The sequence below is a fragment of the Clostridium tagluense genome (assembly GCF_003865095.1).
Classification (GTDB): domain Bacteria; phylum Bacillota; class Clostridia; order Clostridiales; family Clostridiaceae; genus Clostridium_AD; species Clostridium_AD tagluense.
This window is the reverse complement of record NZ_BHYK01000027.1, coordinates 1-54,704: the sequence shown is the minus strand read 5'-3', so window position 1 is coordinate 54,704 and position 54,704 is coordinate 1. Positions and strand designations below refer to the sequence as shown.

48 protein-coding genes, 2 pseudogenes and 1 riboswitch are annotated in these 54,704 nt (G+C 31.5%); of the genes and pseudogenes, 11 read left to right on the top strand and 39 right to left on the bottom strand.

Features of this window, described 5'->3' with window-relative positions; translation table 11 throughout:
• Positions 1–169: 169 nt before the first annotated feature.
• The 3 genes from Ctaglu_RS18970 to Ctaglu_RS18960 all read right to left on the bottom strand — a co-directional run bounded on the left by Ctaglu_RS18970 (position 170) and on the right by Ctaglu_RS18960 (position 1,492).
• Positions 170–364: a hypothetical protein gene (locus Ctaglu_RS18970; RefSeq protein ID WP_125004639.1), complete on the bottom strand. Its 195-nt coding sequence runs from the start codon at positions 362–364 to the stop codon at positions 170–172.
• A gap of 233 nt (positions 365–597) precedes the next feature.
• Positions 598–1,044 carry a hypothetical protein gene (locus Ctaglu_RS18965; RefSeq protein ID WP_125004637.1) on the bottom strand — a complete coding sequence of 149 codons (447 nt, stop codon included), beginning with the start codon at positions 1,042–1,044 and terminating at the stop codon, positions 598–600.
• Positions 1,037–1,492: a DUF3990 domain-containing protein gene (locus tag Ctaglu_RS18960; protein WP_125004635.1), complete on the bottom strand. Its 456-nt coding sequence runs from the start codon at positions 1,490–1,492 to the stop codon at positions 1,037–1,039. Before Ctaglu_RS18960 ends, Ctaglu_RS18965 begins: the two co-directional genes overlap by 8 nt.
• Positions 1,493–1,778: 286 nt before the next feature.
• Here Ctaglu_RS18960 and Ctaglu_RS26285 point away from each other — a divergent pair, with 286 nt between their 5' ends.
• The gene (locus Ctaglu_RS26285) at positions 1,779–1,907 is read left to right on the top strand and encodes a hypothetical protein (RefSeq protein WP_267901300.1); all 129 of its coding nucleotides are present in this window, start codon (positions 1,779–1,781) and stop codon (positions 1,905–1,907) included.
• 123 nt (positions 1,908–2,030) lie between these two features.
• Here Ctaglu_RS26285 and Ctaglu_RS18955 read toward each other — a convergent pair whose 3' ends face one another.
• The 4 genes from Ctaglu_RS18955 to Ctaglu_RS18940 all read right to left on the bottom strand — a co-directional run bounded on the left by Ctaglu_RS18955 (position 2,031) and on the right by Ctaglu_RS18940 (position 7,790).
• Positions 2,031–2,441, bottom strand: a complete 411-nt coding sequence (locus Ctaglu_RS18955) for a peptide deformylase (protein WP_125004633.1) — start codon at positions 2,439–2,441, stop codon at positions 2,031–2,033.
• Between the two features lie 151 nt (positions 2,442–2,592).
• Entirely contained in the window at positions 2,593–3,966 is a 1,374-nt protein-coding gene (locus Ctaglu_RS18950; RefSeq protein ID WP_125004631.1) for a DUF4317 domain-containing protein, read from the bottom strand.
• A 400-nt stretch (positions 3,967–4,366) separates the two neighbouring features.
• Positions 4,367–5,455, bottom strand: a complete 1,089-nt coding sequence (locus Ctaglu_RS18945) for a 2,3-butanediol dehydrogenase (RefSeq protein ID WP_125004629.1) — start codon at positions 5,453–5,455, stop codon at positions 4,367–4,369.
• Positions 5,456–5,861: 406 nt separating this feature from the next.
• Positions 5,862–7,790, bottom strand: a complete 1,929-nt coding sequence (locus Ctaglu_RS18940; protein ID WP_125004627.1) for a sigma-54-dependent Fis family transcriptional regulator — start codon at positions 7,788–7,790, stop codon at positions 5,862–5,864.
• A 456-nt stretch (positions 7,791–8,246) separates the two neighbouring features.
• On the opposite strand from Ctaglu_RS18940, the gene Ctaglu_RS18935 reads away from it, so the two are divergent.
• The 4 genes and pseudogenes from Ctaglu_RS18935 to Ctaglu_RS18920 form a co-directional block, all read left to right on the top strand.
• Positions 8,247–8,933: a YczE/YyaS/YitT family protein gene (locus Ctaglu_RS18935; protein ID WP_125004625.1), complete on the top strand. Its 687-nt coding sequence runs from the start codon at positions 8,247–8,249 to the stop codon at positions 8,931–8,933.
• Between the two features lie 44 nt (positions 8,934–8,977).
• Positions 8,978–9,934, top strand: a complete 957-nt coding sequence (locus Ctaglu_RS18930) for a carbohydrate kinase family protein (protein ID WP_125004623.1) — start codon at positions 8,978–8,980, stop codon at positions 9,932–9,934.
• Positions 9,935–10,175: 241 nt separating this feature from the next.
• Positions 10,176–11,585, top strand: a complete 1,410-nt coding sequence (locus Ctaglu_RS18925; RefSeq protein ID WP_125004621.1) for a deoxyribodipyrimidine photo-lyase — start codon at positions 10,176–10,178, stop codon at positions 11,583–11,585.
• A gap of 98 nt (positions 11,586–11,683) precedes the next feature.
• Positions 11,684–12,097 (top strand): annotated as a pseudogene (locus Ctaglu_RS18920) (type 1 glutamine amidotransferase domain-containing protein); the annotation flags it as partial.
• 350 nt (positions 12,098–12,447) lie between these two features.
• Here the strand turns inward: Ctaglu_RS18920 and Ctaglu_RS18915 are convergent.
• The 8 genes from Ctaglu_RS18915 to Ctaglu_RS18880 all read right to left on the bottom strand — a co-directional run bounded on the left by Ctaglu_RS18915 (position 12,448) and on the right by Ctaglu_RS18880 (position 23,160).
• Positions 12,448–13,857 carry a L,D-transpeptidase family protein gene (locus Ctaglu_RS18915; RefSeq protein WP_125004617.1) on the bottom strand — a complete coding sequence of 470 codons (1,410 nt, stop codon included), beginning with the start codon at positions 13,855–13,857 and terminating at the stop codon, positions 12,448–12,450.
• Positions 13,858–14,326: 469 nt separating this feature from the next.
• Positions 14,327–15,523 carry a TerD family protein gene (locus tag Ctaglu_RS18910; protein ID WP_125004615.1) on the bottom strand — a complete coding sequence of 399 codons (1,197 nt, stop codon included), beginning with the start codon at positions 15,521–15,523 and terminating at the stop codon, positions 14,327–14,329.
• A gap of 415 nt (positions 15,524–15,938) precedes the next feature.
• Entirely contained in the window at positions 15,939–16,868 is a 930-nt protein-coding gene (locus Ctaglu_RS18905) for a glycyl-radical enzyme activating protein (RefSeq protein ID WP_125004613.1), read from the bottom strand.
• 36 nt (positions 16,869–16,904) lie between these two features.
• Positions 16,905–19,343 carry a glycyl radical protein gene (locus tag Ctaglu_RS18900; RefSeq protein ID WP_125004611.1) on the bottom strand — a complete coding sequence of 813 codons (2,439 nt, stop codon included), beginning with the start codon at positions 19,341–19,343 and terminating at the stop codon, positions 16,905–16,907.
• 268 nt (positions 19,344–19,611) lie between these two features.
• The gene (locus Ctaglu_RS18895) at positions 19,612–20,769 is read right to left on the bottom strand and encodes an iron-containing alcohol dehydrogenase (protein ID WP_125004609.1); all 1,158 of its coding nucleotides are present in this window, start codon (positions 20,767–20,769) and stop codon (positions 19,612–19,614) included.
• A 291-nt stretch (positions 20,770–21,060) separates the two neighbouring features.
• Positions 21,061–22,092, bottom strand: a complete 1,032-nt coding sequence (locus Ctaglu_RS18890) for a PocR ligand-binding domain-containing protein (RefSeq protein ID WP_125004607.1) — start codon at positions 22,090–22,092, stop codon at positions 21,061–21,063.
• Positions 22,093–22,258: 166 nt separating this feature from the next.
• A complete protein-coding gene (gene rnk / locus Ctaglu_RS18885) occupies positions 22,259–22,660 on the bottom strand; it encodes a nucleoside diphosphate kinase regulator (RefSeq protein WP_125004604.1) in 402 nt (133 codons plus the stop codon).
• A 29-nt stretch (positions 22,661–22,689) separates the two neighbouring features.
• Positions 22,690–23,160 (bottom strand): GreA/GreB family elongation factor, encoded by a 471-nt coding sequence (locus Ctaglu_RS18880; RefSeq protein ID WP_185732811.1) that lies wholly within the window; start codon positions 23,158–23,160, stop codon positions 22,690–22,692.
• A gap of 564 nt (positions 23,161–23,724) precedes the next feature.
• On the opposite strand from Ctaglu_RS18880, the gene Ctaglu_RS18875 reads away from it, so the two are divergent.
• Positions 23,725–25,383, top strand: a complete 1,659-nt coding sequence (locus Ctaglu_RS18875) for an oleate hydratase (protein ID WP_125004600.1) — start codon at positions 23,725–23,727, stop codon at positions 25,381–25,383.
• A 143-nt stretch (positions 25,384–25,526) separates the two neighbouring features.
• The gene (locus Ctaglu_RS18870; RefSeq protein WP_125004598.1) at positions 25,527–26,855 is read left to right on the top strand and encodes an IS3 family transposase; all 1,329 of its coding nucleotides are present in this window, start codon (positions 25,527–25,529) and stop codon (positions 26,853–26,855) included.
• Positions 26,856–26,990: 135 nt separating this feature from the next.
• Here the strand turns inward: Ctaglu_RS18870 and Ctaglu_RS18865 are convergent, their stop codons facing one another.
• The 4 genes from Ctaglu_RS18865 to Ctaglu_RS26620 form a co-directional block, all read right to left on the bottom strand.
• Positions 26,991–27,854, bottom strand: a complete 864-nt coding sequence (locus Ctaglu_RS18865; RefSeq protein WP_125004596.1) for an SDR family NAD(P)-dependent oxidoreductase — start codon at positions 27,852–27,854, stop codon at positions 26,991–26,993.
• A gap of 87 nt (positions 27,855–27,941) precedes the next feature.
• Entirely contained in the window at positions 27,942–28,754 is an 813-nt protein-coding gene (locus Ctaglu_RS18860; protein ID WP_125004594.1) for an acetoacetate decarboxylase family protein, read from the bottom strand.
• 337 nt (positions 28,755–29,091) lie between these two features.
• The gene (locus Ctaglu_RS26625; protein ID WP_507762486.1) at positions 29,092–29,292 is read right to left on the bottom strand and encodes a DUF5050 domain-containing protein; all 201 of its coding nucleotides are present in this window, start codon (positions 29,290–29,292) and stop codon (positions 29,092–29,094) included.
• 24 nt (positions 29,293–29,316) lie between these two features.
• Complete coding sequence (locus Ctaglu_RS26620; protein WP_125004590.1) at positions 29,317–29,628, bottom strand: DUF5050 domain-containing protein; 312 nt, start codon at positions 29,626–29,628, stop codon at positions 29,317–29,319.
• A gap of 309 nt (positions 29,629–29,937) precedes the next feature.
• On the opposite strand from Ctaglu_RS26620, the gene Ctaglu_RS18845 reads away from it, so the two are divergent.
• Positions 29,938–31,593, top strand: a complete 1,656-nt coding sequence (locus Ctaglu_RS18845) for an oleate hydratase (protein ID WP_125004588.1) — start codon at positions 29,938–29,940, stop codon at positions 31,591–31,593.
• A gap of 108 nt (positions 31,594–31,701) precedes the next feature.
• Here Ctaglu_RS18845 and Ctaglu_RS18840 read toward each other — a convergent pair whose 3' ends face one another.
• From Ctaglu_RS18840 to Ctaglu_RS25350, 4 genes are all read right to left on the bottom strand, one after another.
• Positions 31,702–31,905: a hypothetical protein gene (locus Ctaglu_RS18840; RefSeq protein WP_125004586.1), complete on the bottom strand. Its 204-nt coding sequence runs from the start codon at positions 31,903–31,905 to the stop codon at positions 31,702–31,704.
• Positions 31,906–32,010: 105 nt separating this feature from the next.
• Positions 32,011–32,394 (bottom strand): 4-fold beta flower protein, encoded by a 384-nt coding sequence (locus Ctaglu_RS18835; protein ID WP_125004584.1) that lies wholly within the window; start codon positions 32,392–32,394, stop codon positions 32,011–32,013.
• Positions 32,395–32,591: 197 nt separating this feature from the next.
• Positions 32,592–34,310: a methyl-accepting chemotaxis protein gene (locus tag Ctaglu_RS18830; protein WP_125004582.1), complete on the bottom strand. Its 1,719-nt coding sequence runs from the start codon at positions 34,308–34,310 to the stop codon at positions 32,592–32,594.
• Positions 34,311–34,422: 112 nt separating this feature from the next.
• On the bottom strand, positions 34,423–34,572 hold the full coding sequence (locus Ctaglu_RS25350) for a hypothetical protein (RefSeq protein ID WP_185732809.1): 150 nt from the start codon (positions 34,570–34,572) through the stop codon (positions 34,423–34,425).
• Between the two features lie 270 nt (positions 34,573–34,842).
• Here Ctaglu_RS25350 and Ctaglu_RS18820 point away from each other — a divergent pair, with 270 nt between their 5' ends.
• Complete coding sequence (locus Ctaglu_RS18820; protein WP_125004580.1) at positions 34,843–35,781, top strand: cobalamin-dependent protein; 939 nt, start codon at positions 34,843–34,845, stop codon at positions 35,779–35,781.
• 184 nt (positions 35,782–35,965) lie between these two features.
• Positions 35,966–36,124 carry a hypothetical protein gene (locus Ctaglu_RS25785; protein ID WP_207669502.1) on the top strand — a complete coding sequence of 53 codons (159 nt, stop codon included), beginning with the start codon at positions 35,966–35,968 and terminating at the stop codon, positions 36,122–36,124.
• A 273-nt stretch (positions 36,125–36,397) separates the two neighbouring features.
• Here the strand turns inward: Ctaglu_RS25785 and Ctaglu_RS18815 are convergent, their stop codons facing one another.
• From Ctaglu_RS18815 to Ctaglu_RS18800, 3 genes are all read right to left on the bottom strand, one after another.
• Complete coding sequence (locus Ctaglu_RS18815; protein ID WP_125004578.1) at positions 36,398–36,649, bottom strand: hypothetical protein; 252 nt, start codon at positions 36,647–36,649, stop codon at positions 36,398–36,400.
• Between the two features lie 490 nt (positions 36,650–37,139).
• Positions 37,140–37,343 (bottom strand): hypothetical protein, encoded by a 204-nt coding sequence (locus Ctaglu_RS18810; RefSeq protein WP_125004576.1) that lies wholly within the window; start codon positions 37,341–37,343, stop codon positions 37,140–37,142.
• Between the two features lie 863 nt (positions 37,344–38,206).
• Entirely contained in the window at positions 38,207–39,268 is a 1,062-nt protein-coding gene (locus Ctaglu_RS18800; protein WP_125004572.1) for an NADH:flavin oxidoreductase, read from the bottom strand.
• A gap of 252 nt (positions 39,269–39,520) precedes the next feature.
• On the opposite strand from Ctaglu_RS18800, the pseudogene Ctaglu_RS18795 reads away from it, so the two are divergent.
• Positions 39,521–40,012 (top strand): annotated as a pseudogene (locus Ctaglu_RS18795) (MBL fold metallo-hydrolase); the annotation flags it as partial.
• A gap of 98 nt (positions 40,013–40,110) precedes the next feature.
• Here the strand turns inward: Ctaglu_RS18795 and Ctaglu_RS25335 are convergent.
• The 13 genes from Ctaglu_RS25335 to abc-f all read right to left on the bottom strand — a co-directional run bounded on the left by Ctaglu_RS25335 (position 40,111) and on the right by abc-f (position 54,549).
• Positions 40,111–40,281: a hypothetical protein gene (locus Ctaglu_RS25335; protein ID WP_185732803.1), complete on the bottom strand. Its 171-nt coding sequence runs from the start codon at positions 40,279–40,281 to the stop codon at positions 40,111–40,113.
• A gap of 316 nt (positions 40,282–40,597) precedes the next feature.
• The gene (locus tag Ctaglu_RS18790; RefSeq protein WP_125004568.1) at positions 40,598–41,338 is read right to left on the bottom strand and encodes an amino acid ABC transporter ATP-binding protein; all 741 of its coding nucleotides are present in this window, start codon (positions 41,336–41,338) and stop codon (positions 40,598–40,600) included.
• A 17-nt stretch (positions 41,339–41,355) separates the two neighbouring features.
• Positions 41,356–42,138 carry an amino acid ABC transporter permease gene (locus tag Ctaglu_RS18785; protein ID WP_125004566.1) on the bottom strand — a complete coding sequence of 261 codons (783 nt, stop codon included), beginning with the start codon at positions 42,136–42,138 and terminating at the stop codon, positions 41,356–41,358.
• Between the two features lie 29 nt (positions 42,139–42,167).
• A complete protein-coding gene (locus Ctaglu_RS18780) occupies positions 42,168–43,010 on the bottom strand; it encodes a transporter substrate-binding domain-containing protein (protein WP_125004564.1) in 843 nt (280 codons plus the stop codon).
• Between the two features lie 175 nt (positions 43,011–43,185).
• Positions 43,186–43,366, bottom strand: a riboswitch (Lysine riboswitch).
• A gap of 159 nt (positions 43,367–43,525) precedes the next feature.
• Entirely contained in the window at positions 43,526–44,275 is a 750-nt protein-coding gene (locus Ctaglu_RS18775; RefSeq protein ID WP_125004562.1) for a TatD family hydrolase, read from the bottom strand.
• A 547-nt stretch (positions 44,276–44,822) separates the two neighbouring features.
• Positions 44,823–45,185 (bottom strand): hypothetical protein, encoded by a 363-nt coding sequence (locus Ctaglu_RS18770; protein ID WP_125004560.1) that lies wholly within the window; start codon positions 45,183–45,185, stop codon positions 44,823–44,825.
• A gap of 66 nt (positions 45,186–45,251) precedes the next feature.
• Positions 45,252–46,394 (bottom strand): aldo/keto reductase, encoded by a 1,143-nt coding sequence (locus Ctaglu_RS18765; protein ID WP_125004558.1) that lies wholly within the window; start codon positions 46,392–46,394, stop codon positions 45,252–45,254.
• A gap of 315 nt (positions 46,395–46,709) precedes the next feature.
• Positions 46,710–48,185, bottom strand: a complete 1,476-nt coding sequence (locus tag Ctaglu_RS18760) for a protein adenylyltransferase SelO (RefSeq protein ID WP_125004556.1) — start codon at positions 48,183–48,185, stop codon at positions 46,710–46,712.
• Positions 48,186–48,431: 246 nt separating this feature from the next.
• Positions 48,432–49,148, bottom strand: a complete 717-nt coding sequence (locus Ctaglu_RS18755; protein ID WP_125004553.1) for a hypothetical protein — start codon at positions 49,146–49,148, stop codon at positions 48,432–48,434.
• 262 nt (positions 49,149–49,410) lie between these two features.
• Positions 49,411–50,394 carry an outer membrane protein assembly factor BamB family protein gene (locus Ctaglu_RS18750; RefSeq protein WP_125004551.1) on the bottom strand — a complete coding sequence of 328 codons (984 nt, stop codon included), beginning with the start codon at positions 50,392–50,394 and terminating at the stop codon, positions 49,411–49,413.
• Positions 50,395–50,646: 252 nt separating this feature from the next.
• Entirely contained in the window at positions 50,647–51,741 is a 1,095-nt protein-coding gene (locus Ctaglu_RS18745; RefSeq protein WP_125004549.1) for a C40 family peptidase, read from the bottom strand.
• Between the two features lie 343 nt (positions 51,742–52,084).
• Entirely contained in the window at positions 52,085–52,996 is a 912-nt protein-coding gene (locus tag Ctaglu_RS18740) for an Rpn family recombination-promoting nuclease/putative transposase (RefSeq protein WP_125004547.1), read from the bottom strand.
• Between the two features lie 155 nt (positions 52,997–53,151).
• Complete coding sequence (gene abc-f, locus Ctaglu_RS18735; protein WP_125004545.1) at positions 53,152–54,549, bottom strand: ribosomal protection-like ABC-F family protein; 1,398 nt, start codon at positions 54,547–54,549, stop codon at positions 53,152–53,154.
• Positions 54,550–54,704 lie beyond the last annotated feature (155 nt).

Genomic DNA, 54,704 nt, shown 5'->3' with positions numbered 1-54,704 from the left:
ACACAGCCTTCTTTATTTGCTTTAAGCGTATCAAGCAAATCCTGTATCACCTGAGCATCTGCTTTTGTAGCAAGTTCTGATTTTTGATTTAGAAAGAATATGTCTTTCATAATTGATCTAACCATATGTTATACCCCTTTAATATTTGTCTTTTTTATTATGTTCCGTTCTATACTAGAATCCACCATTCTTCACCTTCATTAAATAACTCAATTTCTTTTTCGTCAATATTGCATTTATATCTAACTGCATTATTAAAAAGCTTCATACTTCTAATTGGATCTTTTATTTCAAACTCTTCATCGTTATAAGTCAATTCAAAAGGGATATCCCATCCATGAAATCTACACCATATTCCTTGCACCCTTAGCACTCTTATTTCCAGCCACGTGACAAGTGGCATTTTATTATATTATACTAATATATTATAAAAATTAATATAACACATCATAAAAAGCCATAACTATACTCTCATGTATTAGTCATGGCTTACTGTTATATTTTTTTGCAAATTCTAAAGATGCTTTTACTATCGTAAAGAACCACTAACTCACGCCTGAAGTCACAAGTGTGCGAGGTTCAACTCAATTGTTAATTTTATGCCAATAGTTTTCCTTCTAAATAAGAATACTTTAAGTATTCTGGATTACTATAATATACTGATGAATTAAAATCTGAAATCTCATCACTAATAAATGATTGAAATACTGCATATAGTACCTCTACTATATTATCTTGTTCTGAACTTACATCTATTATTAACCTTTGATATTCTTTGCCTATTGCTTGGAAACTTGGTACATTATATTTACATAACCCTACTGAATCAAAATGACCTTCTTGAATATTAAAATACTCTATTATCTCATCTGATACTTGTTCAAATGATAAAGAATGATTAACATCAGCAAGTTCTAATTGCCTATCTAACTCCTTCTTACCAAGTATTTTTACAATAGTTGCTCTTCTATTACTCGTCTTTCTTCCTATAAACTCTATGAGTGAACAAACATAAAATAAATTATTTTTTTGAGTATCATTCATTTATAACTTCACCCCTCTCAAACTTAAGGCAGTCTAATCCTTTCAATGTATGGAAACTTATTTGATGAGTAGGATATTTAAACTTTGCTAACTCCCAAAAAATATTTCTAGTAATCTCTCCTGCTAAAAAATCATTTACATAATTCCAAACAGTATCATCTGCCATTGGTCCTTCTACTATGTCATAATCATGTACTAATCCCTGTCTACAAACTGAAATAAAATCTAACCATTCATCAGTCATATTTTCAAATTTTAATATTTTTAACTCTTTATTCTCTGTGTAAGTATAATAATTAACTGTACCATACATTCTATTTCTTTTAGCCCATTTTTTAGCTTGTTCAAAATCATTGGTACAGTAAAATCCCCATGAAAAATCTTTTGTGTATTTACTTTTTCTTATCTCCGGAAATTCAACAACTTCTCCAGAAGCATGATACAACATAAAATACTCACCTCTCTCGTACATGTTTACTTCTTTGCTATAATAAAATTATATATTTTAACTTTAATTACATACTGATATGATTATTTACTAGCTTCTTTTTATTATATCACTTTTATAATTTCTCTTCTATTAATTATAACCATTTAAATAAATACTAACCTTAACACCACTCCTCCTAAACGAGAACCCACAAAGGTAACTGCGACTTGGTAAAAACAGTAAATAATTCTAGTCTAATGGACATAAAAAAAATAGCAACGTTCAAGACAAAGAAATGAAGCTCATGTTACAGAAAAATGTACATATTAATGATTATTACCTACGCCCTTATGTAGCATGTCCGGAAGCTGCAAGAATTCTTTTATTAAAAGAAGAAGGAATTGAATTTACGGAAAGTTACGAGCCTTTATGAAAAAATATATTATCAAGTGATATTGAAACTACATCTACAGAATATACTAAGCAAATTATGAGTGGAAATTAGGGAGTGCAAGAATTGCTGTAATTCAACCTTTAGCAGCTATCTACCTTTTTTCTATATGACTATCCCATCACAATGGTCTACTTCATGTTGAATAATTTGAGCAATCCATCCTGAGTATTTCCCCCTTCGCTTCTTAAATCCCGAATCAAAATACTCTACTTCTATCTCTTTGAATCTATTAGTTTTTCTAACACCTATAAGTGAAAGACATCCTTCTTCTGTTTCATATTGACCCCTTTTATTCACTATCATAGGATTAATCATCGGAACGTCCATATCGCCCATACTGATCACAATAATTCTTTTTTTGACACCAATCATATTAGCTGCCATTCCTACACAGCCTTCTTTATTTGCTTTAAGCGTATCAAGCAAATCCTGTATCACCTGAGCATCTGCTTTTGTAGCAAGTTCTGATTTTTGATTTAGAAAGAATATGTCTTTCATAATTGATCTAACCATATTTTATACCCCTTTAATATTTGTCTTTTTTATTATGTTCCGTTCTATAACTGCCGACATATTAATACGTGGTCGTAATAAAATCTATAAGTTTTTACTTTCTACTGTATAATAAAAATTGCCTCCGGATAAAATAGTTAATAAATTTGTTTTAAATTAAATTATCTATACCATTAACCGTAGTTTGTTCATTGTCATTAATAGGAATAACTATGCATTTTTGGCCATTAATTATTTGAGATTTTATTTGAGATACTTTTTCGGGTTTTACTTGTAGTATAACATCATAATGAGTGGTAACATTATTATCTTCTGAATGTGCATCTGGAACTTTCTCTAAATTAGTTTCTAAAGTTTCTTCTAAATCAGTTGTAGAGGCTTCTTCTAAAACCACATTATCATCCTTAACTTCTGTAGACAGGTGAGTTTCATTATCTATAGTATTCTCTTGTTTAACTTGATCAAGTCTTGCCGTAAGTATTTCCACTTGTTTGTGAAGGCGTTCCTCCTTTTTTCTTTGCACATTTGCCTTAAGAGCCTTTGCGTCAATTAAATTCTTAGCTAAAGTGATATCATCACCAAAGTTCTCTACATAGGAGTTTTCAATCTTAGTAGTAATTTCTCGTGGAACTTCACTTTCTATTAAAAGGTTTTGTATATCCTTCTTTGTTAAGCTTATAGGTTCACAATCTGCATCATCATTTAGAGCATTGTATTCTTCTATCATAGTGCTTAGGTTTTCTTGTATATCCATAAAAATTTTATCAGCTTTATTTTCGTCTAAGCTAAAAGAATCTTTAATAATTGATTGGAATGTTTCCTTTTGCACCGTAGCCGTTTGTTTTGAATGACAACCTAGCACATTTTCCATTAATTCAGTATGTGTGTCCTTTACGTTTTTTGTATAGTACATAATAGAGTTAACATCTGAGCTACGATCAATAAAAGCAGGAAACACAAAGCCATTAGTTGGGGACTCCACTACCCAATCTCTAATACGTGCTTTTATTTCGTTTTGCTGTTCAAAGTATCTAAGACCAGGCTCTGAAAGTGAAACTGGACATATTGCACATAACACATATTCATATACTTCTTCAGATTCATCTATCCGCATATTATCTTTGGTTTTGCTAATAACATCATAAGCATCATGAAAAAAGAGTATTAAAAAATTACCAGTGTAATCATAATTAGCTATAATTAAATCATAAAGGTTGCCTACAAGAGCATCATCTTTTAATTGACTGTTTTTAAGCTGCATAAGCGAAATCTGTCTTTCATTTGTAAAATCTTCATTAGCTTCAAAGTTAAGTTCTAAAATATTATTCCCAATAGTTCCAGACAGTACTTTTTTAGCGATTTCTAAATATTTAAAGTATTCAGCCTCATCTAAATTTAGAAAGCTTTCTCTAAATTTTAAAATAGTATGTTTTTCTCCATTAACATAGCAGCCACACATTTTAGTGAAGGTGCATTGTTCTTTTTTAAAACGTCTTTTTAACTCAAGTATATCTTTTCTTCTCATGTATAAACTCCTCAATTTATAGACAAACCTTACGTGAATTTATAGTTGAAATGGTTTGTCTTTAGTATTTTTTATTTGTAGCTATAATTAATATATTATCGTTATTAATTATAGTATTTTTTTTACAAAAAATAAAGGATATATATTAATCAATTTTTTAAATGGTTCCTATTGAGAATAGCACAAGATAACTATCACCTCATTGTTTTGCGCAAGCTGTTTCCTATATAATAAAAAAAGCGCCTGGATAAATTCATCTTACCCAGGCGGTGGATATTTTCCTTTAATTATCCTCTATGGTTCGCTAAAAGCTAACCGACTGAAAGTCTGTGGTTTTAACCTTACTCATAGAAAATAAATTTATTTGACTATTTGAACATCAATTTTAATTTAATAGTTACTACAGTTGACCACCAGATAAAAGCGCCTTATCTGGAGTTACAAGTATTTTTACATGTTTCTTCTTTTCTGCTCCGGTTAATGTTCCAAAACCTTCTTCTACTATATCATCAAGCGCTATTTTTTTAGTAATATATCCTTCTGCCTTAATCCTTCCATCACTCATTAATGCAATTGTTGCTGGAAATTCATGCCTATAAGCTAAGGTTCCTACTATTTTCTTTTCAGTAAATACTAGAACATTTGGGTTAAAGTTAATGTCACCTTCCCAAATACTTGTTATAACCATGGTTCCTGCGTATTTTAAACTATCAATCCCTATATCAAAACCTATTTTTGCTCCAGTAGTTTCAAAAGCTACATCTACGCCTACTCCACCTGTAAGTTTTTTAACTTCCGTAGCTATATCAACTTCATTTGGATCAAGAACAACATTTGCCCCTGCTCTCTTAGCATATTCTTGTCTTATTGATTTTCTTTGTAATACTACAATAAGTCCTGCTCCTGCAGCTTTCAAACATTCAATTGTTGCAAGTCCTATTGGGCCTGAACCAAGTACAATTGCAGTATCTCCTGCATTAAAATTAGCCATTCTAATAGAGTGAAGAGCAACTGCTATTGGCTCTATTAATGCTGCTTGTTCATAAGACATGTTATCAGGTATTTTATGTACATATTCTTCTGGGAATACAGTATATTCAGCAAGTCCACCGCCGCTTCCACAAAGTCCGTGAAATCCTAATGATGAACAAAGATTATATTTTCCTTCTTTGCAAGCTGGACATTTACCACAAGCTAAAATAGGTTCTACTGTAACTCTATCACCAATTTTAACATTAGTTACGCCTTCTCCAGTTTCTACAACTTCACCAGAAAATTCATGACCTAAAACAACTGGTGCAACGTTACCACTTAGAGGATGAGGTTGTCCAACCGGTATGAAAATCGGTCCTGCTAAATATTCGTGTAAATCTGATCCACATATTCCACACCATTTCACTCTAATTTTAACATTTCCACTAGTAACCTTTGGTTCATCTATTTCCTCAACTCTAACATCGTTTTTATCGTACCATAATGCTGCTTTCATAATAAAATCTACCCCTTTATAATAAAATTATATATTTTGATTGTTAATTCTCTCACATATTTATTTAGCAATTAATATGCCAAAATATTAATTTCTGAAAACATTACTTAAAAAACATTTTTATCACTGCTTAAGATCTCTTAAATCATTGATGTAAAGTAAGTATCACTTGGTTTATCCTAGTAAAATACGCTTATAGAACATTAGTAACCCTTAGTTATAATGTAAAATCAATTATTTTTATATTTCTTCTAAAAAAATTCTATAAAATTAAAAAAGCATCTTCAATGTCAAAATGACACACTAGTTAGTGTGTCATTTTGACATTTTACAAATATTTACTGTCTTTTTGATACATTATATAGCTAATTACTCCCGATTTAAAAGTAAAATATAGTATATTTTCTTAAACATTGTTAATATTATATTTTTTAATTTTTCTATACATAGTAGATCTGCTTATTTTTAACATTTGAGCAGCTTTAACTAGGTTTCCATCACAAAATTTAATAGCATTTACTATACTTTCAATCTCTAAAACACCTATAGGAATAATGCTGCTTCCTTTATTTTCTTCTACATATTCACTTATTTCTCCTGTATTTAAGTATTCTACTCCAGTTATACTATCTTCACTTGAATAATAATCTCTTTCTATAACATTTCTAAGCTCTCTCACATTACCTGGCCATTCATATTTCTTAAGATTTCTAATATAAGATTTATTCATGACTTTGATTTTATCATTATTTTTTATATTTAGTATATCTACAAAATGTTTTGTTAGTACTTCTATGTCCTCTTTTCTTTCTACCAGTGGAATAGTTTTTATGTTCATTACATTTAACCTATAATAAAGGTCTTCTCTAAAGGTTTTCTTTTTAACTTCTTCCTTTAGCCTTTTGTTGGTTGCACATATAATCCTAACATTTAATTTTTTCTCATAGGTTCCGCCCACTCTAACTATTTTATTGTTATCTAATACCCTTAATAGTTTTGATTGAATATCTAGAGGAAGTTCTCCTAATTCATCTAAAAAAATAGTTCCTCCATTTGCAAGCTCAAATTTTCCAGGGTGGCCCTCTTTAATAGCTCCCGTAAAGGCACCCTTATCATATCCAAATAGTTCACTTTCAACCAATTCTCTTGGTATAGAGGCGCAATTTATAGCTACAAAAGGACCCTGTGCCCTTTTACTATAATTATGTATTGATTGAGCTATTATCTCTTTACCTGTACCACTTGCGCCTTCAATTAGTATATTACAATCACTTTTTGCAGCTTTCTTTGAAAATTCTATCAAATTTTTCATCTTTTGATTATTACTTATAATATCTTCAAATTTATAGGTAGCCTTATAGCCCACTACTTTATTAACCAATTTATGTACATATTCTGCTTCCCTAAAAGTTATAACCACACCTGAAAACTTATTATTACCCTTCATAGCAACTACATTTATTATACATTTTATCCTCTTATTTTTTATGTGAAAATCACATTCTATATTATTATAAGCTTGTAGAGAATTTGACAGCATATAATTAAAATTTACATCTTTTAGTGTTTCTATTATATTCATTTTAAATATTTCACTTTGTGTTATGCCTAAAATATTTTTAGCCTTATCATTTATCCTTTTTACATGAAAATTCTCATCAATTACTATCATACCTTCCACAATTGAATCAAATGTTATATTTAATAAATTATAAGAACTAATAAGCGCTACCTGCTTTTTTATGGACTCCGCCGCCGCTGTAACAATTCCCAAGGTATGCAAGTGTGCATCATAATAAATTCCCGACATATTTATACACCCTATTATATTTCCCTCTTCATCATGAATAGGTGCTGAGGAACACGTCCAAGAATGTTGATTTTTTCCATAATGTTCAGCTCCTATAGTCTGCATAGGTTTATCTAAATAAAGTGCTGTTCCTATAGCATTAGTTCCCACCGCTTTTTCTGTCCAAAGAGCTCCTTTTACAAAATTTAGCTCATTTGCCTTTTGCATAATATTACTATCTCCAATAACCTCAAGTATATATCCATCTCTATCTGAAAGAAACAGTGCAAATCCAGAACCCGCTATAATATTATATATATCTTCCATTATAGAGCGGGATATGGAAACAAATTCTGCATTATCTTTGATTTTAGCTTCTAAGGGTACAAGGTAGTCATCATTGCCACGCCCATCCATGAAATCTACACCATATTCCTTGCATCTTTTCCAGGAATCTGCTATTTCTAATTTTACCTCATTATTCATATATCCTTGTTCCACAAACTCTTTCCAAGCCTTTGAAATAAACTCCATATAACCTACCATAATCTTCATCTCCTTGCACCCTTATTTCCACCCACGTGACAAGTGGCATTTTATTATATTATACTATTTTATTATAAAAATTAATATAACACATCATAAAAAGCCATACCTATACTCTTATGTATTAGTCATGGCTTACTGTTATATTTTTTTGCAAATTCTAAAGATGCTTTTACGTAATTACGCTAGGATAAAACATTACCACTGCTTCGTTTAGTGACAATGGCATTTATTAATATAAATTTTAAAGGGTTCAACTGTTGACACCGTTTACTAAGATATAGTAAAATGAAAACAAACGAAATCAATCGAAACAAAAACAAACATAAACAAACATAAATAAAAGTTGGTGAAAAGATGCTTTTGTGTTTCTACAAATTTATGTTTTGTATTCTCACATCGAATAAATAGGTTGCACATTAATCAACTATAAAATATAAAGAAAGGGATGAAAATATGACTAAAAAAATAAATCTAATTAAAAGACTAATTATATTTTTTGTAGGAATGAGTATTATACAGATTGGAGTAGCTTTGTTTTTAAAAACTAATATTGGTTCCGATCCATTTACTTTATTCACTCAAGGATTATCATTTTTATTAAATAAAACACCAGGAAATGCTAATATGATTATTTTATTTGTATTGTTTTGCATAATACTTGTAGTTGAAAGACATCGTATAAAGATAGGAACAATTATATGCGTTGTTGGAGTAGGACCAATTATTGACCTTGGAGTAAAGGCTGTTTCATTTTTCCCAATTGCATCTTTAAATATTGGTATAAAAATACTTTTAGTTATAATCGGTTGTGCTTTAATTGCAATTGGATTTTCTATACTTAAAGCAAGTGATTTAGGTGTTGCACCAAATGATATTATTCCATTTATTATTAAAGATAAAACTAATTTAGAATATCGTTGGATTCGTATGGCATTAGATATTAGTTTTTTAATAATGGGATTTGCCCTTGGCGGAATATTAGGAATAGGTACAATAATATCTGCATTGTTAATAGGTCCATTCATACAATTTTGTCTTCCCTATGGAGAAAAGTTCGTAAATATTATTGTTAAAAATCAAACTGAAGATGAAGTTGAAAATGAAAATGAAAATGAAAAAAGGATATCTTTAAGGGCTTAAATTTAAAAGGTAATTTATAATAATTGGAATTAGGAGGCGTATTTTTGAATAAAATACTATGTATTGGTGAATTGTTAATTGATTTTATTTGTTCAGATATTAATAGTGGTTTAACTAAAGGAGAAAATTTTATAAAAAAAGCAGGAGGTGCACCAGCTAACGTATCAGCAGCTATATCAAAGTTAGGAGGACAAGCATATTTTGCAGGAAAAGTTGGTAATGATAACTTTGGTATGTTTTTGAAGGAAACATTAGAGGAAGCCGGAGTAGATACTTCTATGCTTATTTTCGATGAAAATTCTAAAACTACTTTAGCATTTGTTTCGTTAAATAAAGATGGAGAAAGAGATTTTATTTTTAATAGAGGTGCAGATGAATTATTAACTTTAGATGAGCTAGATAGCGATAAACTAAAATCTTTTAAGATAATACATTTTGGTTCTGCAACAGCACTTTTAGGTGGACCTTCAAAGGAAACTTATTTAAAAGCTATGGAACTTGCTTTTGAAAATGAAGCTTTTATTTCTTTTGATCCTAATTATAGAATAGATTTGTGGAAAAATAGATTGAGTGACTTTGTAGAAATATCAAAACAATGTCTTAAATATTCAGATTTTGTTAAAGTAAGTGATGACGAAATAAAAATAATTTCAGGTAAAGAAAATATAGATGAAGGTGTTAAGTTTTTTCATAGCTTAGGTGCAAAAGTCGTAGCCGTTACTCTTGGAAATGCAGGTACATTAATTTCTACCAATGAAGGAAGTAGCGTAATCAATAGTATAAAAATTAAATGCATTGATTCAACCGGAGCTGGTGATGCATTTGTAGGTGCATTTCTTTATAAACTTTCACAGTTAAAGAATCCAAAATTATTCATGAATAATCCTGATACTATTAAAGACATAATACTTTTTAGTAATAAAGTTGGGGCTATTACCTGTACAAAGCTCGGAGCTATAGCCTCTCTACCAACACTTGAAGAAATACACATGTTAAAATAGTTTAAAGAACAAATTTAACATATTTTAAGGGTGTGTAAATCAATTCCAATTAAGTTATGTGTTATATACAAATCAGTAGCAAATTGATATAGCTTTAGGTTTACTCTTAAAAGATGATGACTATAATTTCAAATAGATATATTGAGTATATCAATAAGTATTAGTAAATAGGGCTACTGAAATATATTTTAGTAGTTTTTTAATTGTAAAAAAATAATCTATAATAATGGGGCTGAAAATAATGATTTTACAAGATAGAATTAAAGTTTTAAACAACAAAAAAATAATTGATAATCCCTATGTGGTTTACTGGATGCAATGCTCTCAAAGAACAGAATATAATCATGCCCTAGAGTATGCCATAATGCAGGCCAATGAGCTTAATAAGCCATTAGTTGTGTACTTTGGATTAACTGATAATTTCCCAGAGGCAAATGAAAGACACTATTATTTTATGCTAGAGGGATTAAAAGAAGTAAAAACAGAATTAGCTATAAGAAATATTAAAATGATTATTAGAAAAATATCTCCTGAAAATGGAGCTTTAGAAATATCATCTTTTGCAGCATTAATGGTAGTAGATAGAGGATATTTAAGGATAGAAAGAAAGTGGAGAACGCTTTTAGCCCAAAATGCGAAATGCTCTGTGGTACAGGTAGAAACTAATGTCATTGTACCTGTAGAAGTAGCTTCTATAAAAGAAGAATATTCTGCATATACCCTTAGAAATAAGATAAACAAAAGATTAGAGGAGTTTACATTGCCTCTTAAGGAGAGAGAATGTGATAAAGATTCTACTGATTTGGAGCTTCCATTTGATGAATATGATGTAGACGATATTGATAAAGCTATTTCACAACTTAAAATTGATAAAACAGTTAAGAAAGTACTATACTATAAGGGTGGTACTAATAATGCTAAGCTATTACTAGAAGAATTTATTTCCAATAAATTATCACATTATAGTGAACTTAAAAATGAACCCTCAAAGGCTTATTCTTCTAATTTAAGTCCATATCTGCATTTTGGTCAGATTTCTCCCTTGTACATATATATTAAATTAATGGATGTGTATATAGAAGATAAAAAAGCCTTTTTAGAAGAATTAATAATTAGAAGAGAATTAAGTATGAACTTTGTCTTTTATAATGATAAATATGATTGTTATGAATCACTTCCATCTTGGGCTGTGAATACTCTCGAAAAACATTTGGTAGACCCACGAGAGTTTATTTATTCCCTGCAAGAACTAGAAACAGCCCAAACCCATGACGATTATTGGAATGCTGCGCAAAAGGAAATGCTTATTACAGGCAAAATGCATGGCTATATGAGGATGTATTGGGGAAAGAAAATATTAGAATGGAGTAAAACTCCAGAAGAAGCTTATAATACTGCTATTTATTTAAATAACAAGTACCTCTTAGATGGTAGGGACGCAAATGGATTTGCGGGGATAGCTTGGTGCTTTGGAAAGCATGATAGACCTTGGGGTGAGAGGGCTATCTTTGGATTAGTTAGATTTATGAATGATAAAGGATTAAAAAGAAAATTCGATATGGAAAGATATTTGCATAAGATTGAATCAATGGCTTACAATTCTGTGATTATAAGTGATAATGAGAAAACTGAACAACTATCCTTATTTTAAATACATTTTATGCTCCCACAAACTCTAAGTTTGTGGTTTTTTTTATATAAATAGGGTGATAAATCGATAAAGATGGTTAACCGTAATCAGTAGATCAAGTTAACCCATGTGATTATGATGTAATTTACTATACTGGTGGCCATGGTGTTATCTGGGACTTCCCAAATGACTCTAAGATGCAAGAAGTTTCTAGAAAAATATATGAAAATGGTGGTATAGTTTCAGCTGTTTGTCATGGTTTAGCTGGTTTATTAAATATCAAATTATCAGATGGTAAAAACTTAGTTGATGGAATTAAAGTTACAGGTTTCTCAAATAGTGAAGAAGAAGCTGCAGGACTTGATAAACTAGTTCCATACTTAACTGAAACTGAACTTGTAAATAGAGGTGCAAAATACGTTAAAGGTTCTGATTGGTCAGAATTCGCAGTATCAGATAACAGAATTATTACGAGACAAAACCCTACTTCAGGAGCTGCTGTAGCTAAAGAAGTTCTTAAAATTTTACAATAATAAAAAAAGTTGTGAGCTTTTAATTTTAAAGCTTACAACTTTTTTTAGTTTCTCTTAAGAAGATTTCAATTAGCCATCTATGCTTATAGTGATTTAGAAGTTCTTCAGTTGTAATAGTTGTATCTAGACTTATGAATCTCTTAAACAACCAGGCTTGAAAAGAGCCTCCTTAGGCCACCAATATAGGCGTAGCCTGACTCTTTGGAAACAGCAAACAATGTTTTATTGCTATACCAACTATCACATAAAACATAACCTTTACTTACTGGTTGGGGTAAGGATTTTGTAATACAAATCCTCTAAGTAATCTTTCATCCAAGATTATTCATAAAATTAAATAAATTTATCTATTAATAACAAACAACTGGAGTACCTGTCTCTATATTATCAAATACTGTTTTTGCTACATCGTATGGTGAATTTATACAACCATGGGATCCGCCTGTCTTATACAGCACTCCCCCAAACTTATCTCGCCAGCCTGCATCATGAATTCCTATTCCTCCATTAAAAGGTAGCCAATAATTCACAGGAGAAGCGTAGCCTTCACCTTTAAGCGTTGCATTTCTTTCTTTATAATTGATCATATAAATGCCGCTGGGTGTTCTAGTCTTATCAGATCCATCATTACCTGTAACAACATCCCCTTGTGTTATCAGCACTCCGTTTTTATAAAACCATAAGTGTTGCCCTGAAAGATCTATTTCTACATATGTTTTTCCAATATCATCCTTGCCATGATACAATGCGGTTTGATAATATGCAGGTTCTTTTTCTATAGATTTCCCTTCCTTTATGATGGAAATTAAATCTTGGATTTCTTTAACCTTATTAATGGCCCATCCATAACTACCCCCACCAATATTAATTACCTTTCCTGATGATGAAACAAAATTTCTCGTCTTTGCAACTGTGTTATATTCACTAGCAAGTACGTCCATATAGATTTCAACTTCTTTTTCATTAAATGTTACTTCACTATTTTCATCAACTGTAACCCACTTATTTATTTTAGAACCATCTAAAATTTCTTTATCTTTCCCAAAAGTATAGGTAATCTTTGAAGATACATATTTGTTAAGCATGTCCCTTGTAGCAACGACCTTTGGGGATTTTGAAGTATATTGTGGCTTAACGTAGTAATTACTTGCGTCCAAATCTATTGTTGTTTCACCTGTACTAACTGCATCTATAACATCCTTATATAAAATGTCTTTATTGCCCTTGTTTCCATTGACTTCATCCACAATCACATAACTATTATTTATATACTTATATCCTGCATTTTTAGGTTCAATTACCTTACTACTATCAAAACAAGAAAGCTTATCGAATTGTTCTTTTAATAAATCTTTATCATATTTAACTCCTACTATCATTTTAGAATCTTTTGTATTAAAAACTCCTGAAACCCATTTATAAGGGTTCTGTTTGTCTTTAAAGTCCTTAAACTCCACATTCATATCATACTTTAAGCCAATTTCTTTCCCGCTAATTTGTTCATTTGTACCACCTCGTTCTTTTATGTTTAACTTATATTTTTGAATCTCAGATGCCATTTGTTCATTTACAGCCTCTACACTTTTACCTGAAACACTAATTTTATTTATTGTAGAACCAAAATAAAAATGATTCATAAAATATATTGCCATCCCAAAGTATATTATAAGTAAAGTACAAATAGAAATTATAATACCTAAAACAATTTTCTTACGCTTTTTTATTGACCTTATTGTTGACTTTTCTACCTCAGTTTCCATAATTGCACCCCCTCTTTTATTAAGATAGTGTTAACACTATCCTTGTTTTATTTATTTAAATCCTTGCTATTGCAAGGGTTTGTACTGTTTTAAACGTAAAAAAGCAATGACCCCCTCTTTTCTAATATAATTGTTGTATCTAACTCAACAAAAATCACAAAAGGAAGGTGTCATTGTATTTCCATTAGGTTTTTTCGTAAGTCAGTTAACACTATCTTTATTAATCAATTATACCTCAAAACACGCCTTTAAGTAACATCTATTAACTAAATATATAGTAAGTTGGTGTACCTTTAACATTTTTATTGACACTACTACAATAGTGTATCAGTCTATATATGCCTATTTAGTGGTGAAGACTTGTGCAAACCAAGCTTATTACAACTAAGCACTAGGATAGGAGTAATGAAAGATATAACTTTATCGCCACAAGCTTTAGACCAACGCCTTAATAAATAATAATTTATCCTTATTTATAGTTATTTTTCGGTCCTTTATCCATAACTATCTCTATGTTACCGTCAGCACCCTCCACTAACTTTGGTCTATTTTCCGAACCTTGCGTACTGTACATTTCAATAGGTTTTATTATTACCCCCTCTGGTGTGTTTAATAACATGCCTGGTACGCAGGTGTATATTCCATTATTATTATTTGCATTTTCTGCGGAAATCGTAACTTCTGTACCTGCGTTGTTATCTATACACATAGATACTTTATACTTATGGAAAGAACCAGAGCCATTTGACTGTGCAGAGTAAGCTACAGGAACTACTGCAATAATGTCCTCATTAAAACGTATTTTAATTGTCTCTGTTTTGCTGGCTTCTTTTTTTGCCTTACCCCACCCTAGTTTTTTACCTCTTCCTACATCTCCCATATGCTCTACAGTACCGTTATCAAAATTTTGCAATACTGGTACACCTTTAGCACCGAACATAGCTACATCAATTTGTTTACCATACTTAGTGTATACTAGTGCATAAATATCATAGTCTGTACCAGAATCCCAAGAAACTGATGCTGTTATTTGAGTAGTTTTTTCAATTAGAATAGGCTTCTCGCCTTTAGATAAATTTACTTTACCACTGGTCTTCTTAAGGTTAACAACTGACTTAACAGGTTGAACAGGTTGTTTTTCTTCTGCTTCCACTTCTACTCCATAATTTAAACATAATCCATCTAGACCTGCTGCAAATCCCTTCCATACTGCCTTAGCTTTTGCACTTCCGCTTCTTAGATACAATTCCGTGACAACTATACCATTTTCAGTTGTGAAACTTGAGGGTATTAGCTGAATAACGTCACTGCCTACCTGTATTTCAGCTTTTAAGTTTTTCACACTTGCAAATCCAGTGTTGTTTCCCTCTGTCAAAGTTACAGCTATTTTAGTTATACCTCCTGATGACTTACTTAAATCAAAATCAATTTTATGTGTTTTTGTACTTCCACTGTCTACAGAAGGAATAAATGTAGCTATGCCATTTGGTCCTTCCATCTGGTTGTAGAATACTATTCCACTATCGCCTAAAACTTTTCCTGCGTCTGTCACAAGAAAAGCTGTTAAAGATACATCTATGTTTTTGTCTATATCATGTGTTACAATAACAGAGCCTTTTGAAGAACTAAGAGATGTGTTACCCCCTGTTTTTAACTCTTGAATCATATATATCCACCTTTCTTTTGATAAGTCTTGATAATTGAAACTTATAATAATGCCTTATATTACATTCTACTATGAACTGTTGCCGCCAAACAAGTAGTAAAGCCTTGTAAACAGAGATTTAAATTGAGTGTGTTAAAATCATACATAGACAAAGATAAGAAAGTTAGAATAATAAATTTAAGCAAGGGGATTAATAAACTGGATCTTATAACTGTTTATTAGATGTTTTTCATGCTTTTTTAACTAGAAAGTATAAACTCCCAGTTTTTACTATGACCTCAGAGATCATAACAGAAACTGGGAGTTTATGTTCAATTTTTATATTTTAATTTGTATTACAAGATTAATTATATATTTAAAATATGGTGTAATTATTGAATACTCATGTTAAATTATATGAAATAATTATTAATCTTTAGCCTCCAATAGAACATTCGAGTCCAAATTCCTCTACTATTTTTTTAAATTTGTTCATAGTAGCCTCATCTGGTGTTTTAATTTCCTGTCCCATTATATAATCTAGTCCTAGATTCTCATACTTATTTGCCCCAAGCTTATGATATGGCAATAAATCTATGTGCTGTACTCCATTTAAACTCTTTGCAAACTTAGCAATATCAGATATGCTCTTTTCATCGCAATTAAATCCCGGAATAACAGGTACTCTTATAATAAGCTCTGCGCCTAAAGCGGATATTTTTTTAGCATTTTTAACTATTCTTTCATTACTTACATGAACATATTTTTTATGTTTTTCATCATCTAAATGTTTTATATCTAATAGTACTAAATCAACCAAAGGAATTAACTTATCTATTACCGCCTCACTGGTATAGCCTGTAGTTTCTATTGCAGTATGCCATCCCCTTGCCTTGCAAGCTTTTAAAAGCTCAATTGCAAATTCTGGTTGCATAAGCAATTCTCCTCCAGATAATGTAACTCCACCTCCAGAACGTCTGAACTGAATACTTTCTTTTTTCAGTTCATTTATTACCTTCTCTACAGTAGTTTCTTCTCCAGATTTCACAAGACCTCCTGGATAACAATTTTCAGCGCATTCACCACAACCTGTGCACTTTTCTCTATCTATTCTTCCAGGCCTTAACATATCAATTGCACCTACTGGACATTTTTTTTCGCATTTTTTACACCCATTACAATTTTTTTCATTAAACATAATTTGAACTAATGGATCTTGTGATTCTGGATTACTACACCAATCACATTTTAAAGGACATCCTTTAAAAAATACTATTGTCCTAATCCCAGGTCCATCATGTATAGAAAAGCGTTGCATATTAAAAATTATGCCCTTTTGCTCGTAATTGATTTTTTTTATCAGCATATGCTTTTCCTCCTTTTAAGAATACTTAAAGATTCATTAGAAATTTTGTTCAGTTCTCTTTATAATATCATCTTGAATTGCTTTATCTAATGTTATAAATTGAGCACTATAACCAGCAACACGTACTACTAAATCTCTAAATTTATTCGGATTCATTTGTGCTTCCACAAGAGTTTCCTTATCAATTATATTGAATTGTACATGCATACCCTTTTGATCGAAAAAGCTTCTAACAAGTGATGCTAAATTGTTTAATCCAGTACTTCCCTTAATTGAGCCAGGATGGAATTTTTGATTTAATAAAGTACCATTAGATGCAATAAAATGATCTAATTTAGCTACTGAATTTATAGCAGCAGTTGGTCCATTACTATCAGCTCCTCTAACTGGAGATACACCATCAGCCAATGCTTCATGTGCTTTTCTACCATCTGGAGTTGCTCCAATAAGATCACCAAATAAAATGTTGATTGCTGCTGGATATAATCCTGCATGAAAATTTCCGCCTCTTGGATTTCTATGTTTTTCAACTTCTTTGCAGTAAATATATGCACCTTGTCTTGCTAGTTCATCAACTTCATCAATATCATTACCAAATTTAGGTGCTCTATGAATTAACATTTGTCTTATATCTTCCATGTCTAACTTTGCAGATGAATTTTCTTTACTTTGGGCGCTACCTTCAATAACTTGTCCTTCACCAAAATTAGTATCTAGAGCTTCTTTTAATTGTTTCAAAGTTATCATATTGGTATCAAATACAAGCTTTTTAATGGCTGCAAAAGAATCTCCTACATTTGCAACACCAACACCTTGTGGCCCTGTAAAGTTATAATGTGCTCCACCTTCTTGAAGTGATTTACCAACTGAGATACAATCATCAACCATACAAGATAAGAATGGTAATGGTGCTCTTTCTGCATGAGCAATATCAATAGCATTGTCCGCCACTGTTAATTGATAAACAAAGTATTCCATTTGCTTTTCATAAGCTTCAACAACTTCTTCAATAGACTTAAACTGCGTAAATTCTCCAGTCTTAGGTCCTATTTGTTTTCCATTACTCATACCATTATTTATAGTGACTTCTAATAATCTTGCTAGATTAAAGAAACCTGAATCATGCCATCCTTCTGTTTTACCTGGTTTTTGTGGTTCAACACAACCTATAATTCCATATTCTCTAGCATCTTGAATTGTTAATCCATTACTAACTAATGCTGGGATGATAACTTCATCGCTATAAAATGCTGGCATACCAAGGCCTAATCTGCTTAACTCACAACTTCTTAATAAGAATTCATCTGGAGTTTTGTTCCATATTCTTACTGAAAATGAAGGTGCTGCCAATCTTACATGAGCTGTAGCATCTATGCACATGTACGATAAATCATTTGTAGCATCTTTACCTTCTCTAGTTTGTCCACCTACACATAGGTTTTGAAACATTGGATATCCACCGAATGCTCTTGTTGATACTGCATCACGAACTTTGTTAATATCATTTAATTTAATCCATACACAATCAATAAGTTCTTGAATTTTATTTATATCAAAGCTTCCTGAATTTAATTCTATTTCATAATATGGATACATATATTGATCAAATCTTGTTGGAGAAATAGAATGTCCATTTGATTCTATATTTATAACTGCATGTACAAACCAAAATGATTGGCAAGCTTCATAAAAATTAGTTGCCCCATTTTCAGGTACTGTTTCACAGTTTTTAGCTATTTGTAATAATTCACTCGCACGCACAGCATTAGATTCTTTTGAAGCCATTTCTCTAGCAAGCTTTGCATATCTATGTGCATAATTTATTATGGCTTTACAAGAAACTAAGATAGATTCCCAAAATAGTTTTTGCTTAAGATATTCAGGATTTTCTTTATCAGCAGCCACAATTGCAGATTCAACTTCTTTAATAACCCCTTTATATCCTTTAGCTAAAATCTTAGCGTAATCTACAGATACATGTCCTACTCCATTAAGATAATAGTTGGCAACTGTAAATACGTTTTCATTCATTGCCTCAATAGTTTCTGGATACATATATGAAGTAGCAAGTTCATTAGTAGTTTTACCTTCCCAGTAATCAAATACCTCTGTAAGTTGCTCTTTTGCCTCTTCTGTAATTTGGAATGAATCACCTTTTCTCTTTCCTATGGTTTCAAACTCATCTTTAATCCACGTATTTGAAAATTCAGGGAAAATTTGAGATGATCTTGCTTCCTTCGTCAAACTTCCAACTACTAGTTCTTCATCTCTTATAGTGATAGGAATTTTATTTAATATATTTTCAAGTGCTTTAGCTCTACGAACTACCATTGGTTGTCCTTCTGTTTCTTTAAATGATTCTGTTATTAATAGTGCTCTATCCACCTCAATACATGGAACTGCTAACAATATTTGTTCCTTTAATGTATCTATCCTCTTCGTAGGTTTACTAAATCCTTCTTCTAAAACATACATATTATAACTTCCTTCCTGAAAATAATTTTTTATTAAATAATCTCTGTTTACAATTCTTTAAAACTCATATTTTATCTTTCTCTTAAATATAAGAGTTTGTTAAATTTATAACTACTAAGGATATAAATAACAATGCCTCACTTACATACAAGTATTAATAGAAGCAATAAATCTTATTATCTGTTCTCGATGCAAGCATCGAGAACATTATTTCAGTTTCAACTTATATTTCTGTTGCTATTAATCATCACCTGCAGTGCTGCAAGGATTAAAATGCTGATTTAAATAATGCAACAATATCCTTCTTGTTTCCTTTTCTTGGATTACTGAATGAATTACCATCTTTTAATGCCCAGTCAGCCATGTATTCGAAGTCTTCTGCTTTAATTCCTTGTGAACTTAAGTTAGCTGGAATTCCAACATCCTTTGCTAGTCTGAACATAGCATCTATAGATTTTTCAGCTGCATCCAATACTGAAAGCCCTACAATATTTTCACCCATGAATTCTGCTATATCAGCAAATTTCTGTGGATTTGAAATAACATTCCACTTCTCAACGAATGGAAGTAATATCGCATTAGCTATTCCATGAGGCATATCATAAAGTCCACCTAATTGGTGAGCCATTGCATGTACATAGCCTAAGTTAGCATTATTGAATGCCATACCAGCAAGTAGTGAAGCATAACACATATTTTCTCTAGCTACTAAGTTTTCACCTAGTGCAACAGCTTGACGTAAGTTGTTTGCTATTAATTTAATAGCTTGTATAGCAGCCGCATCTGTAACAGGATTAGCATCCTTTGAAACGTATGCTTCTATAGCATGAGTCAAAGCATCCATACCAGTTGCAGCTGTAAGCCCTGTAGGCATTCCAACCATTGTTAATGGATCATTGATTGAAACTGATGGTAAGTTTCTAAAGCTAACTATTACAAATTTAATATTAGTTTCAGTATTTGTTATAACACAGTGACGAGTAACTTCACTACCTGTTCCAGCTGTTGTATTAACAGCAATAATTGGAGGAAGTGGATTTGCAAGAGTCTCTATACCTGCATAGTCAAACAAATCTCCTGGATGAGTTGCCATTATACCGATACCTTTACCACAGTCATGTGAGCTTCCGCCACCAACTGTAATAATCATGTCACATTTTTCATCATTAAATATTTTCACGCCTTCAATTGCATTTTTATCCTTAGGATTTGGCTCAACATTATCATAGAATACATAGCTAATTCCTACCTGCTTTAATGAAACTTCAACTTGTTCTACTGCACCGCCCGGAAGGTTTCTAAGAAACTTATCAGTTACTATTAGTGCTTTTTTACCACCTAGAATTTTAGCTCTTTCTCCTACTACCTTTACAGCGCCTGCCCCCATAAAATTAACAGCTGGTGCTAAATAATCATACATTCTCATATATTATTCCTCCTTAGTTTTTTCTAAACATTATAACTTATTGAATCGTAGCATTAATATTTTGCAATGAGGGTTAGTGGATCCAACAGTGATATCAAAATTTTCTTTATTATTAATCAATTGCTTGTTAATTTATTAACTGACTAAAGTATAAGCTTGTTTCATTCAAATTTCATCGAAGTATATTGCATTCTTGTGGAAAAACATTGCTTACCTTGTGTAATTTTCTACAGTAATTTCTAGCACTTAGAGTTTTACATAAAAAAAAATAGCACTAGTTTTAACCTAGTACTATTTTCTTACATTATATTCATTCCTATAAACCGCTGGGGTTACCCCTTCTATTTTTTTGAATACTTTTATAAAATAACCACAATCCTCAAACCCCAAATCCAAGGCTAAATTGATTATTGGTACATCTGACGCCTCAAGCAACTCTTTAGCTTTTTTAATTCTCACTTTATTTATATAATTCGAGAAATTATCCTCAATACTTTTTTTGAAAAGCTTACTAAAATAACTAGGACTAATGTTACACAAGGATGCCATACCATCAAGACTAATTGCGCAACTATAGTTATTTTGTATATACTCTAATGCTGGTTTTAAAATAATATTACATTTATCACCACACATTATATCATTTCCATCTTCACTAGAATATAAGTTAACAATATCCTTTAAATTTTCTTCCATTATTTCCACTTTATCAACGTTTTCTAATTCTAAATTTGTGGCCTTAAATGAACCCACAGTTAAAATTTCATCATTACGATTATTTGAATTTATTTTAAGTAAAGCTTCTTCTACAATATAGTTACTAATATGAAGAAGCATACTAGCAATAGCTTTAGCTCTTTCTAAAGTAATAATAGGTAACTTTTCATATAAAACTTTAAGTTCATCTTCTTTTTCTAATTCCATCTTAAAAGCTCTATTGCTAACTATTTGTTCTAAATGTTCCTTTTCTTTATCTTTAACAATAACTTGCCCCGCCATTACCGCACCAAAATATTGTCCATCTGCTATTATAGGAATGGCAAGATCTAAAATACCCCTATGACATAAATATAAATATGGTTGTTGTAATCTAGCAGCCTCGAGTCCACCTCTCGAGTCACATTTTTCACAAAGCTGGCTTAAGTCTGAATTTAATCTTATAAGCTTACAAAATTCACTACAATTACTATGCGCAGTAATTTTTTTTCCCTTATAATCGACCATAACAACAGCAATACCTGTTACCTCCGCTATATTATCCTGAATTTTCTGAAATTTACCCACATTAATAATATTATCTAGATGCAACAAACCATTCTGCAAAATACTTCCTCCATTCATTTATAAAGGTATTTTAATTAAATTCATATATAAGTAATATTAACATCAAAAACATAAAAATAGAAGTTAATTTTCATTAATATATCCTGATAATTTGACAGCCGGAGGACGTGAACAAATTGTAAGCACAATTTTGTTTTGCTAACGGTTATAACTTATAAAGCTCCTGAGCCTCTGGTTGAAAAAGGACTTTTTTTACCTCAATCTGCACTGTTCCGTCTGGCACTTTCCATTCTATGATACTACCTTCACAATAACCGAGAATAGCTGTCCCAATAGGGGATAATACAGAAATCTTATTTTTTGAAATATCAGCTTCACTTGGGTATACGAGATTAATTTCTTCTTCAGTATCTCCAACTAATAAGATAACCTTTGTATTCATCGTGATAACATCGCTAGGCAGTTGTTCTGGACTAGTAACGTCAGCTCTATTTATTTCTGCTTCAAGGTCTTTTAGATTTTGTTTGTTTTTTGAATCTTCATATTTATTAATTATTTCCAATAATTTATGCTTGTCTGATTTAGTTATAAATATTTTTCGAGACATTTGTAAGTGCTCCTCTCACGTAGAATTATTTAATTATACCGTATTGATTTAATTTTATAGAGACATTCATCTTCATCTTGGTTAAGTTTAGTTTTGATAATATCTCCAGGTTTGTTAAGCATTAAGGATTTACCTAACGCTGATAAACAAGATAAGTTGTCTTTTGAATTGGAAGTATGGTAAGGGTTAACAATCTTAAAAAAATAGTTGTTAAGGTTATTTATATTCTCCAGGTGAACTGTACTTCCAATAATCACATAGGGTAAATAGTTTAGGGACTTTAATTTTTCATGACTTGGTTTATCAACAATTTTCACCATTTTTATCAGTTCCTCAAGCTTTTTTAAATAGTTATCTATGAAGCAGTCAAAATCGTCATGCAAAGTTGAAAAATCACTAAAAATTTCATTTGCTATTTCATTTTTTCTTTCCTCCATATCAACCAAATGACTTAAAATAGCTCTAAAAGCATATGATGTTAGCTCATTACTTGAATGCATAATAATTATATCTCCTTTATAATACATTAAATGAAATTCTATTAAATAACACAAAAGACACTTCCCACAAATGCATGAGGGAGATGCCTAAAATATATAATAATAGCATAGCTCACTTTACAATCGTTGTCAATAATGGTAGCATATCTCTAGAAGTAAAGCATGTTTTTTTTCAACCGATAATTTGGCTTAAAATTATGAATCACTATTATCGAACATATAATTAAAACTCCTAATAATCTATCAATTTTCACGATAACACGCTTTCTCCATTCCTAAATAAGTATTGTTAGTACAAATATATAATGTTCTAACCGCAAAAATAAAAAAGCATCTATCCAGGAAAATTAGTGGTTTTTACTTGCTATACACTATAAGCAATATGTATGTTTTTAAGACAGTTTATCAAAATTGATTGTACACATTCCTTTTGTTTAGATTTATATTATACCTATAGCAAGTAATTGCAAGTGATTAACTTGGTAAATAAAAAATTGACCTAGGCTCATAGCTTATAGCAAAAGCTTACAACTTATGGCATATTTTCAAATGGAGGAATTAATAATGAGATTTAATTTTGATCAAACTATTGATGTTGAGAAAACAAATGCTTATTTAGTTGGTGCTGGACTTGGTTCACTTTCTGCTGCAATATTTTTAATTAGAGATGGGCATGTTCCAGGAAAAAATATTCATATATTTGAGGAATTAAACGTTACAGGCGGAAGTATGGATGGAGCCGGTGATGCGCAGCATGGTTATGTACTTCGTGGCGGAAGAATGTTTGATGAAGAGGCATATGCTTGTACTTTTAATGCAATGCGAGATATTCCATCATTAACTGACCCTAAAGTTACAATATTGGATGAATTTAATGCTTTCAATAAAAAAATCTATATTTCCGGAAAGGCTAGATTAATAGATAATGAAGGTAATATACTAGATACATCATCTTTAGGCTTTAGCCGCGCCGATAGACTAGCTTTAATGGATATTATGGTTAAACCTGAGGATTCACTTGGAACTAAGACTATTAAAGATTGTTTCCCTAAATCATTCTTCCAGACGAATTTTTGGTTTATGTGGACTACAACATTTGCATTTGAGCCTTGGCACAGTGCTATAGAATTTAAGAGATACCTTCATAGATTTATTCATGAATTACCTAGACTTAATGATTTGTCAGGAGTACGTCGTACACCATACAATCAATATGATTCTATGTTATTACCTATGACTAAATGGTTAGAATCACAAGGGGTCTCTTTTGAAATGAATTGCAGAGTTACTGACTTAGAATTTAAACCATCTGAAACTGAAACGACTGTTACAGGAATTAAATGTGTTAAAGATGGAAAAGAAAAGAAAATAGAAGTTGGGGAGGGAGACCTTGTATTTGCTACTATTGGTTCTTTAACAGCAGGCGCTAGTGTTGGTTCTATGACTTCCGCGCCAAAGATTAACGATAAACATGTAGGAGGAGACTGGAATCTTTGGGAAACCATAGCTAAAGGACGTCCTGAATTTGGTAAGCCACAAGTTTTTAATGAACGTGTAAATGAATCATTGTGGCAATCTTTTACAGTTACTCTTAAAGATCCAACAATGGTAAAGAGAATAGTAGAATTTACAGGAAATGAGCCTGGAACTGGAACTCTTATGACCTTTAAGGAATCTGGATGGTTTATGTCAATGGTTTTAGTTAATCAACCGCATTTTATAAATCAACCTGATGATGTTCAAGTTTTATGGGGTTATTGTTTATTCCCATTTAATGAAGGAGATTTTGTTAAGAAGAGAATGGTTGATTGTACCGGTGAGGAAGTCTTAACTGAATTATTACATCACTTAAAGTTTGATTCTGATATAGATAAAATTCTTAAAACATCAATCTGTATACCATGCATACTACCTTTTACAACAGCACAATTTTTAACTAGAGCAAAAGGTGATAGACCAGCAACTATACCAGAAGGTTCAACTAACTTAGCATTACTTGGACAATTCTGTGAAATAGCAGATGATGTAGTATTTACAATGGATTATTCAGTAAGAGGTGCACAAACTGCTGTTTATAAATTCCTAAAGCTTAATAAAAAGGTTACCCCTATTTATAAAGGACAGCATGATGCCCGTGTACTAATTAATTCTGCTGTTTCAATGCTAAAGGATGATAACCTACGTGAAGAAATAGGCGCACTTAAAGCTATGCTATTGAAATAATTTAATTTGGTGGTGTTTTGTGTCTTTGAAGACATAAAAAGTACCTATAGTATAATGGTACCTATAGGATGGACACTTGAAAAAAAGTGTTTGGACTATAGGTAATTTTTTTGTATAATTTATATAAAGATAGGAGATGGCAAATGAGTAAGATTCTATTTACCAAAGAAGATATTAAAAAGCTTAAAAATAATAAAAATGTCCTAAATGTTAGTGAATATGCAATTACATATAATTATGAATTTAAAATATTATTTATCGATGAATATATAGCTGGAAAACTACCAAGGCAAATTTTTGAGGAAAATGGATTTGATATAAATATAATAGGATTAAAAAGAATCGAACAATCAGCATATAGGTGGAAAGTAGCATACAAAAAAGATGGAATAATAGGCTTAGAAGATACTAGGAAAACGGCAAGTGGTAGGCCACGCTCTACCGAGCTTTCTAAGGAAGAAATAATAGAAAGGCAAGAAGCTAAAATAAAATTACTTGAATCACAGGTAGACCTATTAAAAAAATTAGACACGAAAGAAAGGCAGGCGATTCAAAAAAATAACAAATTTAAATGTAGCGATGTTTTTAAAATAATTAAAGAAGTTATTGAAGAGTATAGCTTTAAGAATGTAACCGCTTACTTGTGTGAATTGTCGGGAGTATCTAGGTCTGGATATTACAATTACCTTACCTCAGAAGACATAAGAATTAAATGCGAGCAGCATGATTTACTAGATAGAGATTTGATACTGAAGGTGTTTAATCGAAGGGGCTATAAGAAAGGCTCTAGGTCTATTAAAATGACTTTGGAGAATGAATTTAACATTGTATATAGCTTAAAACGTATCCGTAGGATTATGAATAAGTACAATATAGTGTGTCCTCACAGAAAAGCAAACCCATATAAAAGAATTGCTAAGGCAACAAAGGAACATCGTGTAGTAAAAAATATTTTAAATCGCGAATTTAAGCAGGCTACACCAGGAAAGGTTCTACTTACTGATATAACATATTTACCTTACGGCAATGGTAAAATGGCATATTTATCAACAATTAAAGATTCTTCAACAAATGAGATATTATCTTATAAAGTTTCAGAGAGAATAACACTGGATATAGCATTAGATACAATAACGGGATTAGTTAAGACTAAACGTGTAACATTAACACAAGATGCCTTTATTCACTCAGATCAAGGTAGCCATTATACAAGCCCTACATTTCAGAAATTACTAAAGAAGCATAAATTAGGTCAGTCAATGTCACGTAGAGGTAACTGCTGGGATAATGCTCCACAGGAATCATTTTTTGGCCATATGAAAGATGAGATAGACCTAAAATCCTGTACTGCATTTGAATCTGTGAAGAAAATGATAAATAGCTATATTACGTACTATAATAATTATAGATACCAATGGAACTTAAAAAAGATGACTCCTGTACAATACAGAAATCATCTCTTAGCTTCTTAACACTCTTTTTTATATTGTCCTTGACATGGGTACCAGTTTATAGTACAAACACTTTTTTCAAAGTGACTAGTCTATAGGTACCAATTCCTAATACTTAGGCATTTTTTACTAGTTATTTTATTTCAGATGCATCAATTACTTAACGCCTTTTATTACATCCATAGATGGACTTCCACCTTCAAACATATTTTTTACTCTCAGACCTATAAGCGGATTTAACTCTGCATGTGTTAAGATATAAAATTTTTCTTCTTCAATTGCCTTGAATATAGTTGCTCCAATTGTATCAATTGGCATACCGCCTTTGATAACCTTATGTTTCTTTTGCTCCTCTTCTTTATACAAATCACTTTGATAATAAGACTGACTCATGTCATTTTTATAAATATCTGGTCTATGCCTTTCACAATTATCAAGATCTGTTTGAATAAACCCTGGACAGAATACTGACATTTTTATTTTGTCCGTTTCACACTGAAGATCTAAATAAGTAGATTCAGAAAGACCAACCGCTGCAAATTTAGAAGTATGGTAAGCTGACATTCCATTCAAATGCAAAAGCCCAGCTACAGAAGAAGTATTAACAATATGACAATCAGTATCCTGCTTTAACATTATTGGAATGAACACTTTTTCGCCATGAACAATACCCCCTACATTAGCTCTCATAACCCATTCCCAATCATTTAAGGATAGTAACCAAGCTGGCCCTGCAATTACAACCCCAGCATTATTAAACAATAAATCTATATGTTTAAATCTTTCAAGAGCAATCTTCGCTAGCATCTCCATGTCTTCAAATTTCATGACATCCATTTCAACAGCTAGTACTTCAGCTCCATCTGCCTTAAGTTGTTCTTCTGCTCTCTTTAAGTCCTTTGCATCAATATCTGCTATTACTATCTTAATCTCTCTTCTTGCACATTCCTTAGCTATTGCAAAGCCTATTCCATTTGCGGCTCCTGTAATAACTGCTACCTTGCCTTTAAACTCTTTCATAATATAAATCCTCCTCGTACAACTGAACTTTTACCTATGAAGTCAAATAAATCACTCATACTAAAAATATCCTGTTTTTTTACTGTTTTATAGAATACCTTCCCACCAATCATATTTTGAATTGGCATAAGGTAAATACGCCACTGGATCTACTTCTGCCAAAACTTTACCCCTTAAAAGTACTGAAGTTCCTATAGTGTAAGTGCAACCTAACATCTTTACAACTTCTAATTCTGCCCAAGGATCATGTGGTGAATCCTTAAGATTCATATCAAATTCTCCTGTTTCAAACACTTTATTATCCATGATTGCACCTTGCTCTATAAGTAGTGGATTTAAATCGAATCCGCTGCCATCTGGTGACTTAGAATATTTGAAATTGAATATAGGTAACCCCTTTCCATAATTATCTGCAATTATTTTCTGTCCGTCTTTATCATTACATTTTCCATTAAGATTTGCTTTTCCATTAAGATTTGCTTTTACACTAAAGAAATTTATTCCATTTCGAGATACACTTCCAGAAACAGTGTCTCCATCTTTCTTAAGTTCAATTTCTGCCATCTTCTTTGGAAAACCATAAACTTCTCTGCCAAGCGCCATAGCCATGCCATCATTTATAGGCATTGAAATACAATACATTCCAATTTCTCCATTAAATTCTGATGGTATAAATAAAGCTGCTTCCTTGTATGCTGGGCAAAAATTTGTTCTAGGATAATCAGCTACAAAAGCATGTACCAAAGGTGTTTTAAGAGGTTTTAAAGGTGGTGGGAGTATCCGTGCAATAATCTCAGGCTTTGTTTCCCAATATACTGTGAGTGTCTCCGCATCGTAAAAAGTCGTAGGTTTACTTGTATATTTTTTAATATCACTTGGATTTTTTATAAAACTATTCATTAATGATACCTCCCTATATTTTATATTCTTTTACAAGAATTCTATATTTACAATATAACTCTAATAAAAAATGTGTTAAACAATCATTTTCACTAATTTGTCTAAAAACCATACACCTTACTCAAAGTGTATGGTTTTCAGCAAAAATAAATTGTCAATTACGTTTCCACTTTATGCAATGGAGTTAACCACTCTTTACAATAAAAAATAGAGCCAGCAAATAAATCTACTGACTCCCTTTTACTAAGCTACTTCACCAGTACTAGCAGATGATCAGCTTATACTACATAAAGTAAATAACCTCAAAACAAGGAGGTTATATCGAATTACTAATTTATTATACAATTACTTGTCTATCAGTTCCATCCTTATTTATCCTACATAAAATATCTTCATCTTTTTTAAAGCTTAAATAGTAGATAAAATCATCAATTGAATGTATATTGCTGGCAAAACAATCCTCTAATACTTTTATTTCAAAATTTTCTATATTAACTTTATACAAAGCACAATTCTTATTGTTATCAATAAAATAAATATGCTGTTTATCATTATCTATATATCAAACATTGTGATCAAATATTTCACAAGTAGTACCTGTTTTGTTATCCAACATATATAAATGGCCTTCATTTTTATCTGAAGCATAATAAAAATCATCATTTATGATATTTATATACCACGCATTATCATCAATAATATTTATTTTTTCTGAACCATCAAACTTCATCTTATAAATACAGGTGTAAATACTGTCCTCATTTCCATCAACCTCAAACAAATTTCCAGCTGCATAAACAACAGTTGGAAAAACACTCATACTCATAGCAAAAATTAAAAACACTATTAACGATTTAAATATATTCTTTTTCATTTATCAACCATCCTAATATCACTCTGCCCCACATCACCTTACCATATTTTAGTGTATAATTGTGCTAAATATACCATTTTACTACAAATTTCACCAAGTATTGCGCATTAGTGCAGTAGCAAATTGGCTACATTCATATAAACAATCATTCCTTTATGTATGTTTTTCAGACAGTTTTGCAAATTTGACTATATACAATCCTTTTATTTGGGATTATATTGTGCTTATAGCAAGTGTTTAACTTGGTAAATACAAAATTCACCTAGGCTTATAGCTTATGGCATAATTTTTCGGATGGAGGTTTCTAAAATGAGATTTAATTTTAATCAAACTATTGATATAGAAAAAACAAATGCTTACATTGTTGGTGCTGGACTTGCATCACTTTCCACTGCAGTATTTCTAATTAGGGATGGTCATGTTCCAGGAAAAAATATTCATATTTATGAAGAACTAAACATAACAGGTGGTAGCATGGATGGAAATGGTGATCCTGAACACGGGTATTTAATGCGTGGTGGGAGGATGTTTGATGAGGAAGTGTATGCTTGTACTTTTGGAGTAATGGAAAGTATTCCGTCATTAACTGATCCTAAAGTTTCAATACTTGATGAATTTAATGCTTTTAATAAAAAGATGCATACTTTTGCAAAAGCTAGATTAATAGATAATGAAGCTAACATACTGGATGCATCATGTTTAGGATTTGAACGTGCTGATAGAATGGCTTTATCAGATATAATGATTAAACCTGAAGATTGTTTAGGATCAAAAACTATTAAAGAATGTTTCCCAGAATCATTTTTCAAAACAAATTTTTGGTTCATGTGGACTACAACCTTTGCATTTGAGCCTTGGCATAGCGCTGTAGAGTTCAAAAGATATCTTCATAGATTTATCCATGAACTACCACATCTAAATGATATGTCTGGAGTACGTCGTACACCATACAATCAATATGATTCAATGTTATTACCTATGACTAAATGGTTAGAATCACAAGGTGTTAATTTTGAACTTAGTTGCAGAGTAACTGATTTAGAATTTAAGCCATCAGATAATGAAACCACAGTTACAGCATTTAAATGTGTTAAAAACGGAAAAGAAACTAGAATAGAGCTTGCCCAGGGAGACCTTGCCTTTGTTACTATAGGTTCAATAACAGCTGGTACCAGCCTTGGCTCAATGACTACAGTGCCAAAGATTAATGATAAACATGTAGGCGGAACATGGGCCCTTTGGGAGAAAATCGCAAGCGGTCGTCCTGAATTTGGTAATCCTCGAGTTTTCGATGAACGCGTTGAAGAATCACTGTGGGAGTCTTTCACAGTTACTCTTAAAGACCCAACTATGGCAAGGAAAATAGTAGAATATTCAAGCAACGAGCCAGGAACTGGTTGTATGATGACATTTAAAGAATCTGGGTGGTTTATGACAATAGTTCTACACAATCAACCACATTTTATTAATCAACCTGAAAATGTAGAAGTTTTATGGGGGTATTGTTTGTCCCCTTATGAAAAAGGTGATTTTATAAAGAAGAGAATGGTTGATTGTACAGGTGAGGAAATATTAACTGAGCTATTATATCACCTAAACTTCAAAGAGGATATGAAAAAGATTATTAAAACATCTATTTGTATACCATGTATATTACCTTTTACAACAGCACAATTTTTAACTAGAGCAAAGGGAGATAGACCAGAAATTATTCCAGAAGGTTCAACTAATTTAGCATTACTTGGCCAGTTCTGTGAAATAGCAGATGACATAGTATTTACTATGGATTATTCTGTAAGAGGTGCACAAACTGCTGTTTATAAATTGCTAAATTTAAATAAAAAAGTTACCCCTATTTATAAAGGACAGCATGATGTTCGTGTATTAATTAATTCTGCCCTTAAAATGATGAAGGATGATAACCTAGGTCAATCATTAGCTGGAATAAAATCTTTACTAAAATAATTCAAATAATAAAAAAAGTTGTAAGCTTTTAATTTTAAGGCTTACAACTTTTTTTAGTTTAAGTAGATAATGGTATACAAATTGAAAGTATTTTAATGAATTTCAAATTTAATATACTGCATATTCTATATTGCTTTTATAAATTGTATATGTTATAAATTTCTCAATATTATCGCTTTTTTGTTTTAACACATAGACTTTATTTGAATTTTCACTATCATTCAACCAAGAAATTAACTTTCTGCTTTCATTATTATCAAGCAAAAATGTAACATCTTTTCCACTAACAAAAATTATATTAACTGTTTTCAATATAATCACATCCTCTTGTATATATACACTCTCTGTATAAAAAGATGTCAAATAAAATCTGAATTCTAATTAAATCTTTTTCTATTTCAAGCATAATTTAAACACCTACCTTTGCTTAAGCCATTGAGCGAAGGTTAGTTTCGACCATTCACCTACAGGCTCAGAGGCATACCCAGGATTAAATGGAACCTCATGAATAATTGGTACAACTGACAGAAATGGGGGCCCAATATCAAGTGGTGCCTTTATGATTTCTAGACCGCCCACCACAGGTCCGCTAATACTCCAAGCCACAATCCCCCCATTTCTATCTAAAAGATTAGTACCTCTTAATCCACCAATCCATATTCTAGTTTTTTTTGCCCAAACATAATTGCTATTTATATATGCTACCCATTTTAAATGATTATTAAATACATTACTATGCTCTATTAACCACCCAACAAAGTTAGATTTTTTATCATATAATGGATCCATCATATATGGCATTAACTTAAGCCCCTACTGGTTTATTCTCTATTTATAACAGGTATTAGCAAATCCTCAAATACACTTGAACCTACAAATTTACAAGTTTCAATAAGGTAATTCTCCACTTTCTCAATGCCACGTCCTAAAACAAAAGCAGAAACTGTTTTATCTCTTTCTATGTTAAAAAAAGCATACTTTTATAGTATGCTTTCCCATTAAATCTTAAACTGTTGAACTATTTCATTTAATTTTTGAGCAAGTTCTGCTTGGCTTTGTGCTGTTAATGCCACTTGCTCTATAGCCTGCGACGCTTCATTCATACTTTCTTTTATTGTAAGTGCTTCTCCACTTGAGCTTTGTGAAGACTCAGCCATATTTTGAACTGCATGACTTACTTGTCCAACTGTTGCTGTAATTTCTTCAGACATAGCTGCTATTTCTTCAGACATTTTACTTACAAAATCTGAATCATTATAATACTGATTTCCCGTCTCTGCGTATGCATTAAATTGTTCTTGAACATGTGTATTTATAAATTCTAATATATCACTACCTGTATCAATACTGCTTTTGAATGCTCCTTGTACCTTCACAATAGTCTCTTGAATTTTTATTACTGCTTGTGCTGACTGCTCTGCAAGTTTTCTTACCTCATCAGCAACCACTGCAAATCCTCTCCCTTGTTCCCCAGCTCTTGCTGCTTCTATTGCTGCATTTAAAGCAAGTAGATTTGTTTGCGTTGCTATACTTCCGATAGTATCTGCCATAACTTTTATGCTATCTACTACTTTTCCATCTTCAATGGCTTTCTCCATGTTCTTTTGTTTTTCATTATATAGTTTTTGAGTTACGTTAATAGCCTTTTGACTATTACTTTTTACCTCAGTAGCTCTTTCTTTAAATTGATATGAATTGTTACTTCCTTCCATAGCCTTTGAAGATAATACGTTAATGCTTGAATCTACTTCTTCAACAGATGCACTTATTTCCTCTGAGGCAGCACTTGACTCTTGCATACCCGCAGCGATAGAAACTACTGCTTCATCTATAATTATAACTTTGGAAGATAATTCTTGAACTGTGGCTGAAAGTTCTTCAGAAGATGCACTTATCTCTTGTGCATTTTCCATAATTACCTTTACTAAACTATTTACATTTTCTTGTGCGATATTTAAAGCCACAGCTGTTTGTCCAAATTCGTCTTTCCCTGTAATATTAATTGGAGCTGAGAAATCGTAGGAAGATAACCTATTCGCTAATTCTTTTATCCTATTTAATGGAACCATTATATTTTTACTTAATATATATGCCATAAAAATTATAATAAAAAATGCTATTACTGTATAAATTAATATTGTGTATCTAACCTTATTAAAATGAGCTATATTATCTGAATTTGCTTGTGTAGCTGATTTCTGATTTATTTCGATACATTTTCCTAATTTTTCAAACATAGTAATTCTTGTTTTAGCCATTTCAGAATTAAAAAGCTTAACTGCTTCCCCATAGCTATTAGATTTTGCAAGTTCTATTATCTTAACCTTTCCTTCTCTATATTTTACTAATTCATTCTTAAACTCATTATAAGTTTTATCCTCTTCTATTGATGCTGAAGGTATACTTTCATATTCTTTTTGAATTTTTATATCTTCATTGGTTAAATTGTTCATATTCTTTATTTGATCATCTAATTTCGTTCTATCTCTTTCAAAAATAATTGTAAGCATATTACCTCTCATTTCATTGATATTTCCTTTAATTTCTTCCAAATCCTTAATAGGTATCAAACCATTACTATATATAGACTTAGAACCCTCATTTATCTTTGATGAACTTATTATACCTTGTACTCCTATTAAAATCATAAAAATACAAACCACTGAAAATACTGATATAAGCTTTGTTTTTACCTTTAAGTTTATAAAAAATTTCATACTAATGCTTCCCCCTCTTTTTTCATAATATATTCTTCGAAATTCTTAGTAGAAAGTGGTTTGCTATAATAAAATCCTTGAATTATATCACACCCATATTCTTTTAGTGTTCTTATCTGATGCTCTTGTTCAACCCCTTATGCCGCATTACTTCTGGGAGCATATAAGCTATATAGTTTTTATTTCTTAACCCCGTTGTCAAATCAATATAAGCTTTATCGCATACTATATTGTCCATTAAATTACTGTTTTGTGTATACATAGACCTCCTCCCATTTACATTTATTACCTCATTTCACATTTTAATAAAGTTATCATAAATCGAAGTATCAATTGCTATAATACCACTAAGAGTAAAATTCTGTAGACGTTTTTATTTCATTTTGTGTTGTGAATGTATTGTACTACTCAATTTGTCAATTTGTCATTTTGCAACATAATTTGCCTAAAGTTACATTATTAAAGTACTTTATTAAAGCAAAAATCTGTTGAATTTTAGACTATTTTGTGTCAATGTATAATTGAGAGGTGAGTGATTACCATTAGTAGATTTTATAATAGACTAAAAAATCTTCGCGTAGAAAACAATTTGCACCAGAAGGATTTAGCAGAAATGCTTGGCTTGGCTCAATCAACTATAGCCAATTATGAGCAGGGTAAGCGCTTCCCTAATGAAGAAACACTGCTAAAAATAGCGGACTTTTTTAACGTTTCTTTGGATTACCTACTTGGAAGATCAGAAATACACAGTTGTGATGAAGATTTTACACTGAGAGATTCAATACAATTATCTAAGTCTTTCATAGACCCTGCAATACTTGCATTAAAGAGTTCATATTTTAATGCTTTAATTAGCGGTAATTTGCAAATAGCTAGTGAGATGATTTTAAATGCAGTTGCTAGTGACATGATTGGTATAAAGAGACTATATTCTGATGTGTTAGAAAGGTCTCTTATAGAAATCGGGCAGCAGTGGGATATGAATATTATAGATATTTATCAAGAACATTATTTTTCAAATTCTACACAATTGATAATGTCACAACTTTTTCCTTATTTCCATACTTCTGAAAAAAATGGGCATTCTCTTATATCTTTAAGTACTTCTGGCGATTCACATAATATTGGCATTCGTATGGTTACAGATCTTTTTGAAATTGATGGATGGGATACCTATTTCCTTGGATCTGACGTTCCAACACAGAGTGTGATAAAAGCAATAAAAGATCGTAAATCTGATATTGTAGCAATTTCTTGTACAATGCCTTACTATCTTGCTTCGGTGAAGTTTCTAATTACATCTATAAGGAGTTTGAAAGAATTGAACAATGTTAAAATAATAGTGGGTGGCAGACTATTCAATACATATAGAAGTTTATGGAAATCCGTTGGAGCCGATGGTTATTCATCTAATGCAGATGGGGCTGTAAAGGTAGCTAATGAATTTATGATGAATAGAATTTTGGAATAACTTCAAAGTATACCTGCGTTGAATTTATTGAGGCATTTTTTACAGAGCTTTATGATGACTTTATAATATTGATAATCTGCATTGTTGCTTTCTTTGTTTTTCTACTTCATGTATTTCTGAATTGCTGAATGCCATGTCTAGGACAGGTGATACAGCAATAATATCTACTGGAGGTGAGATATGAATGCTAAGAATTATTAGCCCCAATCCCAGTGCTAGTCCCAAAAGACCAATAATACTAATATTTCACTCTCCGAACTTTTTAAGAAGACGCGGTAATAACACAGCTCGCGAGATAATATCGCAGGCCCACAAGAGAAAATGTCTTTTAAGAAGATGCTAAAATTGAATTGCTAGGTTCCGGGTCCCACATAGAAGAATCCTCCGACGATGATAATCGCCCTGGCCTCTTTCACCTTAAATCCCTGCCACGCACTCAACATGTGTTGTGATAGAAAGGTGATACCGGTAGGTGAAATTACTGATTTTGCGCAAAGATATACCCCCTTAAAATAAGGGGGTATATCTTTTCCTCGTTTGTTTTTTAAATATTTTAAGCTACATTTTTAACATCGACAAGAGACTCTAAAAAATCAACTCTCCTGCTTTATAGCCATCAGCTGAAACTCCCACACATAAATGAATGGGGTTCTTGAATAGTAATTTCACATTTTTTTCCCTGCTTTTTCAATTCTTCCAATGCTGCATAAGCCATCTCGTCTATTTTCTCATAGTTTTTGTCAATCTTAATGTTAAAACCTTTCCGATTATCATAATTTTTTCTAATGAAATCTTCCAAAAATAATACTAGAAGTATAGTTACTATTATTAATAAGGCTGTTAAACTTACAGGTGCTCTAACTCTCATGTATACTAACTCCATTCATTGTTAATTAATATGCATTATTCTACAAATAATTAACTATTGCAGATTTGTCATTGATGAACATTTTAAGAATAGTGTGGATAAATTTTTAATTTTTTAACTTAACATATTCTTTACTCAAACCATCAAGTATAAATTCCAGTGTTCCAAGTATTCCAACACCTAAAAAATAAAAATTATGACTCAAATATAACCCAAATATGCCTAGACTAATACAACATACTACACTTAATAAATATTTAATGTTTTGTAGTTTTAAAAGTTTTTTTCATTAACTATTTCATATTTGTTTTTATCGTACAAAAGTAAATTAATATCTGTTTTATTTCTATTCTTATACCACTTTGAAATAAATGACAATGCTGATAATAAAAATAGTATTGGTATAACCAAATCTATCATGTTATTCATTATGTATATACAAATACATATAATTGCCATTGAGAATGAACGTAAAAACGATACAAGACTATCATATTTTAGTTCTAAAGTTTATCCCCCTATTTTTTGTGCCCTTACCTTGGTAATACGCATAATGTTTATCTGTTGTATTTTTATATCCTGAATAAAATCTTTTTGCGATTATATTAATCAAGGGATCGGACATCCCATTTAAAAATGCATAATTAACATTATCTTCAATATGGTGTGTTCCATGATGACGTTTCCCAAGCAATAAACCACTTCTCCTAAAAAAATCTACTAATCTTTCGTTTCATACATGACAAAGATAGTGCGAAACCTCCGCTAACGACGATAATAAACTAAAATATAATATGATATATGAAATTACCGTATTAATATGAAATATGCCAATTACTATTGAAGTAATTATTAGAAACCCCCAAAGCCAAATCTTTGAACCTGATTCATTAAAATAGACCAACAAAATATTTTTTTTCGTGTAGAGCGGTGTTTTATGATGCAAATGAAAACTTGCTATTAGTGGTCCCGCTATGGATTTATAATCATCTTGATTATAAATCCATATGCATATGTACTAGTCCATTTATAAAGTCAGCAAGAAAATATGCAACAATAAATGAAAATATTTTCCACCAAGCATCTATATTAATAGGTATAACCATATACGCTATAATGATTTGAAGTGAAATATTTATAGTCGAAATAAATTTTCCAAAGAGTTGATAAATTCTTTTATTTTCATAAAGCTCCATAGCAGCTATGAAGAATATGAAAACCTACGCTCACATCATAAGTAACCAAATATGTGGTCTTAATTATATTGGAATATGAGAGAAGTATTTTTATAATAAAATATATAAGTAAGGAATGATGAATATTACTGGTTCATAATTTTTCCTCCTTCAGAGTGAGTTTGGTCTTCCACTGTTTTTTTGATTTCTTCAATTTAATATTGGGTACTGACCTATTCTACAAGTTCTACATATCTTTTAAGAAAAAAATACCATATTTACAAAAGTAAAACTCCCAGTTTTTACTATGAGCTCAAAACTCATAACAAAAACTGGGAGTTTATATTCAACTTTTATAATTGAATTTTTGTACTTATTAATATTATTTTTGCTTATTATCTCGCTCAAATATAACTTTCCCTGCACAAACCTTAGACTGGCCAAACCACATACATTTTGCACAATTCAAGCATTTTCCAGTATCTTTGCCTTCTCTGGCATCATTTGCCCAATTAGGATTTATAAGAAATCCTTTAGCAATATCTACAATGTCTACATTTGTTTGATTTAATATTTCTTCTGCCATCTCCGCGGAATTAATTCCGTTAACTGCAAATACTGGAATTGAAACTTGTTCTTTAATTTTTTGCGCTGCATAAACAGCATTAGAGTATTTATACTCTTCATTTACATGCATTTCCTGTTCACTCATAAATCCATAAGAAATATCAAGGAAATCTATTCCATTTTTTTCTAATACTTTAGCATAATGTATTCCATCTTCTATTGTTGGTTCAAATCCTCCCAAACGGATTCCAACAATGAATTCTTTTGGTGTTACTTTTCTAATCCCATCTATTATTTCTACAACAAATTTTTCAGGATTTTTGCCATATTCATCAGTTCTCTTATTTACTTTTTTGTTTAAAAACTGGCTTATTAAATATGCGTGGCATCCATGAAGTTCAACCCCATCATAACCTGATTCATAAGCTCTTCTTGCAGCTTCAATATAATCATTTTGTATAGATTTTATATCTTCCCTAGTCATTTCATGTCCAACAACACTTCCAGCATAATTTTTATATTCATAGGGACTTGGACATATTGGATCTTCTGATATTCCAACAACTCCTGCATGATGAATTTGAATAAATATTGGACAACCTTCTTCATGAACTGCATCGACTATACTTTTTAATCCTTCAATTTGATCATCTTTCCATATTCCAAGCTGCTTTTCCATTAGTTTACCATCACAATTAACGCAGGTAGCTTCTTGAATTATGAGTCCTGCTCCACCTTTAGCTAATTCTTTATAACGTTCTACATTTTCAAATGCTACATATCCATCATCTCTAAATCCAATAACCATCGGAGGAACACAAATACGATTCTTCATTTTTACATTTTTAATACTAAACTCTGTAAATAATTTTTTCAAAATTCCACACTCCTATTTCACTATTTGATTTGTTATTGACCAATAGTATTATTCTAAGTTTAATATGAACTTAATGCAAGTACGCACTTTTTTTATTCATAGTTTCCAAAATGATACTAATAGAATGAGGAGTTCCTAAAAGATTATAGACTATTGAAAAAAATATTTTTTCCTGTAATAATAATTATAAGTGATATTATAATAAGAGATTAGGTCAGAAATTCAACCTAATATAGAGGGGAATGCATATATATGGAATTAGTTAATATTTTAGGTACTGGAAATGCTATGGTTACAAAATGTTATAACACATGTTTTACGATTTCAAAGGGTAAAGAACATTTATTGGTGGACACCGGTGGTGGAAATACTATACTTTCAAACCTAGAAAAATTAGATATAGGTATAAGTGGAATCCATCATGTTTTTATATCCCATAGACATAATGATCATATTTCTGGCATTGTTTGGATTATTAGGGCTGTAGCTCAGCAAATTATTAATGGAAAGTATGAAGGTGATCTAATTATTTATTGTCATAAGGATAATATTGACGCAATAAATACATTAACCAGCATACTTTTAGATGAAAAATTTACAAAGCACATTGGAAATAGAATACTATTTAATGAAATTCATAATAACTGTACGTGTACTATATTAGATTGGAATGTAGAGTTTTTTGATATTAAAAGCACTAAACAACTTCAGTTTGGCTTTACCACAATCCTTAAAAACGGAAAAGACAAACAGCCTGCTGATTATGCAAGCAGGCTGTTTGTTTCTGTATTTTTATATTTATTTAAAAATGCATAAGCAAGAAAAATCGAATTTTTCATTGTTTAAAGTCCCCTGTTATTTTTACCAACTAAACCTCCACCATTACCTGCTGATGCGCTTTGTGTTCCATTGACTGCTCCTCTCTTATTATTTTTTTGCGTGGAAGATTTCGCTTTTTTTTCTTCAATAATTTTTTTCATTAATTCCATGTTTTTATTTATATCATTTTTCATATTTTTACCCTCTTTTTTTTTATTTTTTACAGCTTTAAAAAAACTTCAAAACTGATACCTTCTAAATTAATATTCACAATAAATATTTTTAATGTAGGCCTTGTTATTTTACTAATTTATTATACCCTACAAACGCCCCTTTGAGTAGCACCTACAACTAATATATACTTTACACAAAAGACAACTAGTTGCTTTAAGTGAAAAAAAAAGGGTTAAGAGATTTCTCCCTTAACCTAAATATTCTTTTTCAAAGGCATAGATTGCTTTTAATTTCCCTTTTACAGACACATATATTTATCATCCTTCACAAATTATATTACATCTGCTTTAATGTGCGCTTTAAGAACTCCTTGGTACGTTCCTCCCTTGGATTATTGAAAATTTGCGCTGGACTTCCTTCTTCTGCTATGATCCCTTTGTCCATAAACACTACACGGTCAGATACTTCTTTTGCAAATTCCATTTCATGAGTTACTATTAACATAGTAAGACCAGACTGCGCAAGTTCCTTCATAACTTTAAGAACTTCTCCTACCATCTCAGGATCAAGGGCTGATGTTGGTTCATCAAAGAGCATCACATCTGGTTCCATAGAGAGTGCTCTTGCAATAGCCACACGTTGTTTTTGGCCACCTGATAATTGTTTTGGTTTTGCATTAACATATTGCTCCATTCCAACCACTTTCAAATATTTCATAGCTACTTTTTCTGCTTCCTCTTTGGAACGCTTTAACACTTTCATTTGTCCAACCACGCAGTTGCTTAAAACATTATGATTATTAAATAAGTTGAATTGTTGAAACACCATACCAAGCTTTGTACGGTAGGCGTAGATATCATGTTTATCATCTAAAATGTTTTCTCCTTTATAGATGATTTCACCACCACTTGGTTTTTCTAAAAGGTTAACGCACCGAAGAAGAGTAGATTTACCAGATCCAGAAGAACCTATGACGCAGACTACTTCTCCACTATTTACTGAAAAATCAATGTCTTTTAACACTTCATGATTTCCAAATGATTTGCTTAAATGCTGTATATTAATTATTTTTTCCATACTTCCTACTCCTTCGCCTAATATTTATTCTCGTCACTATTTCTTGTTCTACGACACATATCTTCCGGAGTTTCTACCTGCATTTGATTAGCATACATAATATAATTGTCCGGACCATCTAATTTCCTTTCAATGTAGCGCAAAATTCTTGTTATTGTGAAGGTCATTATAAAATACAAAATACATGCAACAAAAAATGTTTCAAAATATCTAAAATTATTTCCTGAAATTGATTTTGTTTGGAAATATAATTCTGTTACCGAAATTACATTAAGTACTGATGTATCTTTTATATTGATTACAAATTCATTACCCGTTGCTGGTAAGATATTACGAATTACTTGTGGTATTACTACACTCGTCATAGTTTGAATATGATTCATACCTATAGCATGAGCTGCTTCAAATTGTCCTTTATCGATAGAAACAATACCACCACGGATAATTTCTGACATGTAAGCCCCTGTATTAATTGAAACGATAAAAATTGCTGCATATAACCTATTCATATTTATACCAAATGCTAAAGCAGATCCGTAATAAATTACCATTGCTTGTACAATCATAGGCGTTCCACGGAATATCTCTATATAAACAAAAAGAATAGCATTAACAGCTTTAAGCATGACTCTTTTTATTCCTCGCTGTGGCATTGGAATAGTACGTACAATCCCTATTAATAAACCGATTATGGAACCTATAATAGTACCCACCATGGAAATTAAGAGTGTCGTACCTGCTCCACGTATGAACATTGGCCAGTTATTTGAAATGATTTTTACTACCCATTCAAAGCTCATCTTTCTCCTCCTTATATCATAAATAAATACTATTTAGCTGATGGTTGATTCTTTATTGCAGCATCCATAATGTTTTTACGATCTGCTTTTGATATGCCAGCTAATGTTTTATTGATTTTCACAGTTAAATCACTACCTTTTGCAATCCCTACAGCAATTGACGTATCCGCGTCTGTTGTAGTAAATCCACTTTTAAATTCTACCATTTTAAAGCTTTTATTTGCACCCTCCGAACTAACGCCTTCAGGACGTTCTGATACGTAACCATCAATCATTCCTGATTCAAGAGCAACTCTCATAGCAGGAAAGTTGTCCATAGCTGGTTCCTTGTTTACGCCTTGAATTTGATCTATTACTGAATAGTGGAATGTATTTAATTGGGCAGTTATTTTTGCTCCCTTAAAATCCTTAATAGAAGTAGCTGCATCATATTTCCCACCCTTTTTAACAAGCATAACTAAATCTGATTTATAGTAGTTGTCCGAGAAATCAATCACCTCTCTACGTTTTGCTGTGGGTGACATACCTGCAATAATTGCATCGACTTTGCCCGAAGCTAATGCTGGTACAAGACCATCCCATTCAGTTTTAGTAATAACCAATTCTTTTCCTAAATCTTTAGCAATCTTTTTAGCGATTTCTACATCATATCCACCTGCATATTCTGAGCCGCCTTCAATTTTAACACCACCATTAGAAGCATCCATTTGAGTCCAGTTAAATGGCGCATATCCAGCTTCAAGACCTACTTTAAATGTTCCACTCGCCTCTTCTGCTTTTGCCTCTTTTGAAGTACTGCTTGACCCACATCCTGTTAAAAGCATAACTACTGATAGAGATGCTACTATTAATAATGATAATTTCTTTTTCATAACTACTTCTCTCCTTCTTTTGTACTAGATTCATATAATATATTTAAATTAAAAATGCCACCCTTAGATTAGGTAGCACTATTTAATCCTCTTAGGAATTTCCCCAAACAAAAAAAGACCTGAGATAAACTCAGGTCTCAACATGCATAGTTGTCCCTAAACCTCTTCTTTTCCCAAATGAGATAGCACAACTCAATAAACCGGGAAGTTTATTGAGACAGTCCTGCAGCTCTTAACTGCAGACCCAGCAAATAATATTGAGATTTTATTTGCTTCGGCGACCTTTCCTTCTCTCTAGTATCAATGCTTCTCAAGCTCCACTAAAGACTGTTAAATGTCGCGCCTCTACCCCACATATAAAAGTGAGGTCTTATAAAATTATATTGTTTAGTGTATAACAATATATTAAATTTGTCAACCTGCTTAACCTCTTTTTATTGATCGTTATTTTTCTACTCAATTGCAATATTTGCAAATAGTTATGAAAATTATGCTCTCTATTATTTCATTAACTCTTAATCCTGAATTTTAATTCCAGTTAATTTAAAGAAATTATCTTCTAATACTTTTAATAATCTCTCAGTGGAAATTGCTTTTCTCTTTGAAACGCTTTTTATAACATTAATTATTACTCTAGGATAGCCATAATCACCATTTACCCATTCTAAAGCTCTTGGTCCATCAGTCTCCACAAGTAATCTATCTATTGGAATCCTAGCTAATATTTCTTCTGTTAATTTAGAGTAGTCTATATCAACACTTATAGTGAAATAGCAACCTAGCTCTATATATTTATCTAAGGTTTTAATATCACCACTATACCAATGAATAATTATTTTACTATAGCTATAATGCTTAAGAATATTATATATTTCTTCCTCTGCACCTTTTGTATGTATACATATAACTTTATCTCTTTTAATACTTTCCTCTAATATAAAATTAAAAATCCTTCTTTGTGCCTCATAGGTACCGTTATCCTCCACCCAAAAGAAATCTAAGCCTATTTCCCCTATAATCTTGCTTTCTTCAATATAAGGGATTAAATCTTCAAGCTTCCCCTTATATTCCGCTGCCTTCCATGGATGTATTCCAAAGGTAGCTTTAATATATTGACTCCTTTTGCTATATTCCTTATTTTTTAAGTAACTCTCCATATCCATACCATTCGCAATAGTTAGGATTTTAAGGTTATTAATTTCATTAATAGCATACTCTATATTGTTATTAAAGAAGTCTAAATGAGTATGTGCATCAATATACATTACTTTCTCCACTTCCTTTAAATAATCTATTTTGAATGAAAAGTAGTAATGTTAGTTATCCAAATACTGATACATATCCATTGGAATCCTATCAATGACTTCTCTCTCAATAATATAATTTATAAAATTACCATCTCTCCTTTTACGAAGCACCCCCGATTCATACATAATTTTAATTGATATTATAAAACCTTAGCCTTCCCCTTTGGCTTTTGATTAACTATTTAGTTAATCAAATAACCATTTCCCTTAGGATAGGGGTAGTATAATCACACAGGAAGGTATTGTCAATAATCTTAAAATTGTAACCATTATAAAAAATTAATACACAAGCCATTAATTCTTATAACTAACTAGTTCCTCTTATAGTTATAAAATAAGTTAAATATTAAAGGCATTTAGCCAGTATATCGAACTACCGAAGTTTATTATTTCGGTAGTTTTTCATTGATAAATTTTCTGCCACTAAAGTAGTATTTATATCTTGGCCTTTCATTGCAATATTTGTAGAAAGTTCTATAGTAAGTTCACTATGTTACAAACATTATTAATGTTTTACAATTATCCCTTTATAAATAATAAATATACATGTAATTATTGATAATATTAATCCTACAATTCTAGATATCCTGATATTAGTTGGGAAACTGTATGCGAATGTAAATACAACTAAATATAATAAAGAAGCAGTAAATATCAAAACTATTATTAATATTATTAATGCTTTATGTTTGTTTATCCTTTTATTTCCAAAGTAAAAATATATTATTATAAAAATTACTAATGAAAATGCAGATGCACGTATACAATCCGAATCCATTATGGTCTCAACAATATTAGGATATCCATTTTCAATTTCTTTGTAAAAGAAAAACTCCAGTAGTTTTAAAACAAAGATAATAATATACACTTTCATTCCCTCCATTAAATTGCGCTTTATGATTTTTAATTGACTTTACAAATTTTGAGAGACGCCTTATACAGTTACATCATTAGTTCCCTTTTCTTCCCACTGCGCAATTTGTTTTAATCTATCAATTATAGGAAGGTGTTGGGTGCATTCTTCTTCACACTTGCCACACTTAACACATTCAGCAGCAAATTTCTTATTACTCATAGAGTAATTCCAATATTCTAAGCCATAAACAGACTGAATCATTTCTTCATCGCTTTTCTTAAACATTTGTTTTTCATTGAAAAACAACATGTATCCTGGTATATTAATTCCTTTTGGACAAACTTTGCAATATCCACAGCCTGTACAAATCTCATTCATATTTTCGCCTAATAAATTTCTTAGCTTATTAATATCTTCTTTTGTAAAAGGCTTTGATTCATCAGCTATCCTGCAAGCTTCATCAATATCGTGATTGTTTCCAAACCCAACTAAAGTTATAGTAATTTCAGGACTAGATATATTAAATCTCAAGGCTAATTGTGTGGCTGTTTCGACCTTTTTTGTTAAAAAAGCCAATTCTTTTTCATGACTGGGAATAGAACCTCCACTTAAGGGATTCATTGCCACAACACCATATTCATTTTTATAAGCATGAGTTACGCCCTTCCATCTATACGGGAAGTTGAGTAAATTAATTCCCATGGTAACTCCTTCAAACTTATTTTCATCTAGCACCTTTATTACTTCCTCACCTGGTTGATGGGAGGAAAAAACAATATGATCTATCAGCCCCTCCTCTTTACATTTAAGTAATCCCTCGTATTGCCCTCCTTTTTTCATGCACAATTCATAGTGCTCCATCTTTCTTATACACCAAACATGATAAAAATGAATTTTAGGAACTCCCAATCTCTTTAAAGAGGTCTTTACAGCATTAACTGCCTTTTCTGCGGTATCATACACCTTAGGTTTTCCTTTAGTAGAAACAATAAAATCTAATTTACCTTCTTTTATCATTTCTCTAAAAGCAACACCAAATATATCCTCGCTTCTATCATCACAATATCCGGGAGCAGTATCAAAATAGTTTATTCCTTTACTATAAGCATATTTAATTAATTCTGCATTTTCCTCATTACTTTTACTTAAGTCAAATCTTAAGCCTCCAAAGCCCACTACAGAAACTTTTTTCTCAGTTTTTCCATATTCAGTATAATTCATAGACTTATCTCCTTTTTAAATATAAAACATAATTGAGAACAATATTCATTATAAAATATTGCTCTCAATTTGTTTATTTCGATTATATATAGTAAATACATTATCTTCAATTTATTATAAACTATAAATTATAGAAAACGATTCCAATAATCTTCTAAAAAATAAAAACATCTATGAAATCTCCTGTTATAATTAAGTTATGACACAAAAAATAACTAAGGAAAAAACATAAATGTTTAACAACTAAATTATATCAAAACTCTCAACTATATACAAATTTAAATTGAGTTAAAGATAACTCTTTATGCTTCTAAATTAAGTACCGCAAAATGTTCGATAAGGACGGTTTGATATCGCAGGCAGTGTAGCGTAATCAATCTGCTCTGTGGAATGCGCATAGGGGTCTTTCAGAACATCTAGAAGACGCTCCATCACGCTGTAGTCTCCTTGTTTTACTGCTGCTTCTAGTGCCGCTTCTACCTGGTGGTTACGAGGTATTAGAGCTGGATTTGAACTCCGCATCAACTGATGGGAGGAGGCTTTCTGTTCTTTCTGCCTACCTAGTCTCTCCTGCCACAGCTCATACCAATGAGCAAATTCTGTGCTGCCAAATAGTGCAACATCCCACCGTGTATCAAAAGTTAATGAGAGGAAGGTATTGGTATAGTCCGAATGATACTTCTGCATCAAACTTAGGAGACCTTCAATAAGTTCTTCATCCTGTACCTCCTCGTTAAATATTCCCAGTTTCGCTCTCATTCCCGTGAGCCAGTTGTAGTGATACAACTTAGTAAAATCTGAAATCGCTTCCTGAGCTAGTTTGACAGCCTGATCCTGATTAACATGTAGCAGTGGCAATAGGGTTTCCGCAAATCGCGCGAGATTCCACTCGGCAATATGTGGCTGATTGCCATAGGCATAGCGACCATGAATGTCAATGGAACTGAATACCGTTTCTGGGTCATAGGTATCCATGAAGGCACAAGGACCATAATCAATGGTTTCTCCACTAATTGCCATATTGTCCGTGTTCATAACTCCGTGAATAAATCCAATCAGTTGCCATTTGGCAATCAGCGTGGCTTGACGCTTAATTACTTCCCGAAGTAGAAAAAGATATTGGTTCCCACCCGCATCAACCGCTGGAAAATGTCTTTGCAATGTATAATCAGCAAGGGCCCGAAGATCCATAGCTGTGCCCCATTTTGAAACGTATTGAAAGGTGCCAACTCTGAGATGACTTGCAGCCACGCGAGTCATAATTGCACCAAGTTGCTGGTTTTCACGGACTACAAACTCACCGGTTGTCACCACTGCAAGGCTCCGGGTGGTGCCAATACCAAGCGCATGCATTGCTTCGCTAATGATGTATTCGCGTAGCATCGGTCCAAGTGCTGCTCGACCATCACCCCCTCGGGAGTATGGCGTTTTACCTGAACCCTTGAGCTGAATATCAACTCTTTCCCCTGAAGGCATGACCTGTTCGCCAATAAGCATAGCCCTGCCATCCCCAAGCATCGTAAAATGCCCGAATTGATGCCCTGCATAAGCCTGCGCAAGAGGTAAAGTTCCTTTTGGAACCTGGTTGCCAGCAAGCACCGCTATGCCATCATTGCTTTGTAGCGCCTGGCCGTTAAGCCCAAGGGATGTTGCCAAGGAATAATTGAGAATGATTAACTTCGGTGAAGATACCGGGTTTGGTTTGATTATGTTGAAAAATGATTTTGGTAGACGAGCATAACTGTTTTCTAAGTTCCATCCTGTTTGTATTACTCTTTTTCTCTCTGTCATCCTATCTTTACTCCTTTCCTTCTTATATGTTTTTATTTTACATAAAGTAAAAATAATGCATTCTATTATATTTTTAGTTATCTACTTTCTATACCAACACAAGTCAGCCACTTTTAGTTTCTACCTCTGTCAATTTATTATACCCTTTTTACATTGCAATATATGATAACTCTTGTATTTATAATACTTACAAATCAAAAAAAGTCCTGAATTAAATTCAAGACTTTTATTTTTTTTGCAAGTATTCTATTTTATAGCTGTTAAAGCATTTAAAAGATTTAAAAGTCTAGTTCCTAAAGTAGTTAACTGTGTGTGTTTTTCTGTAGACTTTTGAAATACATTGTCTAATCTTTCATTTAATTTTTCTAGATAATTTTTCTCTACAGGTACTGCTGGTACTATAGGCTCAACTATGGGTACTACAGGTGCTACAACACTAACTGGTACAAGTGTTGGAACTACTGAATTTACACAAGTTTTCTTAGTAGTTACATCTTTTACAGCTAACAAAACTGAATCAGCTTCAGTTTTTACTACTGAATCTAATACTATCTTACTATCTTCAATTCTTTTTAATTCTACCTTGACTGCTTGTGCATTTTTAATAATTGTAGTTTTCAAAACCTTATTAGCGTCTTTAACTGTTGCTATTTTATCTGTTTTAACTTTTAAAGCGGCTTTATCTGCTACACTAATAACTGGCTTAATTTTGTCGTATTTATGTTCATTTGCCTTTTCGAAGTCTTTATGACATTTATTAAAATTTTTCTTATCTTCATGATTTTTAAGGAATTTTGCTTCCCATTGCTGAGTTTTCGCCTCTTTGGAGTCTATTTTTTGTGCTACAGAAGTTGGTTTTACACCCTTCGTAGTTTTATTTTGTTCACATGCATAAACCCCAGATGATACACCAATTGATAATGTTAAAGCGAGTACAAATAAACTTAATTTTGTGTTTTTCATGTTAATTCCTCCTCTTATGTATATAACAATTATTAACTGTTATCACATGTTTTATCATTTCACCTTTATATACGATACATGATATGATTTATTAGAGGGTTTTTTTCATTTTGCTTAAAGTTTATTTTTATCTTAAGATATTAATTATGTTTGCTTTCCCTCTTAAAATTGATAATATCTTCACTTAAATCATGAGTTATCTTTGTTGCAACATTTACTATTCCTGTTTTGGATTCCATTTGTACAGATATACCATATTTTATTATTTAAATAGTATTAGATACAAATAAGAATCCCAACTACCAACAAAAACATATTTATTATCAACGATTTCGATTGCATCAGTAATTGTATCTCCAATCTTTACACAATCCTTAATTTCACCTGTAATTATACTTGTTCTGTAAAAATCACCATTGTCAGTTCCAAATAAAATACAATCATATAATATTTCAAGATGCGAACCTATTGAAGAATTCACTTTAGTGCTCCAGATAATTTCCTTCTTATGCAAATCTATTGAATATAATACACCCTCCTTGCTTCCCACATATGCAACGTTCTCTATAAGTTTTACGCTAGATGTTAATAGCTCTTTAATTTGTATATTATATAAAATATCTCCATCATTGCAATTTATAAATATTAATTCCTCATTTCCAGTTCCTAATAAAATAATATTTTCAAAAATTATTGGATTATTAATAAATTTTCCTTTAAGGGCTTTGCGCCATATAACACTACCATTTGCAGCATCGATGCAATATAATATTCCATTTGTTTCACTTTCATCGAAAGTTCCAACATAAATTTTTTCATTATACAATAGTAAGTCAGAAGTTACGCTGTTTTCTACTTTGAAGTTCCAATTGATATTAGCATTAATTAGATTCAATGAATAAATCTCTCCTTTATAATTTCCAAATACAATATTATTATTGTAAATAGCAGGTTTGGAAACAATTTTTCCTTGAGTTTTAAATTCCCATTCTTTAGTACCATTATTAATATTTAAATTATAAAAAATCCCGTTATTGGCACCAAAAAATAAATTGTTTTCAATTAAAATTGGTGAGGAATTAATTGATGCTCCTACGCTGTATTGCCATTTGCATGTTCCTGTACTTATATCCACACAATAAAAATTTTCATCATAACTGCCAACAAAAATCAAATCATTTTTTGAAATTATCTTAGAATCCAAATGATCATTTGCTTTAAATTTCCATTTTATTTCATATCCCATATTACATATCTCCTAAAATTACTTTTTTATAATATTATCCTTTTGTTTGCTAAATTATAGATTATTTATATACTATATTATAGCTTAAATTTTAAGTATAATGGATGGATGCATTTACCTAAAATTTAGGTCTCTACCAAAGCGAATAGCCACCTTAATGGTGTTTTCATTAAGTTTGCTTAATATAATTTTTCATCAATACAAAAAGCATCCATAAATTAATATAGATGCTTTGCCTAAATGAATTTTTATTTAATTAACTCTACGTCCATATGTAAAATCGCTATTTAGTGCTTGAATTCTAATTACAGCACCTGAGTGAGGTGCATTTATCATGTCACCATTCCCAACATATATCCCTACATGATGAGCCGGAGTTCCGAAAAACACCAAATCGCCTGGTTGAAGATTATCTCTAGATATAAGTGTTCCTACATTTTGTTGGTCTTCTGAAACTCTTGGTATGTCTACTCCAAAATGTGCAAATACATATTGTGTAAAGCCTGAGCAATCAAAGCCTGAAGGGCTTGTCCCACCCCATACATAATTAACTCCAAGAAAATTTGAAGCATATGCTAAGAGTGAATTAGAAGAAAATGTAGATCCACCTCTTGAAGGTGTTACACTAGGAGCCGGATTTACTGCACTAAGAGCCGCATTTGCTATTTTATCTGCTGCAGCTTGTCTTGCTTCATTAGCTTGTCTTGCTTCCGCAGCTTGGTCTGTTGCCAGTTGTGCCTTATATTGATTTTCTTGAGCATTTAATTGTGCTACCAATACAGTTTGTTCTGATTTTTGTTTGGTTAAAGTATCCAATTTCTTTTTATTGTCAACTCTTAAAGCTATCAACTTTGTATTTTCTGTATCTAGCTCTACCTTCTTTAAATTAATCGCTACCTTTTTTGTTTCTAAATCACTAATAACATTTTGGTCAAAGGTTATTATCGTTTTGAGATCTTCTACTCTAGATATTAAATCCTCCACACCATTTGAGCTTAGTATAACGTCTATATAGCTTGACGTCCCATTCATATACATTGCCCTCATTCTTTTATCAAAAAGAATCTGTTCTGCTTTAATGTCAGCCTCTGCTTTTGCAATATTTATTTCAGTTTGTTTAATATGTTCTTGTATATTAGTTATATTATTTTCATTACTATTGATTTTAGACATGATTTTTTCAATCTGATTGTCCATCATCTGTACTTTACTTTCAAGGCTGTTCCTTTGAGCTTGAACCTGTTGAATTTTCGCCTTATCCGACGCAGTATCTGCGTATACACTAGTAAAACCAGCGCTCATAGTTACACCAAATACCATTATGGCTAAAATAAACTTTTTATTCAATTTTCCATCCTCCTATGTATAATTTAATCTTTCGACAAATTATTCAGCAAATACTTTTATTGCTTAAATCTAATTACTATAATACACAAAAACAAAAAAAATGTAAAGGAATTAATTATAAATGAAGGATATTTTTGGTATGACCAACTAGGTTACCATTAACCCCTGCGAAGTTTTATCACTATCACAAGCTATTTCTCCCAGAGACTGGTCTGAAAGAATATCCTTAATATAGCTAGAACCGATTGCAGCACTGCATAATACTTAGTTATATAAAAATCCCCTACATCTTTTACTTATGTAAGGGATTAATGAATATACTATTATTATTTTTATGCTATTTCTAATGGAGCATTTTCTTTTTTATTTCAATTATTTTTTCTATTAGTATGCCTGTTCCTTTGGCTACTATTTCTTCACTTATTCCAAGTTTAAGAAAATTAGTGGCATTTTCTATTGCTTTTCTGTTTTCACCTTTTTCTATTCCTTTTTCTATTCCTTTTTCTATTCCTCTTTCTTCTGCTGCTTTTATCCTAGTAAGCTGGTCACTGATTTCTGCCTGTCTGGCTTCATATAACATTCTAGCCTTCTCATCCTTGCTTATTATCTGAAGTAAGCCATAAGCTTTCTTTATATCCTTATTCTTTTCTGCCAGCATCTCCATCTCTCCCTTCGATTTTGCATCTAAGAATTCCATCCACTGAACTATTGGATCATTTTCATCTTTCTCTATATCTTCGTCAAATAATTTTGGGATTTCCAAGAAGTGTACCTCAATTATATCCGTCAATCTATAACCTGTTTTATCTTCTGTCAAATGATAACTAGAATAAAGTTTTTTTAGTGGTGTACATTTGAAATCTACTATATTTATAGTTACACATTTCTTTAACTTGTCGTAAGTATCTCCTGGTTTTATCTGACTTGTATACATCTTACTCCAGTAGAAAATTGTGCGTTCTGCCATGTAATCCGTTGGCAATATTTGTATTTCAACATCTATTTGCTTTCCTATTTTTGTTTTTACTCGTACATCAAGAATCCCTTTTTTGTCTTCCTTAAAGTCTTTTATTAGTTCACTATTTATTATTTCTATTCCCTCAAATTCTTCTTCTGGGACACCTAATACATCACTTAGTAGTGCTATTAGTAAATCTTTATGTTTTTCGTTTCCAAATATATACTTAAATACAAAATCATATTTTGGTGACATTATGAAATTGTCATCTATTGATTTTACTTTTTTCTTAGTCATTTTATCACATCCTCAATATTTACCTTTGACTATTATTCATTATTATATTCATTTCTGCTTATCTTTATTTTATCAGAAAATTATATTTTATTCCACACCATTTATTAACAAATTCGCCTTGCTCGTAAGACTTATGGAAACATTTATTTTTACCTCTAATTATTAAAACTTACCCACAATTCCATAGCTCCATCCATCGCTTTACTTAACTCCTCTTTCCTACAGTACAGCTTATTAAGCTCCTCATAATGTACCCTTGAGTCAGCCATAGCTAAATCAATCTCTCTTATTTCATTTTCAAGACTTGTAACCTTGGCTCGAGCTCTATCCTTTTCATATTCCATATTTTTTCTTTCATCAATGTTTCTCGATTTTTTAACTTTTCCACTCTTCACCACCGGCTCTTTAATGGCCTGTTGGGTCAGCTCATCTTTTACACTTTTATAATAATTATAATTACCAGGATAACTTTTAAAAGCATTGTCTTCAATAGCAATAACTCTTTCACCGATTTTATTTATAAAGTATCTATCGTGAGAAATGAAACATATAGTTCCCTTAAACTCTTCCATCGCTTCCTCAAAGGTTTCTATGGAATCAATATCTAGATGATTGGTGGGCTCATCTAGTATTAATAAATTTACATCTTCATATAACAGTTTGCTTAAGCTAAGCCTTATTTTCTCTCCTCCGGATAAGTGCTTTACTTTCTTAAAGACACTGCTCCCATAAAACATAAATTTGGATAGGTATTCCCGTGCTTTCCCCTCTGCCAGAAAAACATCTTCCCTGAAACAATCCAGCACAGTGAATTCATCGTTTTTAAACGTAATTTTTTGTGGCAAATATGCCACCATTACATTGGCACCTAATTCCACTACACCTGCATCTGGACACTCTTCACCTAAGAGCAGTTTTAAGAAGGTGGTTTTCCCGCTACCATTTGGTCCGATTAACGCCACTCTTTCACCGAAATTAATCATTAAATCTGCATCTTTTAAAATAACCTTATCTTCAAAAGATTTAGAAAGTCCTTCAGCCTTAATTGTCTCATTACCAGATCTTTCAGTTTCTTTAAAGTTAAGCTTCATATTCTTTCTTTCAAACTTCGGTTTTTCAGTTCTTATATATTGACCTCTGGATCGATAAGCCCTATTGCTTTCAGTGTCACTACTTTTCATTTTATCAAGTTTTTTTTGCAGGCTGACAGCTCTTTTAAAAAATTTATTATTATCTACCCTAGTTGCCCAATCCCTTAATTCCTTTACATTCTTCTGTATAGTCTTAATCTGCTTTTGCTGTTCCTTATATTGATGAAATTGTTCAAGCATATTTTCTTCCTTTTGATTAACATAAGAAGAATAGTTACCCTTGTAGGTTATAGATTCCATATCCTCTACTTCTACAATCTTTGTTACTACATTATCAAGAAAATATCTATCATGAGATACGATAATTACAATTCCCTTATAAGCCTTAAGATAGCCTTCAAGCCATTCAATTGAATCCATATCCAAATGATTTGTAGGTTCGTCCAGTACTGATACTCCCATGCCTAAAGGCAAGGGGTTCTTAGATAGATTAACTTCTCCTATACTCTCATTTATTTAAAAATCAAATAAATTACAACATATAAGAACTAATTAACTTCTCTAAAACTTTCACTATCAATCATTCCAATGAATGAATTAACGATAGCATATGGCTC

Excerpts from the sequence above, each read along its gene's own strand:
- Ctaglu_RS18965 (WP_125004637.1), bottom strand. The coding sequence starts at position 1,044 with ATGAATGATACTCAAAAAAATAATTTATTTTATGTTTGTTCACTCATA.
- Ctaglu_RS18960 (WP_125004635.1), bottom strand. The coding sequence starts at position 1,492 with ATGTTGTATCATGCTTCTGGAGAAGTTGTTGAATTTCCGGAGATAAGA.
- Ctaglu_RS26285 (WP_267901300.1), top strand. The coding sequence starts at position 1,779 with ATGTTACAGAAAAATGTACATATTAATGATTATTACCTACGCCCTTAT.
- Ctaglu_RS18955 (WP_125004633.1), bottom strand. The coding sequence starts at position 2,441 with ATGGTTAGATCAATTATGAAAGACATATTCTTTCTAAATCAAAAATCA.
- Ctaglu_RS18950 (WP_125004631.1), bottom strand. The coding sequence starts at position 3,966 with ATGAGAAGAAAAGATATACTTGAGTTAAAAAGACGTTTTAAAAAAGAA.
- Ctaglu_RS18945 (WP_125004629.1), bottom strand. The coding sequence starts at position 5,455 with ATGAAAGCAGCATTATGGTACGATAAAAACGATGTTAGAGTTGAGGAA.
- Ctaglu_RS18940 (WP_125004627.1), bottom strand. The coding sequence starts at position 7,790 with ATGGTAGGTTATATGGAGTTTATTTCAAAGGCTTGGAAAGAGTTTGTG.
- Ctaglu_RS18935 (WP_125004625.1), top strand. The coding sequence starts at position 8,247 with ATGACTAAAAAAATAAATCTAATTAAAAGACTAATTATATTTTTTGTA.
- Ctaglu_RS18925 (WP_125004621.1), top strand. The coding sequence starts at position 10,176 with ATGATTTTACAAGATAGAATTAAAGTTTTAAACAACAAAAAAATAATT.
- Ctaglu_RS18915 (WP_125004617.1), bottom strand. The coding sequence starts at position 13,857 with ATGGAAACTGAGGTAGAAAAGTCAACAATAAGGTCAATAAAAAAGCGT.
- Ctaglu_RS18910 (WP_125004615.1), bottom strand. The coding sequence starts at position 15,523 with ATGATTCAAGAGTTAAAAACAGGGGGTAACACATCTCTTAGTTCTTCA.
- Ctaglu_RS18905 (WP_125004613.1), bottom strand. The coding sequence starts at position 16,868 with ATGCTGATAAAAAAAATCAATTACGAGCAAAAGGGCATAATTTTTAAT.
- Ctaglu_RS18900 (WP_125004611.1), bottom strand. The coding sequence starts at position 19,343 with ATGTATGTTTTAGAAGAAGGATTTAGTAAACCTACGAAGAGGATAGAT.
- Ctaglu_RS18895 (WP_125004609.1), bottom strand. The coding sequence starts at position 20,769 with ATGAGAATGTATGATTATTTAGCACCAGCTGTTAATTTTATGGGGGCA.
- rnk (WP_125004604.1), bottom strand. The coding sequence starts at position 22,660 with ATGTCTCGAAAAATATTTATAACTAAATCAGACAAGCATAAATTATTG.
- Ctaglu_RS18880 (WP_185732811.1), bottom strand. The coding sequence starts at position 23,160 with ATGCATTCAAGTAATGAGCTAACATCATATGCTTTTAGAGCTATTTTA.
- Ctaglu_RS18875 (WP_125004600.1), top strand. The coding sequence starts at position 23,725 with ATGAGATTTAATTTTGATCAAACTATTGATGTTGAGAAAACAAATGCT.
- Ctaglu_RS18870 (WP_125004598.1), top strand. The coding sequence starts at position 25,527 with ATGAGTAAGATTCTATTTACCAAAGAAGATATTAAAAAGCTTAAAAAT.
- Ctaglu_RS18865 (WP_125004596.1), bottom strand. The coding sequence starts at position 27,854 with ATGAAAGAGTTTAAAGGCAAGGTAGCAGTTATTACAGGAGCCGCAAAT.
- Ctaglu_RS18860 (WP_125004594.1), bottom strand. The coding sequence starts at position 28,754 with ATGAATAGTTTTATAAAAAATCCAAGTGATATTAAAAAATATACAAGT.
- Ctaglu_RS26620 (WP_125004590.1), bottom strand. The coding sequence starts at position 29,628 with ATGAAAAAGAATATATTTAAATCGTTAATAGTGTTTTTAATTTTTGCT.
- Ctaglu_RS18845 (WP_125004588.1), top strand. The coding sequence starts at position 29,938 with ATGAGATTTAATTTTAATCAAACTATTGATATAGAAAAAACAAATGCT.
- Ctaglu_RS18835 (WP_125004584.1), bottom strand. The coding sequence starts at position 32,394 with ATGCCATATATGATGGATCCATTATATGATAAAAAATCTAACTTTGTT.
- Ctaglu_RS18830 (WP_125004582.1), bottom strand. The coding sequence starts at position 34,310 with ATGAAATTTTTTATAAACTTAAAGGTAAAAACAAAGCTTATATCAGTA.
- Ctaglu_RS25350 (WP_185732809.1), bottom strand. The coding sequence starts at position 34,572 with ATGTATACACAAAACAGTAATTTAATGGACAATATAGTATGCGATAAA.
- Ctaglu_RS25785 (WP_207669502.1), top strand. The coding sequence starts at position 35,966 with ATGCTAAGAATTATTAGCCCCAATCCCAGTGCTAGTCCCAAAAGACCA.
- Ctaglu_RS18815 (WP_125004578.1), bottom strand. The coding sequence starts at position 36,649 with ATGAGAGTTAGAGCACCTGTAAGTTTAACAGCCTTATTAATAATAGTA.
- Ctaglu_RS25335 (WP_185732803.1), bottom strand. The coding sequence starts at position 40,281 with ATGAAAAATGATATAAATAAAAACATGGAATTAATGAAAAAAATTATT.
- Ctaglu_RS18790 (WP_125004568.1), bottom strand. The coding sequence starts at position 41,338 with ATGGAAAAAATAATTAATATACAGCATTTAAGCAAATCATTTGGAAAT.
- Ctaglu_RS18785 (WP_125004566.1), bottom strand. The coding sequence starts at position 42,138 with ATGAGCTTTGAATGGGTAGTAAAAATCATTTCAAATAACTGGCCAATG.
- Ctaglu_RS18780 (WP_125004564.1), bottom strand. The coding sequence starts at position 43,010 with ATGAAAAAGAAATTATCATTATTAATAGTAGCATCTCTATCAGTAGTT.
- Ctaglu_RS18775 (WP_125004562.1), bottom strand. The coding sequence starts at position 44,275 with ATGTATATTGATGCACATACTCATTTAGACTTCTTTAATAACAATATA.
- Ctaglu_RS18765 (WP_125004558.1), bottom strand. The coding sequence starts at position 46,394 with ATGAATTATACTGAATATGGAAAAACTGAGAAAAAAGTTTCTGTAGTG.
- Ctaglu_RS18760 (WP_125004556.1), bottom strand. The coding sequence starts at position 48,185 with ATGACAGAGAGAAAAAGAGTAATACAAACAGGATGGAACTTAGAAAAC.
- Ctaglu_RS18755 (WP_125004553.1), bottom strand. The coding sequence starts at position 49,148 with ATGAAAAACACAAAATTAAGTTTATTTGTACTCGCTTTAACATTATCA.
- Ctaglu_RS18750 (WP_125004551.1), bottom strand. The coding sequence starts at position 50,394 with ATGGGATATGAAATAAAATGGAAATTTAAAGCAAATGATCATTTGGAT.
- Ctaglu_RS18740 (WP_125004547.1), bottom strand. The coding sequence starts at position 52,996 with ATGACTAAGAAAAAAGTAAAATCAATAGATGACAATTTCATAATGTCA.
- abc-f (WP_125004545.1), bottom strand. The coding sequence starts at position 54,549 with ATGGGAGTATCAGTACTGGACGAACCTACAAATCATTTGGATATGGAT.